Genomic DNA, 57,671 nt, shown 5'->3' with positions numbered 1-57,671 from the left:
ATCAACTTTGACCGTACAGGAACAACACGTATTGGTAAATATGTATTAAATCATAGCTTTATGATTCCTGGTCTGGTTGCGACATTTGCTTCCATTGGAATTGGGATGCTACTAATTTCAATTATGTTTTAATATATAAAAAGCACAAACTTTTTCTGAATAAAGTTTGTGCTTTTTTCATTTAATCAAACGTTTGTTTAAATTCTTTATTCAATAACCTCTACATTATATCCTTTCTTCTCTATCGCGCTTAGCACTTCTTCAATATGGTTTTTATCTTTCGTTTCTAACGATAAATGGAGCTGTGCATACCCAGGAAACACCTTTGTTCCAATTCTCTCTAAATGAATATGTAATACGTTCGCTTCAAAATTTGTCACAATTTCAAGTAAGTGTTGCAAATGTCCTGGTTTATCCTTAATTGTTGTCGCAATGTGAACAAATCGACCAGCTTCAACCATTCCATGTTCAATAATACGAGTGATAAAGTTTACGTCGACATTCCCTCCACTTAAAACTGACACAACCTTTTTTTCTTTCACAGGTACTTTTTGATATAGTAGCGCCGCTACTGAACTAGCACCGGACCCCTCTACTAATAATTTATTGCGTTCAAGTAGCATTAGCATCGTTCGTGCAATTTCCATTTCATCCACACAAAAAATATCATCTACGTAGCGCTCTACAAGCTGAAAAGTAAGCTCACCTGGTCTTTTTACCGCGATTCCATCTGCCATAGTCGGTGAAGATTCTACTGTAATTACTTTCTTTTCTTCAAAGGATTGCTTCATACCTGGACAGGCAAGCGCTTGTACACCATATATTTTTACCGATGGCTTCTGTTCTTTAATCGCCATCGCTATACCTGCAATTAAACCTCCACCTCCAACAGGACAGATTACTGCATCTATATCATCAAGCTGCTGCATAATTTCTAATCCAACTGTACCTTGACCAGCAATGACAGCCTCATCATCAAACGGGTGAACAAACTTCGCTCCCGTTTGTTCTTTTAAATCAAGTGCGTAAGCTAAAGCATCGTCAAATACATCACCTTGCAATTCCACGTGTGCTCCGTATCGCTTCGTCGCTAGCACTTTACTAAGCGGGGCACCTTTTGGCATCACAATCGTACAAGGAATACCGAGCATATTACTAGAATAGGCAACTCCTTGTGCATGATTTCCAGCAGATGCTGCAATAACTCCATTTTCTAGTTCTCCTTTTTCTAAAGAAACCATCTTATTATAAGAACCACGTACTTTAAAAGAGCCGGTTTTTTGTAGATTTTCAAGCTTTAAATACACTTCATTCTTTGATAATTCACTAAATGTACTTGAATAATCCAGTGGTGTCATATGTACAATGCCTTTCATTTTCTCATGAGCAGCTATAATATCTTGTAAAGAAATCATATGTTCCCCTCCGAAACGATATATGTTCACACATATTAGTTTGAGCCGCACACTTTGTTTTATACGACAAAAAACCATTTCTTCAGATTAGAAATGGTTCTTCCCATATATCAACTGGTGAGGGATGATAATCAGTACGGGATGAAGCCCCCCCCCCCCACTAATTAAAGTTTCACTTTATCATTAAAAATACCTGTCAGTAAAGACGTACTTTCATAAGGGGAATCCGCTAAACTAATGGCAGAAATAACAGAAACTCCATCAGCCCCTGCCTCTATAACAGAGGCAGCATTTTCAACTGTAATTCCTCCAATACCAACAATCGGGATTGTAATTCTCTCTTCTCTAAAATAACGTAATCCTTTCGTTCCTTGCACCGCTTTTGTATCTTTCTTCGTACTCGTCGGAAAAATAGGTCCTACTCCTAAATAATCCGCTCCATTTGCAATGGCAAAGCGTGCTTCTTCTATCGTATGGGCAGATACCCCAACAATTTTATCTCCCATTTTTTCACGAACGGATGTAATTCCCTCATCATCTTGTCCAACATGAATACCATCTGCATCTAATTCAATTGCTAAGTCTACATCATCATTCACGATAAATGGAACATTATATTCTTTACAAAGTGCTTGTAACTGCTTTGCAAAATGGACTCGTTCTTTGCCAGTTAAAGCTCCTTCACCCTTTTCACGAAATTGAAAAAGGGTCACTCCACCATCTAGCGCTTCTTTCATCACTCGTAATGGATCCTTTTGGCAATTGTTACTACCCATAATAAAATACACTTGCAATAATTTGGACATTTGCTGTTGATTAATGCGCGCCATTTCCCTCATCCTTTCTTACTGCACCTCTTGGATATTTCCATATTGTTCAATATCATCCACAGTAATGTTTGCTAGCTGATTCAAAAATTCGATTTGGAAACTGCCCGGTCCTAGCTCCACGGTTTTTGCAGCAGCGATTTCTGCTGCTACCCCATAAAACGTTAATGCAGCAACTGCTGCTTTCACATAATCTTTTTCAACCGCTGCAAATGCTCCCATTACAGAAGTTAACAAACATCCCGTCCCTGTAACTTTCGTTAAGATTGGATGGCCGTTACGAATGATAAAAGTTCGCTCACCATTTGTTACAACATCTTCTTTTCCGGTAATAACCGCGACTGTATCTAGTTCATCTGCTGCTTGTTTCGCAATTCCTACAACATCTCCATTTCCAGCACCAACATCAACACCTTTAATTTCCCATTTTTCATTGATAACATTAGCAATTTCCGCTGCATTCCCGCGAATCATTGCTAATTTCACTTCACTTGGAATATGTCTTGCTACTTCAGTTCGGTAAGAAGTAGCTCCAGCACCAACTGGATCAAATAATATTGGTACATGATGTGTATTCGCAGACTTTCCAGCAATTAGCATCGCTTCTACTTCTTCAGGACGAAGCGTACCCATATTTAAAACAAGTGCTCCTGCAATGCTAGCCATTTCAGCCACTTCTTCTTTTGCATACGCCATAACTGGTGATGCTCCTACTGCAAGTAAACCATTGGCCGTAAAATTTGTCACAACAACATTTGTAATATTATGCACAAGTGGATTAGACTCTCTTACTACTTCCACTACTTTTGCGATTTCTTGTAAATTCATTCTTTTCATCTCCTAATTTAGTAATGGGAGATACACAAAAAGACACTTCGCGTATGCAAAGTGCCTGAATATGTGCTTTTACACTCTCCCTACGCTGGCATTATCCAACAGGTTCAAATGGTCAACGACAGATTAGCCGTACTCTCAGTTTGCTTCCGCAAACTCCCATGTGTTTTCTTATTCATCTAATTCAGAGTCTACTCTTATTCTCTTAAAATAACAAGTTACAAGTTTTTGTCATCTTAATATGTAAGTACAAATTGAAAAAACGATAAAAACCCTTTTTTAGGTGGGAGAGAGCATCCTGCCATACATAGAAGCGGTCAGGTCCTCTTTTAGCCCCATGCCAAGTTCAAACAAAGTGAGAAAATGAGAGCAGTTCCCTTTTTTCTTTTGAACCAAATTTCAATTTTGCCAAAGCTTCCGCTAACGCAGGATTACGCGGCTCATCATCTTGATTTTATTGTTTCATATACTTCGCAACATCGCGTTTTGATACTTTTCCGCCTTGTGAAATAATGGTTTGTCCTTTTAAAAAAGGACAAAGATATCCTACTATTTTGTTATATCCGAAATACTAAAATTTTCACCCTCTTAACTAGTCAAGGATATAGAGTATTTAATTCATAACAAAAGGTTAGAATCTTCGGCATAACTGAATCCGCAAAGGATGTATGCTATATTTAACTTACGGAAACTTGAAAGGATGTTTTAAATATGGCAAAAAGTGTTGTAATTGCTGAAAAACCTTCTGTTGCACGTGATATTGCACGTGTATTGAAGTGTGATAAAAAAGGAAATGGTTATCTTGAAGGTAATAAATATATCGTTACTTGGGCTTTAGGGCATCTTGTTACATTAGCAGACCCAGAAAGCTATGATGTGAAATACAAAAAGTGGAATCTAGAAGATCTGCCAATGCTACCTGAACGTTTGAAATTGACAGTGATTAAGCAAACTGGCAAACAGTTTAATGCCGTTAAAAGTCAACTGATTAGAAAAGATGTTACCGAAATAATAGTGGCTACAGACGCAGGAAGAGAGGGAGAATTAGTCGCGCGTTGGATTATTGATAAAGTTAAAATTAATAAACCTATCAAGCGTCTATGGATTTCATCTGTTACTGATAAAGCAATCAAAGATGGCTTCGCAAACTTAAAGCCAGGTAAAGCATATGAAAATTTATACGCTTCAGCTGTCGCACGTTCGGAGGCTGACTGGTATATCGGGCTTAATGCAACACGTGCATTAACTACTCGATTTAATGCTCAACTAAACTGTGGTCGTGTACAAACACCTACTGTGGCTATCATTGCAGGTCGTGAGGACGAAATTAAAAACTTCAAAGCACAAACATACTACGGCATTGAAGCTCAAACAACAGAAAAGTTAAAATTGACTTGGCAAGATGCTAAAGGGAATGGTCGTAGTTTTGATAAAGCAAAAATCGATACGATTGTGAAAAAACTCGATAAACAAAATGCCACTGTCACGGAAATTGAGAAAAAGCAGAAAAAATCATTCGCTCCTGGTCTTTATGATTTAACTGAGCTACAACGTGATGCGAATAAAATCTTTGGTTACTCTGCAAAAGAAACATTAAACATTATGCAAAAATTATATGAGCAACATAAAGTACTCACTTACCCTCGTACAGATTCACGCTATATTTCATCTGATATCGTCGGAACACTTCCAGAGCGTCTAAAAGCGTGTGGAGTAGGAGAATACCGTCCTTTAGCTCATAAAATTTTAAATAAGCCTATAAAATCCACTAAAGCATTTGTTGATGATAGTAAAGTAAGCGATCATCACGCAATCATCCCAACGGAAAGCTATGTGAATTTCTCAGCTTTCACAGATAAAGAACGCAAAATTTATGATTTAGTGGTAAAACGTTTCTTAGCAGTTTTATTCCCAGCCTTTGAATATGAACAACTAACATTACGCACGAAAATTGGTGATGAAACGTTTGTTGCACGTGGCAAAACGATTTTACATTCTGGTTGGAAAGAAGTATATGAAAACCGCTTTGAAGATGACGATGCAGTTGAAGATTTAAAAGAGCAAATTTTACCTCGCATTGAAAAAGGCGATACATTAAGCGTAAAACTAATTGCTCAAACATCAGGTCAAACAAAACCACCTGCACGCTTTAATGAAGCAACGTTACTTTCAGCAATGGAAAACCCTACAAAATACATGGATACGCAAAACAAACAACTTGCTGATACGTTAAAATCAACTGGTGGATTAGGTACTGTGGCTACACGAGCTGACATTATTGACAAACTATTTAATTCATTCTTGATTGAAAAACGTGGTAAAGATATTCACATTACATCAAAAGGTCGTCAGTTACTTGATTTAGTACCGGAAGAACTAAAATCTCCTACACTAACTGCTGAATGGGAACAAAAACTTGAAGCTATCGCAAAAGGTAAATTAAAAAAAGAAATTTTCATTTCCGAGATGAAAAACTATACAAAAGAAATCGTTGCTGAAATTAAATCAAGCGATAAAAAGTATAAGCATGAAAACATTTCAACAAAAACTTGTCCAGACTGTGGCAAACCGATGCTTGAAGTAAACGGCAAAAAAGGTAAAATGCTTGTATGCCAAGACCGCGAATGTGGTCATCGTAAAAATGTATCCCGTACGACAAATGCAAGATGCCCTCAATGTAAGAAAAAACTAGAACTTCGCGGTGAAGGAGATGGGCAAATCTTCGCATGTAAATGTGGATATCGCGAGAAGCTTTCTACATTCCAAGAGCGCCGCAAGAAAGAATCAGGAAATAAAGCAGATAAACGCTACGTGCAAAAATATATGAAGCAGCAACAAAAAGAAGAAGAAGAGCCATTAAATAACGCACTAGCAGAAGCATTAAAAAAGTTAAAATTTGAATAAAAAAAGTTCCTACCGCTCTCGGTAGGAACTTTTTTTAATGAATAATTTTACTTCCTTTTGCATTCTCAACAAATTTCTCACTCGACTTGTTAATCGGTGTTTTCAGTACCAATGCAAGTACAAGCATGATTACCACAAAGACACTTAACACGAGAAGATCTCTTATCACAATATCCCAAAGCATTCCGCCCACTGTTTCACGAATCACGCTAATTGCATATGTGAACGGTAAGAACGGATATATCAATTGGAAGAATCTTGGAAGCATTTGAATTGGGAATGTTCCGCCTGATCCAGCTACTTGTAGTACGAGTAAAATGATTGCCATCGATTTCCCAATGTTTCCGAAAACAGAAACGAGTGAATACACGATACAAACAAAGACTCCACCAATGAATAAGCTGAATAGAACAAACCAAAACTTATCAACTACATACGTACCAAGTAAGAAAATATCTCCCATCGATACGATAAACGCCTGTGCAAGACCTATCGTTAAGAATGTTAAAAAGCGTCCGAAGTAAATCTCATGACTCTTATAATTTGCCTCTGGCTCATGTACTTCTACTGTTAATAATGAAACCATTAAAAGTGCCCCTACCCATAATGCAAGTACTGTATAGAATGGTGACATCCCTGAACCGTAGTTTGGCATCGCAAATAATTTATTTTCTTTTAAATTTACTGGATTTGCAAAGTAATCACTTTGCTGTTCAACATCATTTTTCAATAACTTGATGATATCTTTTATATCTTCTTCCGATTCAAATTTACGAATTTTATCTGCTAATTCTTTAATCTTTTTCTCAGTAGCCGGCATTTCTGCTTTAATATCTTCAACTTTCTTCGTGCCTTCCACTAATCCTTTTGATGAATCTTCTAGCAGTTTTTTTACATCTGGAAGCTTTTTATCTGCGTCGTTTAAAAGCTTAGATGTATTTTTTGACATCTCTTTTGTACGTGCGATTGCTGCATTGAAGTTTGGAACAATTTCGGAATCGTATTTTGCTAAAAAGTCTCCTAATTGTGTTGAAGCCATTTTAGTTGCTTCGTTAATACTTTCAATTACATCTTTTGTAGGTTTTTGCCCATTGTTAATAAGTGTAACCCCTTTATTTGTTGCATCCACACCCTTTTCAAGAGTACTTTTTACTTTATTTAATTTTGCAATTCCATTATCAAGGTTTTTATCACTATTTACATCACCTAAAACCTTATTTGTACTCTCTAAAACAGGAATTATATCATCAATCATGCTAATACCTGCTTGTAATTGACCGTTCAAACTGTTTAAAGCTACTTTTGTAGACTCTACTCCATTGACTCCTTTAGTTTGTAAATCTTCTTTTACTTTATTATATTCAGCCTTGGCTTTCTCATAATCCTCATTTATCTTGCTTTCTGTTTGTTCTTTAAATTGAACTGCTTTTTTGTAATCTGCTACAAACGTGTCATTATAATCTTTTTCAGCTTGATCAATGAGACCATTTACTGTATTTAACTTTTGATTAATCCCATCTCTCACATCTTGATTTACTTCTTGACCTGTACTAATTAAATCATTAAGATGCTTAAATCGATTATTTAAGTCCTGCAGTCCATCTCTAATCGCTGTTAAATGTGTTACTCTATCACCAAAACCATTTTTTGCATCATTTTGAAGTGTAGACATCATATCAATAATTGAAGAAAGATTATCAATATGTGTTTGATAATTATTAGAAATGGTTTCAATATTTTTCTTCGCTATCTCTGGATCAATTTTCCCATTAGACAGTCCGTCCATAACACTTTGTGCATACGCTGTGGTCGTGCGTGCTGAACTTAATGCATTATTCACAGTTTGATTAATATTTTTCGCAATATTTTTATATCCCTCATCATTCAATTGTGGGATTTGGGAAAGTGATGGGAATTCAGGAAGATTCAAATCAACTCCTGGATGCATTAAAAAATTAGTAAAGGCATTTGCCTTATCCATCGCATCTTTTACCACAGTTAAGTCGTTTCTTATAACCCCAGGAGCATCTTTTAATGTTTGATCATTTCTTGCAAAGAATGTATCCAGGTTCTTCAGTGCATCCTGACCATCATTCATCACACTCTCAACTATCGGTAAATCTTCTTGTACAACTTTCACAAGATCTTGTGCTCTAGTCGCATCATCTAACGCTGTATCCACAAGTTTATACATTTCTGGGAACTCTGCTTCTAACTTAAATACAAGATCCTTTACTTTTTCAATACTTGGTAAGTTTGTTTCTAAATCGATTCCAAGGTCATTGAAGATTTCAAAAATCTCACCGTTTGCTGTTTTAACGAAGTTTTTACTGATTTCTTCTGTTATACCTGATGCACCTTTCGCTGTAATTTTCGGTGCAATGGCATTGACCTTTTCATTCACAAAATAATCAAGTTCTGGTTTTTGTGGGTTATCGCTAATTACCGTTGCAATTTTTTCAGAGAAATCTTTCGGAATCGTAATACTTGCATAATAATCCCCGTGTTCTACTCCATAAATTGCTTGCTTTTCATCAACAAATTTCCATCCCATATTTTTATTCTTTTTGAGCGAATCTACAATTTCATTCCCGATGTTAATATCTTTTCCCCGTAAATTTGATCCAGCATCTTGGTTGGAAACTGCAATTGGAACATCTTTCGTGTTCCCATATGGATCCCAGGAAGCTTTAATGTTAAACCATGCATATAACGATGGCAAAATCATAAGTCCTAATACAATTACAATCGCAGCCCAATGTTTGGCTACATTCCGTAAGTCTGTCGTATAAATACGCCATATCTGTTTCATATAAGCTATCACCTAATTATATATTTTTCCTTCTTTAGAAAATGATGCATGCATTTTGCAATTATATCATTTTCCTCATCGTGGATTAAACGAAAATGTACTATTTTTCCAAACGAAACACTTCACTTACTTCATTATATAACGAAGTCGATAAAGTATTCATACAAAATGACCAAATCGGTTTTACATTCAATAATAACAAATATATAGGAAATGTCATAAAAAATACAAGTATTTTATCTTGGAAATACTTGTATTCACAAAAAAATCCTCATAGCGCTTACATTGCTATGAGGATTTCTTCTATTATTATATATCTAATTGAACTTCTACTCCGAAATGATCTGAAATAATATTTCGATTTATACCATTGAAAATGACCTTTGAAGAAATAACTGTTTTTGGTTTGTTACTTAAAATAAGATCAATTCGTAAATTTTGCTTATTTTCATCCCAACCAGCAATTTTTCCTTGTACAGTTGTTCCTTCATCTTTTTTAAAAGCTAGTTCATATGTGTCATAAAGCCCTTTTTGCATGAGATAATCGTATCCTTCTCCTTGTAAACGGGCATTATTATTAAAATCGCCCATTAAAATTGAAAGTTCGTTTTCATTCACATGCTGCGTTAAACAATCCACTTGGCCTTGAAACGTTTCCTCCTCATCATTCCACCACCCAAGGTGACATGAATAAAACGTCATATTCTTTCCTTTATAAGAGACTGTTGCACTTACAATTTTACGTGCTTTCCAATAAGAAGTATCCTTACTTTCTGATACAAAGAAAGAATCTTGTTTCACAATAGGATGTTTCGTTATGATAGCTGAACCTTCTTCATATATGTCATAACCAATATGCGAGTAATCCCAAACAATATTGTAATTTCCTGAACCCAACTTCTCAAGCTCTGCAAGTAATACAAGGCCAAAGTTATCCTTTTTCTTATTACCGCATACATTTTGAGCTTTTATAGACTGACTAACCTCTTGCAAGGCAATAACATCGTAACCTTCTTCTTGAATCGTTTTAGCAAGATGTCTTATTTTTTCTATTTGATTCTCTTCTTGCCAAGAGTGGCAGTTTAAAGTGAGTAATTTCATTTATTATGCACCTAACATATCTTGGATGTCTGATTTCAACACATCAGCTTTCGGACCATATACCGCTTGAACACCTTTGTCTTTTACAATGAGACCTAAAGCACCGTTTTGCTTCCACTGTGCTTCTGGTGCAACAGCTTCTAAATTTTTCACTGTTACACGTAAACGTGTCATACAAGCATCTACATCCGCAATATTATCTTTTCCACCTAAAAGTTCAATAACCTTTGTTGCTAATGAACCCTCTTTTACATTCGTTGTGCCTTCTTCTGATTCATCTTCATTATCAATATAGTTCCCTGCACGACCTGGCGTTGGTAAATTGAATTTTTTAATTAAGAAATTGAATAATGTAAAGTTTAAACCGAAGAATACCGCTGACACAACAACAAAGTTAATTAAATCTCTTGTTAACCCCGCATTTATCATCATTGGTGTACGTGTAATTAACTCAATAAATCCAAATGCATGAACACGTAAGTTAATTAAATCCGCTAATGCAAATGCAAGTCCTGTTGTAATCGCGTATACAATATATAATACTGGTGCAATAAACATGAACATGAATTCAATTGGTTCCGTTACACCTGTTAAAAATACTGCTAATGCTGCAGATAAGAACATTGGTTTATATTTTGCACGTTTATCTTTATCGACATTACGGAACATCGCAAATGCAATACCAATTAATGATGCAGTTGAACCAATAACTTGCCCAACTTTGAAACGAGCTGGAACAACATTATTTAATAAATCGTTATATGCTTTTGTATCCCCTTTTGCTAACAAGTTATTTAAATCAGTAATCCATGCAAGCCATAATGGATCTTGTCCCGCAACAACCTGACCAACTTTTGCTCCAGTTAACATCGTATATGTTCCACCAAGCTCCGTATAGTTCATAGGAATCGTTAACATATGATGTAATCCGAACGGTAATAGTAAACGCTCTAATGTCCCGTATACAAATGGTGCAACAATTGGTGCACTATCTTTAGATGCTGCGATCCAGCGACCAAACTCATTTAATCCGCTTTGGATAAATGGCCATAAAAGTGATAAAGCAATCGCAGTAACTGTAGACCATACAATTACAACGAACGGTACAAAGCGTTTTCCGTTAAAGAACGCTAATGCTTGTGGTAATTTATTATAGTTATAGTATTTATTATATAAGGTAGCTCCTAAGAACCCTGTAATAATCCCTACGAATACTCCCATGTTCAATGCTGGTGCACCAAGTACAGAAGTGAAATAATCCTTTACAAGTAAATCTCCTGCTAATAATGAAGAAACTTTCGCTTTTGAATCCGTTAACATTTCAGCGTTAACACCAAATATAGCTCCCGTAATTCGGTTCGTTAAGACGAATGCTAACAGTGCTGCGAATGCACCACCTGCCCGGTCTTTCGCCCAAGACCCCCCAATTGCTACTGCAAATAAAATATGCAAGTTTGTAATAATTGCCCAACCGATGTCTTCCATTACTCTAGCAATTGTATGTACTGCATTTACATCCCCAGCAGACATACCAATTAGCTTACCGATGGAAATCATTAAGCCAGCAGCTGGCATAACAGCTACAACAACTAGCAATGCTTTCCCGAACTTCTGCCAAAAATCAAAAGACGTAATTTTCATCTGTTTTTTCCTCCTCTTTATTTATAAAATCCCTAGTAATATAGATAATAATTTCTTTTTGCCTACGAAAACGATACCTTTTTTAACGCAAACGTTTTCATAAATCTATTTTAATAAAAGCGTTTTCATATTGCAATATAAATTTATTATTTTTCATAAAAAAAGATGCTACGAGAGCATCTTTTTTTATTAAGAAATACGATAAACCCTTGTTTCATAAGGTTTTAAAGTAATTGTAGTACATTTATTATGTTCCGCTACTTCATAGTTATTTAAAAGCAAACGTTTGCGTTCTAAAGAGAATGTATCCTCATTATACACAGCATTTTCTTTAGATATATTACTAATCACAACAACTTTTGCATCATTTAACGTACGCGTATACGCATAAACCTGCGGATCATTCTCTAAAATCAAATCATATGTGCCATAATTAAATACATCATGCTCTTTTTTTAGTGCAATCATCTTTTTATAGAAATTAAAAATAGAACTAGTCTCTACTTGCTGCTTTTGAACATTAATTTCTTTATAATTTGGATTCATTCCAAACCACGGTTTCCCTGTTGTAAAACCAGCGTTTTCTTCATCATTCCATTGCATTGGTGTACGTGAATTATCACGACAAGATGCCCAAATAATTTCCATCATTTCTTGATGTGATACGCCTTCTGCAATTTTCTCGCGATATAAATTCTTAATTGCTACGTCATCATAATCTTCAATATTTTGGAATTGAACATTTGTCATACCAATTTCTTGTCCTTGATAAATAAACGGTGTTCCGTGCATAAAGAAGTACATTGCTCCTAAAGCTGTTGCACTTTCACGCCAATACTGTTTATCATCTCCCCACGTAGAAACAATCCGTGGTTTATCATGATTTTCAATATACAACGCATTCCATCCCTTATTTTCTAAACCTTTTTGCCACTTCGTTAACACCTTTTTCAGTTCCACAACATCAAGTTCCTTTTTCTTTTCTGCATCCCATAAACTTAAATGCTCAAACTGAAATACCATATTAAATTTACCGTTTTCTTCTCCAACCCAAAGATCAGCATCTTCAACTTTGACACCATTGGCTTCCCCAACAGTCATAATATCGTATTTTGAAAATGTATTCTCCTTCAACTCTTCTAAAAGTGGCTGAATTCCATTTACATTCATATGTTTATCAAAAGAAGGCACATACTTTAACCCTTTTGGATTTGGCATGTCTTTTAGGCCTTCTTCTTTTTTGATATGACTGATTGCATCTACACGGAAACCATCAATTCCTTTATCTAGCCACCAGTTTACAGTATCATATAAAACTTCACGGACCTGTGCATTCTCCCAGTTTAAATCTGGTTGTTTACGTGAGAATATGTGTAAGAAATATTGATCTGTTACTTCATCATATTCCCAAGCAGAACCGCTAAAGATACTTTCCCAATTATTTGGCTCTTCTCCATCCTTACCATCGCGCCAAATATACCAATCACGTTTTGGATTATCTTTAGACGAACGCGATTCAATAAACCAAGGATGTTCATCACTCGTGTGATTAATAACTAAATCAATAATGAGCTTCATACCACGTTTATGCACTTCATCTAGTAATTCATCAAAATCAGCCATTGTACCAAATTCATCCATAATGTCTTGATAGTCACTAATATCATAACCATTATCATCATTCGGTGATTTATACATTGGACAAATCCAAATTACATCGACACCTAAATCCTTTAAATAATCAAGTTTTGTAATAATACCTTGTAAATCTCCAATACCATCACCATTGGAATCCATAAAGCTACGTGGATAAATTTGATAAGCGACAGCTTCTTTCCACCATGTTTTATTCATAATAATTCTCTCCTTTTGCATCCATCTTAAAAATTTATGCAAACGTTTTCGTAACACTATCATAACAAAATATAGAGAGTTTGCAATGAGAAATTTCATCTTATTACTAAATATCTACTTTTCTTTAAGAAACAATACTCCATTTCATTAACCTTACATATTTTTATGGTGTACATACTTGGTGGGAATTTCTCACTCCCCTTTATCATTAATAAAGTGAAACTTTAATCAGTGGGGGATTCTTCATCCCCCACTGATTATTAGCCCTCACCAATCGGGCTTTTACGGACAGTTGGTTCCCTGAATTTTGATGTGTGGGTCTTAATTACAAATAAAAAGTCATCCAATTTATGCCCGATTATTCGCAACATTTTGGATGACTAAAGTTTACTTTTCTTTTTCATTTCTAATTCTTTCTCCTAATAACAAACCTCATTTTCATAAACTAATTATCTGTCTTATGATTTTTATTTAATGACCGCAATTTAATATTTGGTGCTTTATTTTTCACTACGACGTCATCATAAACAACTGGAACTTGAAACTCAAATTGCTTTGTTTCATGTCGCTGTAAGTAAATAGGTGTTGGTACCTGATAACTCTTTAATTTTTGATTTGCATCTTGATATAAAACAAGTTGTAATGCTTGTGAATGATTGCGATAATTTTTTAAAGTGACGACGCAATTTTGTTCAAAATTATCCCCCTTTTTCTCCATCGTACATTGGCTATCCTCTTTTTTGTATTCAATTGCCTCTAGTCCTTTTTTCCCTGTGTAATGCCATGTTTTATCAAGAGTTTGAAGTATTTCATTTAAAGTAAATGGCATTATGATAATCAAGACACTCATACACACTACTTTTATGTTATTTAGCTTTTTTAACCAATTAGAATCCTTCTTTTCTAACCACTTTATAAGAAATAGAAAAGAAATTGCTTGTAATGCAAAAGAACAAATCCAGATATTCGAAATCTTATACCCCATATAAATATATGTATCTACTGGAATCCCGTATGCGTGAAATAATTTTTCTCCAATTAATTCATTATCATTTGGCATTTTTATTAATAGTAATACTCCGACACTGTAAAAAATGGCTACTAATCGATCATATTCAATCCGAATCATTCTTTCTCCCTTCTCCTTTGTTTTTTATTATCGATTTTAGCTAACATTATCGGAATATACAATCTTTTTATAGGGAATAACATAAAAAAGTTCCTTATAAATATATAAAGAACTCTATTAATATACAATATGAAGTTTTCACATCGAAATTTCCTCAAAGTACGTTGGATTATGTATAGTAATTTTTTTACCTAGAACCGTAACAATACTATCATTTTTCAATTGTTTTAATACACCGCTAACAGTCTCTCGAGATGTTCCAGATATCTTTGAAATTTCAATTGTTGTAAGTGGACATGCGATTACAATTTCCTCACCATCTTGTTCTCCTAAATCATTCATTAAATAATTTAATGTCTGGATAACACGATCTTGTGCATTTGGGATTGTAATATTTTGCACCCGATTTTCGTTAATTTTTAATATAGAGGATAACTGCTGAACAACGTACATTAGCTGTGTCCGACTTGCTTTTACCATATCTTCAAAAATCACTGTAGGAATATAGTAAACATCCACATCTGTCATTGCTTCCGCTGTATAATTATATGCATTGTCTGTAAACATACCACCATAAGGGAAAATAGAAAGTCGCTTTACATAGTCTTCATATAATAAATTCCCGTTTTGATTTACTCGCTCTAACTTTACAAAACCATCTAGCATAAAATAAATTCTTTCTCTTGAATCACCTTCTAAAAATAAAAACTGACCTTTCTTATAAGTTCGCCAATAAACAAACTCTGATAGGCTTTTTAATTTTGTATCTGTTACATGAGAAAATAATTCAAACTGCTTCAAGTCTTTAACTACGTTCCGTCTGTTCATAAAATTCCTTCTCTCTTGCTATATATCGGAGTGAAACATCGAGAAAGCGTATTCAATTTTATTTTATCACACTTAACTTACACAGCTTTTGTTTATCATGAATACTTTATGAACGTTTTATCCAAAAATTAACAAACAAAAAAAGAATGAAGTTGCTACCTCATTCTTTTTGAAATTACTAGTAATAGAAGAGCTATGTTTATACACAAGCATATACGTCCTGCTTAGAAATAATCGTACCAGCTTTTTCTTCTAACGCTTCATATACTTTTTCTAATGAAGTAATAATTGTTTTTCGCTTTGGATCTGCATTTGCAAAACTAATAGCAGCTTCAATTTTTGGAAGCATACTACCTGCTGCAAATTGTTTCTCCTGTATATACCCTTCTAATTCATCGACTGTAACTGCCTCTAATCTCTTTTGATTAGGCTGATTAAAATGCACATAAACATAATCAACTGCCGTTAAAATCACAAGTGTATCAGCATCTACTAGTTCTGCTAACTTTTGAGCTGCAAAGTCCTTATCAATGACAGCTTCAGTACCTTTTAACCCTTCCTCAGACTCAATAACGGGGATTCCTCCACCTCCAACAGCAATGACTATATTTCCACCTTCAACTAATGAATTGATTACTTTATGCTCGTGAATGCTCACAGGCTTTGGTGATGGCACAACGCGTCTCCATCCTCTTCCTGCATCCTCTTTAAATACAGCTTTTGTTTCTTCCATTAACTTTCTTGCTTCTTCTTCTGTATAGAAAGGCCCAATTGGTTTTGTTGGATTTCGGAATGCCTCATCCTTTTCATCCACGACAACACGTGTTATAACCGTGGCTACTTCTTTTTTTATTTTACGCTTTTTCAAAGCCTTTTCAATTGCATTTTCCATCCAATATCCGATCATCCCTTGGCTCATTGCACCACAAGTATCTAACGGCATTGCCGGTGTTTTTTCGGTATCTGCTGCTTTTTGTTGCAATAAAATATTACCTACTTGCGGGCCATTTCCATGTGCAATAACAATATCAACGTTATTTTCCATAATTTTAACAAGTTGTTCTGCTGTTCTTTCTAATGCTTCTTGCTGCGCCTCGGCAGTAGCATTTCCAGATTGTATAGCATTTCCCCCTAGTGCAACTACGATTTTTCTTCGTGTCATATTTCAACCCTCCAATTAATTCAGTTTCACAAAATTTTATAAAGTGATACTCCCTGTAATTAATCCATAAATCGCGAAAAATGCTAAGGCACCAATAGCTACAGAGGATGCCAGTTCCACACGAGTAAATATTTGTTTTGGATTCGTTTGCTTTTGAACATTGTAAAAGATGAAAATACCAGGCGCATATAATGTCATTGTTAGTAATAAGTAATCTAAGCCAGCTGCATACACTAACCAAATTCCATAAATACTTGCTACCAAACCAATGATTATATTTTTTGTTCGATCTTTTTCTTTAGATTGTAAACTGTGCTTAAATTGATAGAATGCTGAAAAAGCATACGGAATTAAAATAGCAGAGGACGCGAGAGAAAATGCAAAATTATATGCTTGATCTGAAACAACAAATGTTAATAAGAAAATTTGAATTAAACCATTTGTTATCCATAATGAATTTATAGGAGCTTTGTTTTTGTTTTCTTTCGCAAACCACTTTGGAAACACTCCGTCTTTAGCAGCTAAATATGGAATTTCAGATGCGAGTAGCGTCCATCCTAACCAAGCACCTAATACAGAAATTACTAAACCTAAGTTAATAAAAATAGCGCCCCATTTTCCGACAACGCTTTCAAATAAATACGCCATAGATGGATTTTTCAAATTAGCAACATCAGCTTGTTGCATAAGACCAAGAGATAGTAATGTAAGTAGGATATAAATGATGAGTGTACCAATTAATCCGATGACTGTTGCTTTCCCCACATCGCTTCGGCTTTTCGCACGACTTGATAAGACAACAGCCCCTTCTACACCAATAAATACCCAAAGAGTTACAAGCATTGTGCTCTTAACTTGACTACCTACTGCTCCCCAAGAAAAGGAACCAGCTTGTCCCCAAAAACCATCTAAGAAAATATCAATATGGAAGGCGAAAATTCCTACAACAATAAAGACAAATACAGGCACTAATTTTGCAATTGTTGTTACTAAATTTACAAGTGCTGCTGATTGTACCCCACGTAAAATTAGCATGTGAACACACCATAGCAATATACTCGCTCCAATAATCGAAGCTACATTTTGTCCACCTTCAAAAACTGGGAAAAAATAACCTAATGAAGAGAATAATAATGTACCGTAAGCTACATTACCAAGCCAAGCAGATAGCCAATATCCCCAGGCACTATTAAATCCCATAAAATTACCAAATCCTGCTTTTGCATAACTAAAAATACCACCATCTAAATCTGGTCTTTTTACAGTTAAATTTTGAAATGATAATCCAAGAGCAATCATCCCAATCCCTGTTATAACCCAACCGATAATAATGGCTCCCGCACCAGCGCCTTTTGCCATATCACTTGCTAAGTTAAATGCTCCACCGCCTATCATGGAACCAACGACAAGAGCTGTTAAAGTAAATAGTCCTAGTTTCTTTTCTTCACCCATTACACTCACCTCTCTTTAATTGCAATAAGAAGAAAACAACAATAGTGAATGATAGTGTCTAAAGGAGGAGAAAGAAGGAAGATTACCTTCCTTCTTTACTCCATATTTCCTAAAGTAGCTGCCATAACCGCTTTAATTGTATGCATTCTATTTTCTGCTTGATCAAATACTTTTGAATGCTTACTACGGAAGACTTCGTCACTTACTTCCATTTCTTTTATTCCATATTTTTCATAAATCTCTTCTCCGTACATTGTTTCCACATCATGAAATGCAGGTAAACAATGTAAGAACATCACATTTTCATTTCCAGTTGCTTTAATCATTTGCATATTTACTTGATAAGGCGTCAATAATTCAATACGTTCAGCAAACTTATCTTCTTCCCCCATAGATACCCATACATCTGTATAAATTACATCCGCATCTGCAACAGCCTCTTGAACATTACTTGTTACCATTACTCGATCATTATATTTTTTTGCTAAATCAATAACTTCTTGTGCTGGCCATAATGATTCTGGTGTACAAATACGGACTTCCATTCCAACAATTGCACCGCCGACTAATAAGCTATTTGCTACATTGTTCCGCCCGTCCCCAACATAAACGAGCTTAACGTCTTTTAAACGTCCCACATGCTCTCTTATTGTTAATAAATCTGCAAGTGTTTGTGTTGGATGCCACATATCTGTTAAGCCATTCCATACTGGCACACCAGAATTGTTTGCTAAAGATTCTACTGTCGCATGATCGAAACCACGGAATTCAATCCCATCAAACATACGCCCTAAAACTTTTGCTGTATCTTCAACAGATTCTTTTTTTCCGAGCTGAATATCACCTTTACCTAAGTATTCAGGGTTGGCACCTAAATCTGTACAAGCTACTGTAAATGCACACCGTGTACGAGTTGAAGTTTTTTCGAATAAGAGTGCAACATTTTTACCTTCTAAATAACGATGCGGAATACCATTTTTCTTTTTCTCTTTTAATTCTGCTGCTAAATCTAGAAAGTATAATAATTCTTCTTCCGTAAAATCTTTTTCAGCAAGAAAACTTCTTCCTTTTAAGTTTGGTTTAGTCATCAACATGATTCATCCCTACTTTCTCCGTTTTTTATACTAAATATCTTTTCGAACAATCGGCATACTCATGCAACGTGGACCCCCACGACCGCGAGATAATTCCGAGCTGAGTACTTCAATAACTTCTATACCATGCTCACGTAATAAAGCATTAGATACATAGTTGCGATCATATGTAACAACTACTCCTGGCGCAATCGCCAATGTATTAGATCCATCGTTCCATTGTTCACGAGCAGAAGCGATCACATCTCCTCCTCCGCAAGGGATAAGTACTAATTCACTTAAACCTAACACTTCTTTTAAAGCTTCAGTTAAAGATGTACGATGGGTAATTTTAAGAGTTTCTTCATCCTTTCCTTTTTCTAATATATATATATTCATATTTCCTTTTGGTCCTTGAATAGCTGGGTGAATTGTAAATTTGTCATAATCGACCATTGTAAACACTGTATCTAAGTGCATAAAAGCACGACATTTTGGAATTTCTATTGCTAGCACTTTTTTAATTTTATTTTGGCGACTAAATAAGTTTTTAGCTAAACGCTCAATTGCTTTAGCTGAAGTACGAGCAGATACCCCAATTGCAATTGTTTCCTCATTTAAAATCAGTTCGTCGCCACCTTCAATCGGAAATTTATAATCACGATCTAACCAAACTGGCACATCATGACTTGCAAATCGTGGATGATGTTTAATGATATATTCCATAAACAATGATTCACGTCTCCGTGCCGGTTCTCTCATTTTGTTAATTGTTAAACCGTCACCTATACTAGCTGCTGGATCACGAGTAAAATATAAATTTGGCATTGGATCTAAATAAAATGGATAATGATCTTCCATTAATTCATACAGATGCGTTTTTTTACTAGTTTCAATTTCGTTTTTCCGCACGCCACCCATAATTTTCTGAATCAATTCTTCATTTGAAAAGGAAAGTAAATATTCTTTTAAAGTTTGATGTGCAACATTTACGTCAGTCTGTCCTTCTTTTAAAATACGATCAACAAATTCTTCACGAAGTTTTTTATCAACTAACGCCTCAGCTGCTAGTTTTTCTAAATAAAGAACTTCAACACCCCGATTGCGTAATGTTTGTGCAAAATAATCATGTTCTTTTTGAATAATTGGTAAATATGGGATATCGTCAAATAATAATTGTTGCAAATAATCTGGCGTTAAATTTTCCACTTCTTTACCAGGACGTTTTAATAAAACCGTTTGTAATTCCCCAATTTCTGAAGTAACATGTATCGGATGTTTCATTTGTTGTACCTCCTTTTAAATTTGTTTGATGTCTACAAATACATAATAAACGGTACGTACTTCCGTTCTTGTGAAAGCGCTAACATTTTCAAGTGGAATATTTCACAATTTATTTTTTAAAATAATATATATTTGTATTTTTATAAGGTTTTTTGCTCCATATTTTGCAAAACAGCTATATATTACGTATATATAATGAATAACCCTTTACTAATTCATATTAAAATTTCAAAAAAAGATCCTATTTCTAATAAAAATTAGAAATAGGATCTTCACTTACATAATCAATTTCAATCTTTCTTCTAGAACCTTCCTATCCGATTGTGATCGAGAAATCACAAGGCACGTATCATTTCCACATATACATCCTACTTTTTCTTTCCAATCTAAAGAATCCAATAATACACCAATAACATGGGCATTTCCCGGTAATGTTTTAATGATTGTTAATTGCTCTACACAATCAATTTTCACAACAACTTCTTTTATTTTTTTCTTTAATTTCATATCCGTTTGTAAACTGTCTTCTGAAAAAATCTTATATATTGTTAATCCACTTGCAGAGGTTACCTTTATTAAATTTAATTCACGAATATCTCGTGAAATCGTTGCTTGTGTAACTACTACACCATGTTCTTCTAACAATTCTACTAATTTCTCTTGTGTATCTATTTCACACTCTCTTATCAATTGTTTAATTAGCCGTTGTCTTTTCTCCTTTTTCATAAAAGACATCCTTTCGAATATTATAACTTTATTATATCTTGCTATAATTTCCATTCGAAAGAGATAAAGGTAAATGTTGCGGAAACGTTCATAGTTTATAATTATCCCTCTTATATGATTTCATCCTGGACTATGTCCTGCATGTGCTTAAGAAAGGGGACTTCTGTTGGAGTACTGCTAAAAATTTCTATAGTATCTAGTATGGCAACACTAAATACATACTGCTGAATACACATCCATATGTTTCTAATTTCAATTAAATTTCCCAGAAAAATATACTAACATTTTAATCAGCCTATTCATTCTTCATATACATACTATTTATAATTCAAACACTCTTAAACAAGCTTTCTCATACAATAATAAGAACCAATCTCATATGGAAAGGAACAATATAATGAAAAAAACAAAATTAACAGGGCGCATTGTAACTCCAGAAGATCCTGAATATGATGTAGCTCGCATAAACTTAAATTTAAGTCTTCCAAAGCTCCCCTGCATAATTGTCTTCTGTCAAAATACTCAAGATGTATGCAATGCCTTGAAGTGGGCACGTGAACGTCATATACCATTTCGTGTACGAAGTGGTCGCCATAACTATGAAAACTTTTCCCTTGTGAATCGTGGACTTATTATTGATGTAAGTGAAATGAATCGAATTATAGTCCAGCAGGACAGCTTAACAGCAACCATTGAGGCTGGAGCAGACCTTGGTGCTGTTTATAAAGAGCTGTGGAAATATGGCGTCACATTACCAGCTGGCACCAGCGCCAGCGTTGGAATTGTTGGATTAACACTTGGTGGTGGCATTGGTATGTTATCACGCTTATTTGGATTAACTTGTGATCAACTATTAGAAATAGACATGGTGCAAGCAGTTGGTAAAAAAGGGGCAAGATTTATTCGTGCCAGCGAAAGAGAAAACGCTGATTTATTTTGGGCATGCTGCGGCGGTGGCGGTGGGAACTTCGGAATTGTTACATCTTTAACATTTCGTGTTCACCCCATTCAAAACGTCTCGATTTTTTCACTCACTTGGGAATGGAAAGACTTTATTACCGCATTTCAAGCTTGGCAAAACTGGGCACCTTATATAGATGAGCGTCTTACTTCATCTATTGAATTATTTTCTAAACAGAGAAATAAAATTGAAGTAAAAGGAGAATTTGTTGGTCATCCTTCGGAACTCCTCGATTTACTGGCACCTGTATTACAAGCTGGAACTCCTTCTCTGTTCATAGAAGAAGTTCCTTATATACAAGCAGTTGAATTCTTTAATAGTGGTAACATCCCAGAAAAATTCAAACGTTCTGGTTCTTATGTATATAAGACAATTCCGCTTAAAGGGATTCAAGTTCTAAAGCATTTTCTTAGTCATGCTCCAAATTCTTCAGCGAGCGTTTGGCATCAATCACTCGTAGGAGCTGTAGAAGACATTGCTCCAAGTGAAACAGCTTATTTCCATCGAAAAGCAATTATTGCTCAAGAATACCTTACATCTTGGAAATGCGACAATAAGGAAGAACAAAATATACGTTGGATTAAAGATTTACGAAATGCTATGGCACCTTATACATTAGGTGATTATGTCAATTGGCCTGATATTGATATTACAGATTGGCAAAACACTTACTATGGCACAAACATTACAAGGTTACGTAAAGTAAAAACAGTATACGACCCTTGTAATGTTTTTCGATTCCCACAAAGCATCCCTCCCTTCCATAAATAAAATATAAATTTCTCTCACTTTTTTATTTTCTTCAAAGCCTCTTTTTATCACTTTACTAACCGAATCATCTTCCTAATTTCACGTCCTCTAGACAATGTTTTTCGCAAAAAATAAAGGGTTTTGGCACTTTATGACTAATAACAAAAATAAGGGAAAACATTTGTAAAATACAAATTTGACTGGGGGATTGGTATGATTCAAGTTCAAAATCTAGTAAAGTCATTTGGTTCATTAGACGTTTTAAAAGGGATCAATTTAGAAGTAAAAGAAAAAGAAGTTGTTGTTTTAATTGGCGCGAGCGGCTCAGGAAAAAGCACTTTACTTCGTTGTCTCAACTTTTTAGAAATGTACGATGAAGGAGAAATTCACTTACAAGGGAAACGAATTAATCCTAAAAGTACAAACTTAAACAAAGTCCGCGAAAATGTTGGAATGGTATTTCAACATTTTAACCTCTTTCCACATATGACCTCATTAGAAAACATCATAGAAGCACCTATTCATGTGAAAAAAATGGACAAAACAAAAGCGAAAGAAATTGGAACCGACCTATTACAAAAGGTTGGATTACAAGACAAAGCAAACGTGACACCTCACCTTTTATCTGGTGGACAAAAACAACGTGTTGCGATCGCACGCGCACTTGCAATGAATCCTAAAATCATGCTATTTGATGAACCTACATCTGCTCTTGATCCTGAACTTGTTGGAGAAGTACTCCAAGTTACGAAAGAGCTTGCTGGTGAAGGAATGACAATGGTAATCGTCACCCATGAAATGAACTTTGCACGGGATGTAGCAGATCGCGTCATTTTTATGGATAATGGACAAATTGTAGAGGATGCACCACCAGAACAATTTTTTTCAGCACCGTCAAATGAGAGAGCAAAACAGTTTTTACGAAACATTTTATAGAGAGGGACTTCTCTCCCCACGAATACTTAAACCATTAAAACTCATACGGGTGGCCTAATTGCCCCACCCATGGAAACTTTCCATAGCAATTAAGATACGGCTGTTTACCCCGTATGTGCAGGATGAATATATAGGAGGGGTTTTGATGAGAAAGAAAATACTTACTGTTTTTGCAGCAATTACACTATGTGTATCCTTCGTCCTTGGAGCCTGTAGTAAGGAAACTTCAACAAATGAAGGGAAAGAGTTTCGCTACGCAATGAGCGGCTTATATAAACCTTTTAATTTCAAAGAAAATGACGGAAAACTAGTTGGTTTTGATGTCGAAATTGGTGAGGCACTCGCAAAAAAAATGGGAATGAAGCCTGTTCCAGTTACAAACCCTTGGGAAACATTGATTCAAGGTCTAAAAGCAAAAAAATATGACGTCATATTAGGAAGTATGGCAATTACAGAAGACCGCCTAAAAGCCGTTAATTTTACGAATCCATACTATCGCTCTGGTGCACAAATTTTCGTAGCTAAAAAGAACAATTCCATTTCTTCAGTAGAAGACTTAAAAGGAAAAAAAATCGGTGTTGTAAAAGCTAGTACATTTAAAACACTTGTGGAAAAACATACAGATCAAATCACAGAATACGACAGTGACATTACAGCTCTTATGGATTTGGAACCAGGCCGAGTAGATGCTGTTATTACGGATCAAATGGTTGGTCTTCGTATGATAAAAGAAGGAAAATCAAATATAAAAGAAGCTGGCAAACCATTAAATCTTGAGGAAATGGGAATTGCAATTCGCAAAGATGATAAAGAGATGGTGAAGAAAGTAAACAAAGCATTAGAGGAAATTATTAAAGATGGCACATATGAAAAAATCAGTAAAAAATGGTTTGGAAAAAATATTCTTGGAGAAGAGGAAAAGACAAAATAAAATGATTTACCCTTCTAAAAAACAAATCATTTTTAATCCATAAGCGATGCCCCACCTCAGCCGTGGGGTATTTGCATCTATTTCCTAAAATAAATTCTATATTGAGGTGACGTTGATGATTGAAATTTTCATATCTACATATCCAACATTTCTAAAAGCAATTGTCATGACTTTACAATTAACATTAACTTCATTATTACTTGGTTCATTAATCGGACTTCTATTCGCCTTTTTTCGTATTTCCAATAATAAAATTTTAAATAGTATTGCACACATATATATTGCTGTTATCCGAGGCACACCATTAATCGTTCAAATCATGATTCTTTATTTCGGCATTACGTCTATTATCGTTCTGTCTTCATTTTGGGCTGGTGCCATTGCTTTAGCAATTCATAACGGTGCATATATTACAGAAATTTTCCGTGGCTCCATTCAATCGGTCGATCGCGGCCAATTAGAAGCGGCTCGTTCTTTAGGAATGTCCTATCCACTCGCTATGCGCCGTATCATTTTACCGCAAGCATTTCGATTATCAATCCCACCGCTCGGAAACCAATTTGTCATTGGATTAAAAGATTCTTCCCTTGTCGCATACGTAGGAATGTCTGAGCTTTGGGGATCCGGTTTATCTATAGCTGCTGGAAACTTTAAGCAACTTGAAACATACATTGTTGTTAGTGCCTATTATCTTGTACTCGTCCTTTTGTTTACTTACCTCGTAAATCTCTTAGAGAAAAAACTTCAGCGTAAACAAAGTAATTCTATACAAGTAAATAAAGAGAAAGAAAAAGCAGTCTCTTTATAGGAAGAATTGTAGCAACCCTTTCATCTATTAGATTGAAAAAGGAATCAATGAAAAGTTACTATTACATGCAAAAAAACAATCAAAATACAAACTAAAAAAAGCAAGCTACTTTTTAGGTAGCTTGCTTTTATAGTTAAAGGGTTCTAAATAATCTATTCCAGAATCATGGATTCACTTTTTTGATAGTTTCCTGTTCTTCTATATGCTCCTCACGATATGCAATATTATCAGGGTCTAACCCATTCCCTAAAGAACCATAGAAATGTTCCCTATGAGGATCAACTAATTCACTGCCTTGATAATATACACGAGGTGTGTTCCAAAGTGCTGCCATTGCTTTCGTCATCGGCATTTCATGATAACGCTCCGGCCACATTTCTTTAATTTTTTCTTTTACTAATGGGTAATACTTAGAACTCATAGCAGGGAACAAATGATGTTCCGTATGATATGAGAAGTTAAAATGCAAAACATCAACCCAGCGCGGCACTGTTACAGATAAACAGTTAGCTAATGGATCATTTACAGGAACAATTGGATTTAAACGGTGATTTGTTGCAATATAGCCCATTACAATAAAGTTTGCAATGAGTAATGGAATCACATAAGCAAACAACCACTTCGTAGGCCCCATAATAAATAGCAAACTAATCCAAACCGTCCATGGCAAAAGAAGTTGAAGCCATACAGACTTCTGATTCGATGACTTAAATTCTTTTATAAAATGAAAGAACATACGAGTCGAATGTATTGTAAATTGAATTGTTAGTGACAGAAAACTGAAGAAAGAACGTACATGCAAGGGCATACGATACACCCATCTTAAAAATTTACTCTTCTTCATCTTTTCAAGTGTTGGCCACGCATCAGGATCATATTCTTCATGCTGTGTATGAACATGGTGCGTCGCATTGTGCCATTTTCTCCACAATTTCGGTCCTGTAGATAATGGCATAAATGCAATTGCCCCTAAAAAATCACGAAGCCATGCTTTTCTTACAACGGTTCCGTGCAAAATTTCATGTCCTAAAAACCCAAGTGAAGCAAAACATAATCCTAGAACAATTGCAATTCCAAGATTTGCCCACACATTCAAATCGAATAAACCAATCGCTATTAACCCAGCTACCGCCACAAGCAAATAAGCCAGTCCACCAAACAAACGAGTTGGAACTGGTTTAAATGCTTTTTTTGGCAAATGCGGCGATACACGTGCTGCATACCATCCAAACGTATGAAGCTCCTTCATCCTTTTGCCCCTTTCTTATGCCGCGCTTACGCAACTTGCATAAATCAATTCTTGTTTCCAGATTGATAATACTAGTTAATTACAAAAAGCATTTATAATAAGTAAATCATACTCACTCTATCGTCACTCATTTTCGCTTTTATTATCAATGAAAAACATTTCTCTTTTTACTCTTTATCAACCTTTCCACATGATGAATCATATCAATAGACTTTCCATATTGTCAATAATTTTTATGACCTAGTAATAAAATGTGGTTATATTTTTATAATAATATTTTATTTCACCAAAGGAAAAGCATAGGTTTTATAAGCTTTTATCCATTATATATATAAATACTTTTACATATAAGAAAGTCTGCTTCACTCAAGAAAAGCTTATATATGAACATCAATAATTCTTGATAGAATCGACTGTCATTTAAAATAACCTTATAAAGGAATACTCATTTTTATTATATTAGAATAATATTTATGTTTTGTAAATATTTAAAACTTATTCTTAATTTCTTCTGTTCACTGTACAGTATCTCCTTCTCCTAGATTGAAAATAAGCTACATGAATTTTATATAAATTGGAAAAAATAAGTAGTAAATTATTTTAAAACAGGAGGGACATACGATGACAAACAATTCATTTCCCCAATTTCCAGAACCGTACTGGCGCGATTCTACTTCATTCCCTATTTTCCCCAAGCTATCAGAAAGTATAAAAGCAGAAGTTGCAATTATTGGTGCTGGAATTACAGGCATCACAACTGCTTATTTACTTGCAAAAGAGGGCATGAAAGTTGTTTTAATCGATTCCGGAAATATTTTAAATGGAACGACAGGCCATACGACTGCAAAAATCACTGCACAACACGATCTCATTTATGATGAGCTCATTGATCATTTTGGAGCTGATCAAGCGCGCCTATACTATGAGGCAAACGAAAAAGCATTGCAATTTATAAAAGAAACAGTCCGAACAAATAACATTGATTGTGACTTTACTGAAGAAGACGCCTACTTATATACAACTTGCAATGACGGATTACGGAAATTAACCAAAGAATATGAAGCTTATAAAAAACTAAATATTCCTTGTGACTATGTAGAGTCCATTCCACTTCCTATCTCAGTTCAGGGAGCACTTGTTATGAAAAAACAAGCACAGTTCCATCCTCTTCATTATTTAAAGAACCTTGTTGAACAGTTTATTGAAGCAGGCGGAACAATCTATGAGCAAACCACTGCAATCGATATCGAGAAAGGATTCTATCCGCAAGTCATTACAAAAGATGGCCATCGTATTACATGTGGATATGTCGTCTCCTGTTCTCATTTTCCTTTCTATGATGCAAATAGCTTTTTCTTCACAAGAATGTATGCAGAACGTTCCTACGTTCTAGCTATAAAAGCAAAAAAAGATTATCCCGGAGGCATGTATTTAAGCATAGACACTCCTACACGCTCCTTACGTTACACAACAGTAAATGGAGAAAAAATTATTCTTGTTGGGGGTGAAAGTCATAAAACAGGACAAGGAATCAATACAATGCTTCATTATGAAGCATTGCACTCTTTCGCAGAAGAAATATTTGGAATAGATGCAATCCCTTACAGATGGTCAGCACAAGACTTAATTACCCTAGATAAACTACCTTACATCGGCCATATTAATGAAAATAATCCAAATATATTCGTTGCAACAGGTTATCGAAAATGGGGGATGACAACAGGAACTGCTGCAGCTCAACTACTAAAGGACTCTATTACAAAAATAGATAACCCGTATAAAGAACTCTTTGCCCCATCACGATTCCATGCAGATCCAGATATAAAAACATTTGTTTCTCAAAACCTTGATGTAGCAAAACATTTGATCGAAGGCAAGTTAGAATTTGCTCTGCGTAAACCAGAAGATCTTGAAAATGGTGAAGGTGCCGTTGTAAGAGTACATGGAAAACGTGCAGGCGCTTATAAAGACAACGAAGGAAAATTGCATATTGTTGATACGACCTGTACACACCTTGGCTGTGAAGTAGAATGGAATAGCGGTGATTGTACGTGGGATTGCCCTTGTCATGGATCACGCTTTTCAATTGAAGGAGATGTAATTGAGGGGCCGGCAGATAAGCCCTTAAAACGGGTTGATGGAGAATAAAGTTAACTAAAACAAACAGAGCACCAATCTACTGGTGCTCTTTCTCAAATAACATATCCCGAAACAAGCCATTCAACCTCTCAACCTCAATGCCCTTTCCCTTTTCAATACCTTTCACATACTCTTGATAATACTTTATCTGCCCCTCTAAAAATTCATTTAATACGATAATCTTCGGACCAGTGTCTAACTCAACACCATCCTTTTTCTTTAGAAGTAAATCTTCAATTTCATCAAAAAGCTCTTGTTCTAGCGACAATTCAGTAATGAATCGTTCAAATTCTACAGGCGGCAATGTCCCTTTCTCTTCTAACCATTTGCAAGCTAAAATAGGACGCAATACATAGAAGTACTTTTTCAACTTCACACTCTCTCCTTGTAGAAATTCACGATAGTTTTTTGAAGCCATATGTAAGTAGTGATACATCGTTGCTTTAGGATCAAAATCATTTTCGCTCATTTTCTGTAGACGCTCTGGAAGATCAGAGTTCTTAGAATAAAAGATTGGAGAACGGATCCATTCTAATAGTGCTGGATTTGATTTTGCAAATAACTGCAGAGCTTTTCTAATATCCCAACCGCTTATGTCTAAAGCATCACTAATTGGATACTCAATCACATCACGTTTTTCATTAATAGATAAATACCAGTCTACTGAATGAATGTATACAAATCTAACATCATAATCACTATCTTTCGACTGAAATCCCCATGCACGACTTCCAGATTCGACAGCAAATAAAATTTTCACATTGTTCTCTTTTTCAATTTTCTGTAATTCTAATTGAATTTTATCCCTCATATATATCATCCTCATTTTCTGATCATTTCCCTGGAAATTCGACAAATATAATCTACTTATTATTGGCGTGTTATTCTACTTTTAACATCAATATCTCAGTAACTCTATAGTATGTATCATAACTAAATTTAAAAGGAAGCTGCTAGGCCTTCCCTGGCAGCTCTATAAACATTTCATTTTTGTTGCTCGCTAACAAGCTTTGCAATTCGCTCAAACTCACCCTGAATTTCATTTTTATACATATCTACTTTTGTAAAATCCATCGCAGCAATATAAATCCGTTCTAATTTATCTCGAACTGCTTTTGCCTTCGCTAAGAACGACATTGCTTCACTCATTTTTGTTTTGTATTGAATGGAAACATCCCGAATTTCTGTTGCATATTTTTCATCCGTTCCTGGCGTAACGATGAGATCATACATATCAATAATCTCATCACCTTCTCGCTCTGGAAAATATTCATGTGGCGCGGTGCTGTCAAAGATCGCAAAACCTAATTCTCTTACAATAATCATATCTAGGCTATTTGGATCAAAGCCGCAATGATATACTTCAACTTCAAATCCTTTCTCTTCCGCTGCCCCTGCTAATTTTTTTAACATCGTTGATTTTCCTGAACCCGGGCGTCCTTTTATAAAATAACGATGCGGGATATCTTCTGTTAAATTTGGAACGAAATCAACCGCCCCTTTTGGTGTTGCTGCCCCTAAGAAACGGTGCTTTACCACCGCTTGTTTTCCTTTGTTATCTGCAAATAACTTTTGTATAAGCTGCTTTGTTAATTCATTCGCTTTTTGAAAATCAATATTATCAATATAAATTCTCTCCCAATCATCATGTATAGCTAACGCCTCTTTAAAACAAGCATACGCTGATTGAAATGCATCGCTCGCTTCAGAAATATAATGTGTAATTTCACCTTTATGTTTTCGTAATTTCTCTGAATCCCATGCAACTCCTAAGTTCACGTATTCCTCTACAACTCCAGGTATTTTTGGCTCAATGACATGTGGTGCTGTTCCATCTACAATTCCTACTTTTAATTTTGGAATAATAACACCATCGATGGATTTATTATCAGACGAACAATGTAACAGTTCAATATCATATCCTCTTCCAACCCACTCACGCCCAATTGCTTTCATCAATGAGGATTTCCCTGTCCCTGGACCACCTTTCAAAATGAAAAGTCTTTCCAATCCCCTTACATTTTCCTCATATAAACTATAAAAACCTCTCGCGGTATTTCCTCCAGCATAATAATTTAAAATTTTCCCTGTCACTGCCCTCACTCCTTTATAGCAGTCTACTTACATAAATTACAATATGCACGACGCTTCAATTGGGTGAATACCTATTTTTTATTCTTGCAACAAAAAAGCAGAGATCATCATTGACCTCTGCTTCGATATTTTCGATTTAAATTAAGAAAAAACTGTTCAATCCGAGGACGAACCCATGCAAAATAATCTTTATCTTTCTTTTTCTTACAAATAATTTCTTTTCCATCAACCATTCCGACAAGCTCTAGTTCTAACAATTGCCTCGTAAATTCTAGAATATTCACTTCTTCTTTTGGATACTCTTCCTTTAGCTTTTCTTCAATTTCTCCCAATAAAAATCCGTCACGCATCATTGCAAGTGCATCAATCCAAAGTGGCGGCATTTCATATTTTTCTCCTGTAATTGTATCCTTTACAATATAATTCTTTTGATCTTTTCGAAATTGAATAGTGTGTAAACATACGGTCGAATTTAATGTTAGTTCCATCGTACCACCTCTGTCATAATATCAGCATAGAAAAAAGGATGCATGTGCACCCCTCTTTTTTAATTCACATAAAACCCAATTCAATATAAACATTCATACAAGTAAAAACTACAAACCGGTACATGAGTAATAAAACTACATGTCGATATTTTCCTCCATTATAAACTAAGTTTTTTATAAAAAAAAGCATTCTTGAAGCTTTTTATAAAATGTTTATATTTACACAACAAGAGCACTTTTCTGAAAAGTACTCTTGTCTTTAAATTCTATATAGTTGGCAATGTCACTTCTACTTTTGTCCCTGTGCCAATGTTACTTTTGAATTGAATCATCCCTTGATGCTCTTCAATAATTTTATTTGTAATGATTAAACCAAGACCAGTTCCATTTTCCTTTGTCGTATAAACAGACTTTCCAAGTCTCTCTATTCTTTCGCTATCCATACGTTTTATAGGCAGAAATTCTCAAATCTCCACCATGCATCATCGATTCAATCCCATTTTTCACAAGATTTAATAAGACTTGCTTTAATTGTTTTTCATCACCCTTTATATCAGGTAACACCTCATCTACTTGTATATGTATTTTTACAGCGTACTGCATTGCATAACTTTCCATCAAATGAACAACATATAACAGAACTTTTCGCATATCACATAATTGATACATTGTTGGTTTCGGTTTTCCAAGTAACATTAACTCACTAACAAATCCATTGATTCTCTCAATTTCCTGCAGCATAATATCATAACTAGCATTATCAGCTAGATTGCGCTCTTTTTGAATTTGAGTAAAGCCCTTTAAAGTCATTTCTATCTAACTTTTACGTCATGTGAAATTTCTAGTAGTATTATCCTATATAAAATGGCTATACTATTTTTATTCTAACTTCCTTTCATACCATAACACTAAAAGAGGGAGTGAACAAACTCCCCCTGTTAACAATTACACAAAATGAAACCTTAATCAGTGGAAGCCTCATTCCACACTGATTATTAGTCCTCACCAATCTGGTTTTTACAGTCAGTTGATCCATCACCTAACCTCTTCGCTTTCGCTGAAGTTTGAGGTGGAGGTCTTACTGCCCACAAATGGCGGGATAAATTATATCCACTTCACCCGCTCATGAAGCAATCCATCCGTAAATGAATTATCACCCATCACAAAATCTTTCATATAAACATGTAAATATTCACCATACTTACTTTTTGTATTAAGTAATAATTCCTCAACATAATACACACCTGGTGAAAATATATCTAGCAGTAAACTGGACAAACCAGCATAGATTCCGCAACCAACTTGAAAATAAGTCGCGTTTGTCTTATATTTCTGGAAAACTTCACTACTATTCATTACATTGTACATATATTTTTCATTGTCTTCATAGACAAGTAACACACCAACTAAATCTTCTCCGGCTATTTCTTCCTCTGCTGGATTAAAAACTTTTCGATTCCAATTCCATAATTTATCCACATCATCTAGATTTTTTCGAATTAAATCTGTTGTATATTCATTAATACGATAAAGAAAACCCACTTCCATATCAAATGTTTTACCAAGAATCAGAACTTCTTCATGTGGCATTAGGCAACCATGAAACTCTTTCTCTCCTAATCTCACTTTATATTCCGAAGCATATACATCCTCATAAAAATAGATGGGCCGATGATGACTCACATACATTGGATAACTTAATATTGCTTCATCAAGAAAACGTTCTACCGCCCATGAAGCATAAAGTGTATTAGGTTTTATAAGACTTTGGTCTGCAAAGAAAGAATAATCATGCTCTATAATATAACACGCACGTGGTTTTTTTCCCGGTTGTTCTTTCATAAGCTGTACAACCATCCATTGAACAACACCAGGATTCATTCCCGATCCTATGATAGCTCTTGTATTTGTAAAATTATTTTTTTCCTTTTCAAATCTCGTATAACGTTCTGTAAGCTGAAACCCCTTTAAGCTATCATCCTGATCCACCTGCTCATTCTCCAAAGCTGAATTTACATACGAAATACCTAATTCATTACAACAACTAAGTATACGAATCGTATCTGCTCCGGAAACGTCGATAACTACACCAGCATCCGTTTTCTGCAAATGCTGTTTAAACAGTATTGTATTTTGAAGATCCATTTCATGAAGAAAGAATTTCCCCTTTAAATTCGGAAATAATTCGTCATAATAGCTTTTTTCCTTTTGCTTTATATCAACGAGATGAAACTTTAAATCTTTTATCATAGAATAGATGGGATCATTTATATTCGCCACAGTTTGATTTAAAACTGCCAATACTGCTTTAGCGGCTCCTCCCCCACTACCAAGTAATGTAATTGAAAAAGAATGTCTAAGCTGACTCACCCTGAAAACCCCTTTAATATTTAGTTAGATAACACATAATCTATTCAATTTTGAAAGGATAGCTTGGACATAATAAACATGCTCGTACACATTTTTTATTATAAAAATATACCTTTCTCTCTTACTAATCCATGATTAAATATTTAATCAGTGAGGAGATGTCTTCATCCCTCACTGATAGTTAGCCCTCGCCAATCGGGCTTTTACGGGATAAAAATAGACTCGACCTTTTCTTTTACACACATAAAAGAAAAAGCAAGCCTTCTTAACAAGCTTACGGAAAATGAACCGATTTTACATGTTGAATATTTAAATATACTTTTTCATCACGCGCCTTGATCAATTCAATATGACCATCTTCAATTTTCGTCATCTTCCCAATTTTATTTGAATGTTCGCCTAAATCAAACACCATAATTTTCCTTGCCATTTTGATTAGTTGTTCTTCAAATGTTCTAGCTAGTGTAATATTTAATGGATTAACTGAAAGCTCATTTTTATTGAGGGAATACGGAATTTGATTTTCTTGATAGGGGATTAACCATTTTAGATGTTTTAAAGAAATATATACTGTTTTGTACACAGGGCTATAGAATACTAAATAATCATTCATAACACTTGCAACATAACCATGAATAGGATAACCACCAGCTACATAAATCTCCGTAAAAATCCCTTTAGATGTGCTCAGTACTTTTCGAAGGGAAATTGACGGTGATTCTCTTTTAATAACAGAATCTGTTTCTGGCTTGTGTATTTCGGTCACAAGACTCGCCAAAAATTTATAATATTGAATATGATATAAGGAAATATAGATGTAGTCTTTCCCATCATAAATAACAACAATATCATTGCCTACATCAATTAATAATCCTTTAAACCTTTTCTCGCCAATTAATTTAACATAGATATATTCTCCAATATTTTTGCTTAGTTCGTTCACCTGTATCCTCCTTTCTCCAAAGCGTAACTTCCTCTTTATCTCTCATTCACATGTAGCTAAAAAAGAATAATAGGGGGCTAAAACATGTATGCAAAGTGACACAATGCTCTCTTTCTATCTGTATGAATAGTAGAGGAGGGCATTTAGACTATAGTGAAATAATAGCAATTGAACAAAAAACATTCGCCACTACCTATTCCATACTGCCCCCTCTTATTTATCAAACATTACTCTTCTTCATCTTTATTAGTTTTAACGATTTGATTTACGTTTTTAATGTGAAAGTTAATAACGTAAATTACCTCATCACGGTTCACTAATGTAACGTATTCTTCATTTACATCACTTAATAAACCTTCTACGCTTTCTGGTCCACCGCGATTAATTTTGACCCATTTATACTTAAGACTACCTAGTATCTCTTGAAACGTTGCACCATCCGCATAGGATTGCTCAATAAAATAAGGATTTAACCCTATCTCTTTTGCCTTTTTTACAACACCCTTTACATGCTTCTGTTGATAATAAATGACCTCTCCTGTATTTCCTTGAAGAACGAGATAATCATCACCTACTGCCAGCAACACACCTGTACGGCTTTCTGGTCCACCAAGGTTTACTTTTACACCTTGATAAACCAAGCTTTTTATTTGATTTTCAGGAAATATATTTTCCAATTTCATCCCTCCTTCCCCTCTTTTGTTATTATTTGGATCGATTATATCGACTTGATTGTCTTGTTGCTCTTGCTCTTGAATATTGAACATATGCTGTCTGATCGGATTTTTGGTTATTTGATTGATAATCATCTTCTTCTAGTGCTTGCAGACCATAATTCATACTTTTAATATGGAAATGTGGAATCTGTACAACTTCCTCTTTTACAATTAATGTCACATATTCAGAAGAAACATCTTGTAGAATTCCTTCAATCTTTTCTGGACCGCCGCGGTTAATTTTCACCCAACGATACTTTAAATTTTGAAGTAAGCCTTGAAAATCTTCACCTTGTGCAAATGTTGGTAAAACTCCAATTTCTGCAGCAACATCTTTCGCATTTTTTGTAATACTTTTTAGATGTTGAAACTGATAATAGTAAAACGTTCTGTTTTCACTCAATAAAATAAAATGATCCGAATACACTGCGACCACTGTACCTTTTTGAGACTCTGGTCCACCTCGATTCACTCTAACACTCTCTCCAATCAATCCATACAGCAAATCACTACTAATCGTGCTCATGAGAAAACCCCTTTCATTGTTTTATAAGTCGTTTGCACTGATAGTATATGTATCTGTACAGGTTACGTTCTCTATGATTGTCCCATTATATAAAAATATGTTTTTAACACGGGGGTACATCTATCCAATATGTATATCTCTGATGTACAAAAGACTAGCATGGCTTCTATCAATACCCAGCATGTCATTAGCCACCATTTATGCACACAATTTTACTATTTCATCATAAAAAAATACCGTTTCAAGATACTTATCCTACAGATCTTGAAACAGTATTTATAAAGTGAAACTTTACTTAGTGGAGGATTTTTCATCCTCCATTAATATTAGCCCTCACCAATCGGGCTTTTACGGGCAGTTTATTCTCCACCTAGCTTCTTTACTTTTGTTGAAATTAAAGTGGGAATATTACTGCCCACAAATAGCAGGATAAAAATGATTCTGTATCATTTTTCATAGAGTACTACGCTATAGGCCCATGAGTTTTAATCTTCGTCCTTTACATCCATATCCTCTGGAATTGGCTCATTTAATATTTCTTCTACTAACTGTTTATATTTTTCCATTTGCTCTAAATGCGTATTGAACTGTTCTTTATTCAGCAAATATTGCTCACCGTCATACACGGCTCGAATTCGTTTTTGCTGAACCAATTCTTCAATGTAAGATTCCGGAATATTTAAATATTCTGCTGCTTCTTTTACCGTTATATACAATTGTTTCATTCCCTTATTATTTTTTATGTCTACATTATTATAAAAGATTTTTATAAATAAAATAAAAAGATTTTGTAAATACAAATCAAAAAGCAGGTAGATGCATTCCATATATTGTATAATAATATAGTAAGTATTAAAAAAATATAGATGGCATTTATCCATTTACACAAAGGAGAGTTAAACATATGGCTACTCGTCACATCATTACAATGTTAGAGCAATCATTACAAACTGAAACAACAAATACTGCTTCTCAGCTTTCTAAAGCTTTACCAAAAAGAATCATTGAGCAAACAAAGGCTGCAAATGAAAGCGTAAACTATAATACAATTGGAGAATGGTATAAACATCATTTCATATTTCAACAAGACGATTTCCTTTGGGCTAAATATGCTTACTATGATGCATACTGTGAAGCGTTACAAAACCAGGGACATCTTACAAAACGTGTACGTCACATACTAGAATCTATGGCTAGAAAACACGGGAAACAATATATTGCCTCTGTGCAAAATAAGCAGTTTCCTGATCAGTACGCACAAGGAACAGCATAATTTTCCTTGTCTATAAAAAATATGAACCACAAAAAAAGATTTACAAATCAAACGTTCACGTCTTTTACATGTATTCTCTTCTCAAAATACATGTAAAAGACGTGAACTGAAGAAACCAGTGTAATACAAATGATAAAAAACATAGTAATTATATAAATACCCAGCCTACTTCCTTACTTAATAAAGATTAGGAAAGTAACTGGGTGTTTATCTATTAAAAAGATATTTATTTCAAATCTCTCATAATTCATTTACATATTCTTCTCTATGTATTTCTTTCCACTCTTTAAACTTCTCAACACGACCCATTATTTCATCATTTGCTTAATAAGTTCTCGGTTACGCTGTTTGAAAACATCATTATGGGAAGAAACCATTCCATATTCACTCGCATCTGGTTGAATAAATTGTTTTGCTTTATTTACAGCATTTCCAGCATCTTGGAAAGCACCCGCAATTAAATGCAATTTCCCTTCATGCTTTAAAATATCTCCGGCAGCATATAGCCCTTCTATTGAAGATTCACTGTTCGCACTCCCGGCAATAAAATAATTATCAACGATTTCAACATTTAGTTCACTATTTTCCAATAATGTCATATCACGTTCATACCCATGATTAATAATGACTTCGTCAATAGGTAAATGAGAAACTTCACCTGTTTCATGATTCGTTAACTCAATATATTCAATTTCTTTGTGATTATCATCAGCCATCAACTTTGTAATCGACGTATTAAAGAGACAATCCACTGAACTATTCATAAGCTGAGTAACTTGTGCTTCATGACCAGCTAAGGCATCTTTTCTATATGTTAAATAAACCTTTTTCGCAATGGGCTCTAATTCATTTGCCCAATCGATCGCTGAGTTTCCTCCACCTGAAATAATTACAGTCTTATCTTTAAAACCCTTTAAAGATTTGACAGTATAATTTAAATTTGATACTTCAAACCTCTCTGCACCTTCAATTGCTAACTTTTGTGGTTTTAATATTCCACTTCCAGTAGCTACAATAACTGTTTTTGAAAAGTGCTTTTGACCAGAGAAAGTTGTTAGCACAAAAACTCCCTCTTCATTCCGAGTGATTGACTCTACCTTTTCATTCAACACTACTTCTGGATGAAATGTTAACCCTTGCTCCACAAGCTGCTCAATTAACTGCGCTCCAGTAACTGGTGGCAATCCCCCGATATCCCAAATCATTTTCTCAGGATAAACATGTACTTTCCCACCTAACTGTGGTTGAAATTCAATTATTTTTGTTTTCATTTCCCTAAGCCCACTATAAAACGCTGAGTAAAGCCCTGCTGGACCTCCTCCAATCACGGTCACATCAAATAATTCTTCTGGATTCATTTATGTTCACTCCCAGGCATCAAATATAATTGATTATCATTCTCAATAAAATATAACCTTTTCCCTTCAGGTTTTCAATCAAAATAACTATTGACAATAGAAAAATATAAAATTATATTATTAAAGAATCGATATTGATAATCATTATCATTTTGTAAACTATTAACAAATTTGCAGGGAAAATAGCGGCTCGTTTATTTATAGATCCCTCAAGTATTTTATTATAATAAATCTCAATATCAAGATTTATAAGATTCCTTAGCTACTAAGTGCAAGACATCTATCCCGTTAGAAAGCTATATACTACATACAATTTTATAAAAAGGAGAAAGAAAAAATGAAAAAGTTATTCATTTCACTGACAGTTCTATTCGTACTCGTTATGAGTGCTTGTAGCAACGGTTCGACAGATAAGAAAAACGATTCAAATGCAAAGGGAAGCAAATCAGAAACAATTACATACCAATCTGAGAATGGTAAAGTTGAAGTTCCTGCAAATCCAAAACGCGTTGTTGTACTATCATCATTCGCAGGTAACGTAATGTCTTTAGGTGTAAACCTTGTTGGTGTAGATTCATGGTCTAAAATGAATCCGCGTTTTGAGAATAAATTAAAAGATGTTACAGAAGTATCTGATGAAAATGTTGAAAAAATTATCGAATTAAATCCAGATTTAATCATTGGTTTATCAAACATTAAAAATATCGATAAGTTAAAGAAAATCGCTCCTACTGTAACATTCACATATGGGAAAGTTGACTACTTAACACAACATTTAGAAATCGGTAAACTACTAAATAAAGAAAAAGAAGCAAAAGCTTGGGTTGATGATTTCAAAAAACGTGCTGCTGCTGCAGGAAAAGATATTAAAGCAAAAATTGGTGAAGATACAACCGTTTCTGTTATTGAAAACTTCGACAAACAAATCTATGTATTCGGCGATAACTGGGGCCGTGGAACAGAAATCCTGTATCAAGAAATGAAATTAAAAATGCCGGAAAAAGTAAAAGAAAAAGCGCTAAAAGATGGCTACTATGCATTATCTGCTGAAGTTCTACCTGAGTATGCTGGGGATTACTTAATTATAAGTAAAAACAACGATACGAATAATTCATTCCAAGAAACAGAATCGTACAAAAACATTCCAGCTGTTAAAAACAATAAAGCATTTGAAATAAACGCGAAAGAATTCTATTTTAATGATCCAATCACATTAGATTTCCAACTAGATTTCTTCAAGAAAAGCTTTCTTGGTAAATAACACAACAATGAGGAATTCTTATTTAAAGAATTCCTCTTCCTTTATTCTATGAAAAGAAAAGATGTGAAACTAATGACAAAAGACAATCTACGTTCCACTTCCTTTGTATACAAGCTCATTTTAGGAACCATTGTGTTCTTTATTATATTTATGGTTGCCATGGTATTTGGCGCAGCAGATACCACTATAAAGGATGTATGGATAGCGCTGACTTCTAACGCTAATGGAGAAAAGTTCTCCATTATCCGTGAACTTCGCTTACCACGTGAAATTGCAGCCATTTTTGTTGGAGCTGGGCTCGCTGTTTCTGGTGCGATTATGCAAGGTATAACGCGAAATCCACTCGCTGATCCAGGATTACTCGGGCTAACTGGTGGTGCCAACGCTGCCTTGGCAATTACACTTGCCCTTATTCCTTCTGTAAACTATTTTTATATAATGATTGCTTGTTTTATCGGTGCTGCTATCGGCGCCATTATGGTTTTCGGAATTGGTATGATGAAAAAAGGCGGGCTTTCTCCTCTTCGTATTGTACTTGCTGGCGCCGCGGTTTCAGCATTTTTAGTCGCGATTTCAGAAGGAATCGGGATTTATTTTAAAATCTCACAAGATGTATCCATGTGGACTGCCGGAGGCGTAATCGGAACATCATGGAACCAATTACAGGTCATTGTTCCAGTTATTTCAATCAGTATATTCATTGCAATCTTATTTTCAAAGAAATTGACGATTCTTAGCTTAAGCGAAGAAGTAGCAATAGGACTCGGTCAAAAAATCATCGTCATTAAAATCATTCTTTTTATCGTTATCATTTTACTTGCCGGTGCTTCTGTTGCACTTGTTGGAAATATGGCATTTATCGGTTTAATGGTACCTCATATGGTCCGCCCTATTGTCGGACCAGACTATCGATTTGTGCTACCGATGTCTGCCATTGCTGGTGCTTCTTTTATGCTATTAGCTGACACACTTGGACGCACAATCAACGCTCCATATGAAACACCAATAGCGGCCATTATCGCAATTGTAGGTTTACCATTCTTCCTATTCATCGTACGTAAAGGAGGAAGGTCGTTCTCATGATTCAACAATCTAAAAAACAACGAGTAATCGTACTTGCCTTACTCCTGCTTATTACAGCAACCATTACAATTGGAATGGGCCTAGGAGCAGCTTCATTGTCCTATGATAGACTGCTACCTACACTTTTTGGCCAAGGTACATTTAAAGAAGAATTTATTTTATTTTCTCTTCGATTACCACGAATTGTGATTACACTATTAGCTGGTATGGCACTTGCCTTATCAGGAGCTATACTACAAGGTATAACGCGTAATGATCTAGCCGAGCCTGGTATTATCGGTATTAACTCAGGGGCAGGCGTTGCAATTGCCCTTTTCTTTTTATATTTTCCAATAGACGCAGGCTCATTTGTTTACTTGCTACCAATCGTTGGATTTATCGGTGCCTTTATTACAGCCTGTCTCATCTATGGATTTTCATACAGTAAAACTGCTGGGCTTCAACCGATAAGACTGACATTAACAGGAATTGGATTTACGTTCGCTCTTTCCGGAACGATGATTGTACTTATTTCATCTGCTGAACGTGCAAAAGTAGACTTTATCGTAAAATGGATTGCCGGAAACATTTGGGGAGATGACTGGGTTTTTGTTTTCGCACTCATTCCATGGCTAGCTGTACTCATTCCATTTACTTTCTATAAAGCAAACCGATTAAATCTCCTTGCATTAAATGAGCATGTAGCAATTGGTGTTGGTGTCGCACTCGAAAAAGAACGCCGCTCACTCCTTATAGCAGCCGTTGCATTAGCAGCTTCTGCCGTTTCAGTCACAGGGGGAATCGCCTTTATCGGACTTATGGCTCCTCACATCGCAAAATCTTTAGTCGGGCCGAGGCATCAATTATTTCTTCCTGTTGCCATTTTAATCGGGGGATGGCTATTGTTACTTGCAGATACAATTGGTCGTCATATTGTAGAGCCAAGTGGAATTCCAGCGGGGATTATGGTCGCTTTGATTGGTGCTCCTTATTTTATGTATTTGTTACTTAAGAAATAAAAATAAAATCCCTTGAGAGTCGATTTGTTCTCGAGGGATTTTTTCTATTTACTAATTCTATTGTTGCCCATACCCATCAAACTTCTTCGCCAATCTTGCCATCTCTTTCTCTGGCAACAATTTTGGCTCTCCAATGCACTTCGTTTGATAATAAATTTGCGCGCAAAATTCAATTTCCTCCGCAACAGTAAACGCCATTTTTATATTGTTCCCACCGGCCATTAAGCCGTGATTAGCAAGTAAAACCGCACGGCGATCAATCATTCCTTCAAAAGCCGCTTCTGCTAGTTCCTTTGTTCCGAATGTTTCATACGGCGCACAACGTACATTTGGCCCTGCGAAAGCAATCAGATAAGATACCGCAGGAAGTTCCCATCCTAATGATGCTATTGTTTTTGCGTAAGGGGAGTGCGTGTGAACAAGTGCGTTGATGTCCTCACGCTTTCTATAATAAATAAGATGCATATCTAGTTCACTAGAAGGCTTTCTATCCCCTTCCACAATTTCACCATCTAAATTCAATATAGCTACATCTTCAGGCACTGTTTCAAAATAATCTAAACCACTTGGACTTATTGCAATAAGACCTTGTTCACGATTAAAAATACTAATATTACCGCCAGTCCCCTTTGTTAATCCGCTAGCGATCATTTTCTTTCCATACTCTACAATCTCTTCTCTTTCTTTTTGTAGTAACATATATATACATCCCCCTTGGTGTGAACTCTGTGACGACTAGTTTGCTAGAATAATAGGTGTACCATATTCTTTATAGCTGTTAATACATTCTTGCTGCAGTGGTGTCAACGGTATGAGCTCATCTGTGATAATTTTTGTAATACCCTGTTTATCACAAACCTTATAGAAAGCAACCTTTCCGAGCTTCGTATGATCTGCTAAAACAATGACTTCACTCGATTTGCTAAGCATCGCTTGCATCGCTTGCTTCGCTTCTCCTTCATCAATAGCTGTATCTGTTAAGCCTTCATGAAAACTAAGTGCTTTACTTGAAATAAAAGCTTTATCAATATAAATTGCCTCTAAATACTGTTTTAAAGAAGCTCCCATAACAGATAAGGATTTTCCACGTAAAAAGCCACCAAGTAAAATGACGACAACCTCTGGCGCATCTGCTAGTTCAATCGCAATGCTCAGGTTATTTGTCACAACCGTTACATCTTTGCGATCCTTAATAAGTTTACTTACCTCAAGGGCTGTTGTACTCGCATCAAACGCAACGACATCACAATCTTCAATTAACCTAGCAGCTTCACGTGCGATTGCTAACTTCTCTCTCTTATTACTATTTAGACGCTCTTCCATCGAATATTCATATACCCGCTTTGTTTTTAGTTTTACACCACCGTACATCCGAATGACTTTGCCGTCTTTTTCAAGCTTCTCTAAATCTCTTCTTATTGTCATTAATGATACTTGAAATGCATCGCTTAAATATGAAACTTCCACGTGCTCCCTTTGTTCAAGTATCTCAATGATTTTATTTCTTCTCTCTACCGGTGAATTAGACATGATAATCGGTCCTCTTTTTAGTTATTTTCTTATATGTCTAATATACATAAGCAATTTTCTATATAAACCCATCTTGATTTTTCAACATATAAGTCGCTACTACGAAGAACAAAAGATGATCGCTACTTGTTTTCTCTCTGTTTTCACTTGGCATGAGGCAGGAAGAGGACCTGACCGCTTCTATGCATGGACAGGCGCTCTCTCCCATCTAAAAAGAAAGGTTTTAGATCGTTTTTTAAGGATAACTCCTTTTTTGTTTTCACATATAAGTTACTGCTAGGAAAACAACACATGATCTGCACTCGTTTTCTCTCCCTTTTTTAACTTGGTATGGGGCAGAATGAGGCTCTGACCGCTTCTATGCATGGACGGACGCTCTCTCCCATCTAAAAAGAAAGGTTTTATATCAGTTTTTCAATTTGTACTTATATATTTCATAATTACTAAAATAACTTTCTTAAATTCTCGGTAAATGGAGCCCTAACAATTCCCTTTTCCGTAATAATTGCTGTTACATTCTCATGCGGCGTTACATCAAACGCTGGATTATATACTTTACTTTCTTTTGGAGCTGAATATTGCCCAAAGCGGTTAATCACTTCAAAAGCATCACGCTCCTCGATCGGAATCTCCTTACCTGTTGGTGTTTTTACATCAATTGTCGGAGTCGGTGCTGCAACATAAAATGGAATGTTATAATATTTCGCTAAAATGGATACACCAAGCGTTCCAATTTTATTTGCCACATCACCGTTTGCCGCTACACGATCGCAGCCAACAATAACTGCATCAATTTTCCCTTGTGACATAACCATTGCCGCCATATTATCCGTAATGACTGTTACATCAATCCCAGCTCGCTGCAGTTCTAGTGCCGTTAACGTAGATCCTTGTAATCTAGGACGTGTCTCATCAGAATAAATCTTTAAATCCCATCCCTTTTCTTTCGCTAGGTACATCGGCGCTGTTGCAGTACCATATTTCGTTGTTGCTAAAGCACCTGCATTACAATGCGTTAGTACACCCATGCCATCTTGGAACAATGTTAATGCATATTCCCCAATTTGGCGGTTAATCTCTTCATCTTCTTTATGAATTCCTTTTGCTTCCTCTAATAACCTATTTTTCAAATCAGCAATAGATAAATGGGAATGTTCTTTTGCCGCATTTTCCATTCTCTCAAGTGCCCAAAATAAGTTCACCGCTGTCGGTCGAGATGTCGCTAAGTATGTGCAGACTCTATTTACTTCTTCTATAAATGACTCCACTGAATCTTCGGATGTCTCTTTTACGCCTAAATACACACCGTAAGCTGCTGAAACACCAATCGCCGGTGCCCCGCGTACTTTCATTACTTGAATGGCATCCCATACACCCTCAGCTGTTGTAAAAGATTCATAGACTACCTCATTCGGTAATAGAGTTTGATCTAATAAAACTAAAGCATCATCTTTCCACTGAATTGGTATTAATTGCTCTGTCATCATCTTCTCTCCTTACTTTGCACTATGGACAGACTGCTCTTTTAACGTTTGTAAAAAACTAGCGCCTGTTTTATATTCATTTGCTCGTAAAATAAACTTCTTCGCTGCCTGTAAACAAATCCGTTCTGCTCCCGCCCGAGCTTCATCACTTGAAATCGATGTAATATCTTTCACCTTTGCTAATCCAACAATGCGGCGAATCAACTCTAAACCCGTCACAGCCGCTGTATCCACTAACACAGATTGTAAATACCAACGAGCAAAGCCAGTTTCCTTTGCCATAATCTCTGTTACATGTGTGCTCCACGCTTCTAAAAACTTCTTCTTAAACAAGTCGATTACATCTATAATCGTAGACTCCAGCCAACTCATATAGGTATCTTTTTCCACTCCATCAACCATTGCTACATCTGCATTCACCCAAGCAAATATTAAATTTGCCATCACATTCCCAACGTCATATCCCATCGGACCATAGAAAGCAAATTCTGGATCAATGACCTTTGTAGAATCCTTTCGTACAAACACAGAGCCAGTATGTAAATCACCATGAAGTAGTGCCTGCGCATTCGTCATAAACGAAAACTTAAGCTTCGCTACTTCCATACGAAGTGCTTCATCTCCATATATATGCTCCCGAATCCAACCTTCATTTATCGAAAACAACTCATTGCGCTTGTTATGATCTGTAAATGGCTCCGAGTACACAAGATCCTCTGTAATCTCACATAACTCTGGATTGATATAATTTTTCACAAGTTCCTTTTTCTCTTTATGATTCATCACTACATCAGATGTTAATAAAAGCGTGTTTACCATGAAAGTAGTTAAATCATCCGCAAGCTTTGGAAACATTTGATGGTTAATCAGTGCCGTCCGTAAAATCGTATGGTCTGATAAATCTTCCATCACACAGCAATTCATCATACTATCAAATAAATACACATCTGGTACAAGCCCAGGTGCCAGCTTCCCCTCTAACTGCAAAACGTTTGACTCAATGCGAATTCGATTCGTGGACAACTTAAACTCATCTGAAATACGCGCCGTATCTCCGGCTTGCTTCACAATGACAGAAGTTCCTTTCTCCTTATCCCAAACACGAAACACATAATTTAAATTGCCATCCCCAATTTCCTTGCACTGCAAATCTTTTGCGTTTTCAAACATTGGTAACTTCTCTTTCACATACTCAATAACATTATTAGCTTCCATTAAAAAATACTCTGCGAACTTAGACATGGTTTCTCCCTCCACACTAAATGTAAGCGTTTTCTAAAAGCCGTAAAAATAATAGATTGAAAGTATTTTTCAATCTATGTTATATGTTCTTTTTGTATCATATTTTGTTTGAAACGAACATCTAGTTTTTATTATAGCTTGTTGAGGATGGGAGTCAATGTTTTCCTATATGAAAACGGGAAGCTACTTTTGTATTTTAAGAGTTTCTTGCTTCCTTTTTATTTAATACGCTTTATCCCCTATCAATCTTACATAATGAGCAAAGTTCAAACATCCTGTACTTCATTGTGTTTTATTTATGATACCGTTCACCGTATTTAATTCTAAATACTCGCTGACATTTACTATTTATCTTTTTACTCCTTCTAGCTTCTCAATCCATAAACCAAAAACCTCTCGTTCCCATTCCGCTCATACACCCCAGGCAATCTAACTTCCTCTTTCAATTCAAATGCCGTTTGATTCTCTAAGAAAAAGATATAATCTTCCGATGGATAATATAAAATAATCTCTATTTCTCTCTCTACTTCCTCCACCGAAAGCAATATATTATTGATTACATTCATAAACACTTGCACTGAAAATGGATTAAAGAAATAAAATCGATTGTCACGCGGATCAATCTCATATTCTTGCGCTAAGCAACATTGAAATTGAATTTTATCTTTACTATTTCTCGATTTCTTCGCATAACGTTCTAAATTTCCCATTGCTTCTTTGTAGAACATCTCGTTCATTTCTATTCCAACAGCTGACGCACCACATGCATGATGAATATAGAAATTCAGCCGGCCTTTTCCGCATCCAAAATCAACAATCCGATCACTGCTTTTCATTTCATATTGATCTAATAATATTTCTAGCCCGCTATATGGTGTTGGTTCATAGCGATGATAATGCAGAGACTTATTGAATCCCTTTTGCTCTCCTACTGTTTTTATATTTAATATCGCATCATAATATTGTTCGTTCATTGATTTTCTCCTATTAAGAAATAATACTTTTTATTATACAACATAGAAAAAAAGCCTGATAAAATCAGGCGTTTACTTTAAACCAATATTATTTTAAAGCTTCCAACACAGTTTGCTTCATTATCTCTACTCCATCGATTATACAAGCGTGATCAAACTTCATATAAGGGTGGTGTAACCCGGGCTTTAAATTTGCCCCTAATCCTAACATAACAGCTTTTAAATGCGGCCTTTTGACCGTATAGTAATGAAAATCATCACTTCCTGTAGTAAAAAGTGGCGGTGTGCATCCGTCTTCTCCGTATATTTCAAGAATTCCTTTCCGCATGAGTTGCTCTGCCTCTTCCGATACCTCTGCCCCAGGTGCAATATCAACCCATTCGTAAGAGATCTTCGTTCCCATTGATTCAGCTGATTGAATGACATGTTCTATCTTGTTCGTTAACTCTTCTAGCAATACATTGCTCTCCGCCCTTACATCTAAACCGAATTGCCCATTTCCTGGAATGATATTTAAATTATCTCCACCAGCTTGGCATTTCGTCATTTTGACAGAGTATGATTTTTGCGGTGAGAGCCAGATGTTTTTTAATCCGATATTAATCATAGAAATAACATCAATTGCGTTCACACCTTGATGTGGTCGTGCCCCATGCGCATCATCCCCGTGTATATTCGCTTCTAAAAATCCCGCTGCCCCATGCCGAATAGATGGTGCTGCTTTTTTTAAAGGTAATTCTTCAATTGGTCGTAAATGAACACCAAATAAGAAATCAGCGTCATCCACCGCTCCCTTCTCCACCATCTTTAAAGCACCATTTCCTTTTTCTTCTGCAGGCTGGAAAATAAATCGGACAGTTCCTTTTTGCCAATGCTCATTTTTCAACTGCAAAATAAGTCCCATCGCAATCGTCATATGAGCATCGTGACCACAAGAATGATTTGCTTTAAATTTCCCATCTACTTCTTGCCATAATGCATCCATATCAGCACGAATGGCGATAACTGGTTTCCCTTTCCCCATTTCAGCTATAACTCCAGGGCTATCATCAAATACTTTATATGAAACTCCTTCTTCTTCTAGAAATTTCGTAATATAGGCCGTTGTATTATATTCTTTCCAACTTATTTCAGGATTCTCGTGTAAATGCTGAAAAATTTCGTTTAAACGATCTTGAAGCTCTACTGTTTTCACTTTCCCTTTCTCCTTCCTAAATTCGAAGCAGTTTTCTCATTTATAAAAATCCTATTTCGAAAAACATATTGAATATTCACGCAAATGTCAAGAGATTGTCCCTTCATTTCTTTTGAAATATAATAAGGTAATTAAGATAAGAATTCTGAAAATTCTTTTAAAAAATTACTCATCATTAGTCTAATTAAGAATATATGCAACTTTACATTTATGATACAAAGGACGTGGATTATACAATGAAAATTACAGCAATTCATCTTTATGCAATTCGTTTACCACTTCGTGATCCATTTATTATCAGCTACGGCACTTACCATGATATGCCTTCTATTATTGTAAAAATTGAAACAGATGAAGGTATTGTCGGTTACGGTGAAGGAGTAGCTGATGATCACGTTACAGGCGAAACATGGGAAAGTACCTTTCAAGTTTTAAAACATACATTAGCTCCTGCCTTGCTAGGTGTGAATCCAATGAATATCGAGAAGATACATGACATCATGAATCAAACTATTTATAGTGTTCCTACCGCAAAAGCTGCGATTGATATTGCTTGCTTTGATGTAATTGGGAAAAAGTTAAATCAGCCTGTTTATCAATTGATTGGTGGCCGTTACCATGAAGTGTTTCCAATTACTCATGTTTTAAGTATCGCCTCCCCAGAAGCTATGGCAGAAGAAGCTGCTTCCATGATCAATAAAGGCTATCGCTCTTTTAAAATGAAAGTCGGAACAGATGTTCAAAAAGATGTTGAGAGAATTGAAGCTGTACGTGAACGAGTAGGGAATGATATCGCAATTCGCGTGGATGTAAACCAAGGCTGGAAAAATAGTGCTACTACGTTAACTGCATTACGCTCACTCGGACACTTGAACATTGATTGGATTGAACAACCAGTTATAGCTGACGATATTAATGCAATGGCCTATATTCGCTCAAAAACAGACCTTCCACTTATGATTGATGAAGGACTAAAAAGTTCCCGTGAAATGCGCCAAATTATTCAAATGCAGGCCGCTGATAAAGTGAATATTAAATTAATGAAATGTGGCGGTATATACCCCGCTGTGAAACTCGCTCATCAAGCTGAAATGGCCGGAATTGAATGCCAAGTTGGCTCCATGGTTGAATCATCTGTTGCATCTTCTGCTGGATTCCATGTTGCTTTTTCGAAAAAAATCATCACAAGCGTTGAACTAACAGGACCGTTAAAGTTCACGAAAGATATTGGAGATTTATATTACGACATACCATTTATTCGTCTAAACGAAAAGCCAGGATTAGGCGTCGATGTCAATAAAGATATACTAAATGAATTAACCGTTTTTCAAGACGTTGTTCGCTAAAGGAGGACCACCACATGAACATTCTTTATGAAGGAACATTAAAACAAAACGAACAAAGATTCAAGGTCGCACCATTATCTTTCGATCACATCCAGCAAATTTTATCCTTACAAAATGTTGTAATTGAAGCATTAGAAAATACAGATAGCTTGCAACCTCTTACGTTAGAAGAATATCAATATATATTAAACGGAAACGGCTTAATAATTGGTGCATTTGTAGATCAAGAGCTGATTGCGTTTCGTGCACTCTTAGTCCCACCTATTGATAACGAACATTTAGGGTTTGATATTGGTTTAACTGAGGATGATTTAGACCGTGTTATTTACCAAGAAATCTCAAATGTTCATCCAAAGTGCCGTGGAAACGGCATGCAGAAAATATTAGCAACAGTGATTATGGAACAATTAACACAAACAGACAGCAAATACGATTACGTTTGTTGTACAGTTGCGCCATTTAATATTCCTAGCTTAAAAGATAAGTTCGCGCAAGGAATGGAAATTGCGGCATTGAAGGAAAAGTATGGTGGGGATATGCGTTATGTTTTTGTGAAGAAACTACGTGGGAATGAGGAGAAAGTTTGGACGACTGTTAAGACAGTTCCGATGAGTGATACATCTAGGCAACAGAAACTTCTAATAGAGGGTTATCGTAGTTATGAGATAGAGCATCATGATGGGGAATATTTTGTTCGACTTGGGAAGTAAGATAGTAGTTGTTAGTAATTTTTTTATTCTAGCTAAAAGAAAAGCGAATGCTTACTTGAACTGTACCCTATAAAATGGACAGTTCATATAAATGATTGTATAAAAATATATAGTTTTAATTATATATTTTTATACAAAAACACTTGAATATAAGCAGGGCTTTTTGTGTTTATAACTCTGACTAACACCTTTCACCAACGCTCCAGTTGTTGGCATATGTGTAGTTGAAGTGGTATTGTTACACAAACCATCCAACTACACATATGAAATAATTCACAAAAATAATGTACAACCAATATCCATATACATATATTTTTAACTGAAATGGCTTAGTAGTTATATTTTAACTAGATTTCCCTAATCGTTTTAAAACATACTTATTTCAAGTAAAAGTGTACATCTTTAAACTGTCATTTATAAGTTTAATACAAAGACCTTTAAAAATTAAGCACTTAAACGATAGTTTCGGTATTGTACCGGAGCCATTTTTTAAGTGTCCACGATTCGGGGTACAGTTCAATTTACTCAAGGTGTAATGTTATATCCTAAGTCCTAACTCAAGAATATAGCTAATCCCCCTGTTCTCCCTCGTAAATAGATTCTCTTTATACTGTTCAGCCAAATGTAACGGACAAAAAGAAAAATAGGATTAGGATAATTTAACAATATTTTCAAAATTTTATATATATTCCGAAATATCTATGATAACATATTAATGTTATCATTTTATGTAATAATTTAACAATAGGGGGGTGAAATAATGAAAAAGATTGAATTTTCAACTAGTTTACTATTCTTTTGGATAAAAGGTAAAGTAGAGGTCGATAATAGGTTTGTAAAAACAAACTTATCAAATACATTATTAGGATTTATCCCTGCTGGTAAAGACCAACAAAGTATCCCTCTAAAAAATATTTCTGGAGCTATGTTATCTACCAAATACTTTATCAAACCAATCATTTTAGGATTATTTATATTTTTCACCGGATTGAATTCTTTAGGCGATAGCTTTATCCTTGGTTTGATACTACTAATTTTAGGTATAGGGATTGCAGGTAGTGGAATTCAAACAATATTAGAAATTGAAAAATCAGGAACACCTTATTTGATAAGTGTCCCATTTTTTGAAAAACCAAAAATGCAATTATTAAACAATAGTATACATGACGCTTTAGCAGAAGATACAGACAAAACGGATTTAAACTTGTTTTTTGATAAGAAATCACAATAATATTTAAAAAATGTATCCCTCAAAAATCCAAAACGCAGAAACGTGTTATTCAAACACTTTCTGCGTTTATTAATTACTTACGAGTTAAAAAATGGTGGATTTGAGTCAATATTTTGGACACAAAAAAATTAAATCTAAGCTACCTTTTTAGCCAAATCTTCTATTGCTTGAAGAGTTTTATAACCAACGCTACTATGAATCCTCTTGCAGTTATAGCATCCCTCAATATATTGAAATAGCGCTAAGTTTGCTTGTTCAAATGTGACATATTGTGTAAGATATACTTCTTCTTTCTTTAAAATAGTATGAATTCTATTTTACGCTTTACTATCACTTGTGATACTTCTCACCATAAGTAATCCTAAATAAAAATCCCCCTATCGCTACTACAATAAGGAGGATTACTCACACTACTACACCTATTATTAACCTTCTCTCACAAGCCAACCCACACACTCCACATGTCCAGAGTGTATACGGCAATACAATGGAATGTTTGTGAGTTCAGTTATAAGAGAAGAAGCAATTATAAACTAAAACTGTAGTGCAATAGTAATCACTCCAACGATATCACTACTAAACCGTCATTTTCCAACTTGATAACGCTAACCAGTTTTCCATCTCCTTATAATCAGGCATTATCTTCCCAACAAGACGCCAAAAAGATCGATCGTGATTTAAATGGACCATATGGCACATTTCATGAACAACTACATAGTCAATCACCCTCTGAGGTGCCATTGCTAGCTTCCAATTAAACGTTAACTGTAGATTTGAATCACAGGTTCCCCATGTACGGTTACTATCTGAAATACGGATTAAACGCGGCTTTGTTTTAAAGTTACTTTGATACGATTTAATACTCTTCTCTACTAACGCTTTACACTGTTTATAATAAAATCGTTTTAAAGCTTGTTGTATTTTCTCATTCTTAAGCTCTTTCACATAAATATGCAGCTTATCTCCTTCAAACACCGCATTATCTTGCTCAATACTTGTATCTTGAGAAATCTGTATCGGGTACGTGTTTCCTAAATACAGAAAGCCCTCTCCTTGATCATAAGCCTTTTCCTGTGACCCAAGCACTCTCTCCTGCATTTCCTTACGTGTTTTCTGAATCCAATCCCATTTCTCCTCTAACAACTGGATTATATATTCAACAGGCGTCCCTTTCGGAGCTTGTACCTCAACATTTCCGTAAGAATCTACATAAAGACGTACTGATTTTTTTTTCTTGTAATTTATATGAAAATTGATTGTCTCACCTAAATATGTATGTATCATTTCATCACCTAGCGTATTTGTTCTTGTTATTTTTACAAATAAAAAAGAGTAGGCTACAAACTCCCTACTCTATCTATTATATCATTTACTGCTTTACCATAAATGCTACAATACTTATCCCTTATCCTCTATATTTAACAGCTAGTCCCTTTAAGAAATTCCTTGCGTATCTATCGCCGCACTCTTTGTAATTTTTATGACCTTCTTTTCTTAATAGAGCGCTTAATTCTCCTTTTGTTACGATGACTCCTACGTCTTCTAATATATCAAGCATATCTTCACTTGTTAATGATAGTGCTATCTTCAATTTTTTTAGAACGAGATTATTAACACTTCCATTACTCTTTAAAGACATCGCTTGTCTATCCGATTGCCCTGGTTTTGGATCTTGTTTTCCTCTTTTAAAAGTAATCAAACCATTCAAAAACGACTCTAACATAACATTATTGCATTTTATTTCGTAATCATTTTCAACTACATCACTATCATCGTCAACTTCATCATAGTAACTGTTTTTTAATTTTGTCAGCATCTTTCGCACTTCTTCTTTTGTTACTTCAACGCCACCAAGTTTAAACATCTCCACCATATCTATATCTTTTATATCCAGAGCATATCTTACTCTAATTAAAATATCATTATTGCTTATAGCCATTGTTTGTCCTCCTAAAATGTTGGTTATTTATCCAGCAGTCAAAGCGTATCCTCTAACATGCTTTAAACTATCATGTTTAATATAACTTTTTAGTTAATGTCCGCTAAATTAATACTTTAACACTTTACAGACATGTTTTATAGTCTTACCCAAATTAATACTTGTGAAGGTCATACTAAAAAACTCAAGAGGACCTTGAGTCTGGGGAAAGATTCAAATGATTTTTTGATTTATTCTCTTCTCCTTCCTTGCGCCTATAGATCTGGTCTATATTTATTAAACCTTGAGGTACGCTTATAAGACTCTTTCCACCGTTGCGTTAACGAAAAGAAAAAGCAGTGCTTTGATCTCTCAAAAACACTGCTCATTTTCTGCTTTAAATTTATTTTAAACTCAGCCAAGCCACACACTCCACATATGCAGAGTGTATGTGGCAACACAAGGTTGCTGGTGGGTTTATTACATTCTTAAGACCTTTTTCTTTCAGAAAACAGACTTTATCAAACAAAAGTTGTCGGCTGCAAGGGAACTTGAAACTGAATAAAATAAGCACACGTGAGTTGATGTGAATCATTTTCCCTCTAACTTTTTGAGAGTTACACCATTTCACTGTCCTCTGTCCCATCAACACTCTTTTCAAATTTATCAAGCAATGCACGCACTTCATCTGTTGATTTCGTGCTCATCAATTGATTTCTTAATTCAGCAGCTCCATGGAATCCTTTGACATAAATTTTGAAAAAGCGATGAAGCCCTGTGATTGAACGTGGCAGTACTTCCGCATATTGATCTTGAAGATCAAGCTGCAGTCTTAAAAGATCAAGATATTCTTTACTGCTATGCTCTTTCGGCTCTTTTTCAAAAGCAAAAGGATTTTTAAAGATACCTCGTCCGATCATAACGCCATCAATACCATATTTTTCAGCAAGCTGTAGCCCAGTTTGACGGTCAGGAATGTCTCCATTGATTGTTAGTAGCGTATTTGGTGCGATACGGTCACGTAATTTTTTGATTTCGGGAATTAGCTCCCAATGCGCATCTACTTGGCTCATTTCTTCTCTTGTACGTAAATGAATAGAAAGGTTCGCAATATCCTGTTTTAAAATATGCGTTAACCACTCCTCCCACTCATTTAGCTCCTTAAAGCCAAGTCGTGTTTTCACGCTGACAGGCAGTCCGCCCACTTTTGCTGCTTGAATAAGTTCTGCGGCAACGTCTGGACGCAGAATAAGGCCACTACCTTTTCCTCTTGATGCCACATTCGGTACAGGGCAGCCCATATTAATATCGATGCCTTTAAATCCTAGCTCTGCCATGCCAATACTCATTTGACGGAAATATTCGGGATTATCCCCCCAAATATGTGCCACCATTGGCTGTTCATCTTCTGTAAAAATCAAACGGCCACGCACACTTTTCATACCCTCTGGATGACAATAGCTATCCGAGTTTGTAAACTCTGTGAAAAATACATCCGGTCGACCGGCTTCACTTACTACGTGACGAAAAACAACATCTGTCACATCTTCCATTGGTGCAAGTACAAAAAATGGTCGTGGTAAATCACGCCAAAAATTATCTATCATTTCAAACTCAAATCCTCTCACTATGGATACAACTTCAAACTCTCGGTCAAAAAATATAAAGCCAAATGTTCCACTTCTTTTACACTTATATCATGCTTAATAACTTATTATCAAACACAAGTACATTTGGACATTTATAATTTGTGAAAAACTATCGTGAAAATCGGCAATGTTTATTTTAACTAAAGTCGGTCCTGAATGGTATTTTTATAAACAAAAAAGCAGATGGTATAGATTTTTTCTATATCAACTGCTTTTCTATTATACCAACTCCAACCAAGCCACACACTCCACATGCGTAGTATGCGGGAACATATCCACAGGCTGTACTTCCTGCGTCTTATATCCGCCTTCTTCTAATACTTTTAAGTCACGTGCTAGTGTTGCTGGATTACATGATACATATACAACGCGTTTTGGCTTCATATCGATGATCGTGTTTAATAGTGCCTCATCGCAGCCTTTACGCGGCGGATCGACGACGATTGTATCAGCAATTACGCCTTCTTTATACCAGTTTGGAATGACTACCTCTGCTTCTCCTACTGCAAATTCAGCGTTTGTTATGTTGTTTAATGCAGCATTTCGATTTGCGTCTTCAATTGCTTCTGGGACGATTTCAACGCCGTATACTTTTTTCGCTTTTTGCGCTAGGAATAGCGAGATTGATCCGATTCCGCAGTATGCGTCGATTACTGTTTCATTTCCATCTAATTTTGCATATTCTAATGCTTTGTCATATAGCACTTTCGTTTGTTCTGGGTTTACTTGATAGAAAGAACGTGCTGAGATAGCAAATTTAATATCACCGATAAAATCATAAATATATTCTGATCCATATAGGACTGTTGTTGTATCTCCGAAAATTACGTTTGTACGTTTCGTGTTTACGTTTTGAACAATTGATTTTACATTTGGGAACTTCGCTGTAATTTCTTCGATGATCGCCTTTTTGTTTGGAAGCTCTGCCGTACGTGTAATGAAGACAAGCATAATTTCCCCTGTTACTTGTCCGTACCTAGCCATTACGTGGCGAAGTGTTCCTTTATGACGTTCTTCGTTGTACGCTGTGATGCCATGCTTTTCACAAATACGTTTTACTTCTTGAATTAATGCATCATTTTCTTCTGCTTGAATTAAGCATGTTTCCATATTAATGATGTCATGTGTTCCTTGGCGATAAAAACCAGCTACAAGCCCGCCTTCACGTTCTCCAATCGGTACTTGTGCTTTGTTTCGATAAACCCACGGATTCTCCATACCAAGAACAGGATGAACTGGTACGTCGTGCAGTCCACCGATGCGCTGCATTACGTCACGCACTTGTTTTTCTTTCGCCTTTAGTTGTCCTTCATATGTTAAGTGCTGAAGCTGACAACCGCCGCATTGGTTGTAAACTGGGCATTCTGCATCTTTACGATATGGACTTTCTGTATGAAGCTTCATTAAACGGCCAAATGCGAAGTTCTTCTTTACTTTAATAATTTTAATTTGTGCTTCTTCACCTGGTAACCCGTTTTTTACGAAAATAGGATATCCTTTCACTTTCGCAACACCGGCACCATCATGTGTTAAATCTTCAAATACTACATCTATAAACTCGTTCTTTTCAACTGGTGGCGTCATTTTATTACTCATTTTCCGACCTCTCTTTTTCATAACACTGCGTTACATTTTACCATACTCATATGCTCTTTATCCATTGGAAGAAAAAAAGCTATTGACGAATTTTGTTGACTAATGTTACGCTACTAATAATTTAATACGGACGATGTTCCCTCATATATACTTGATAATATGGATCGAGAGTTTCTACCCGGCAACCGAAAATTGCTGGACTATGGGGAAAACTAATGAATATTAGCTTGTTTGTGTATACAAAGACTCATATTGATTAGCTTTCTCTCATAGATGAAAGTGAATCAATATGGGTCTTTTTTTATTTTTCACTTTTCTAAAAGGTCAGACATCTTACGTATGACATAAAACCTCTCCTATTTTAATTATATATATTCATTTTGACTTTTCAGTATATCGTTTAGCTATGAAGAATAAAAAGTGGCCCGCTCATGTTTTCCCTTTTTGGTTTCACTTGGCACTGGGCTAAAAAAGGCTCTGACCGCTTCTATGCTTGATCGGATCCTCTCTTCCATCTAAAAAGAAAGGGTTTTTATGTCGGTTTTTCAAATTGTATTTATATAGTTATATAATGAGCGTTTTATGTAAAAACTTTATACGAACTTCTGAAAGGGGCAACTACATGCAATATGTAATGAGCGTTATCGGCATTCTTGTCGTGTTAGGTTTATGTTTTGCTTTGTCAAACAACAAAAGTAAAATCAACTTCCGTGCAATTGCTATTATGATTGGTTTCCAAATTTTAATTGGTTGGTTTATGTTTGGCACAAAAATTGGTCAACAGATCATTATTTTAATTAGTAAGGTTTTCAACAAACTAATTAAACTTGGTACGACAGGTGTCGATTTTCTCTTTAATGGAATTCAAAG

The 57,671-nt window shown here is 35.4% G+C and carries 49 protein-coding genes, 2 pseudogenes and 2 riboswitches (2 of these 53 cut by a window edge); of the genes and pseudogenes, 15 read left to right on the top strand and 36 right to left on the bottom strand.

The features are described 5' to 3' along the window. Positions 1 to 132: the 3' portion of an anaerobic C4-dicarboxylate transporter family protein gene (locus C564_RS0119820; RefSeq protein ID WP_018766534.1), read on the top strand. It extends 1,182 nt beyond the left edge of the window; 132 of the gene's 1,314 nt are visible here — the last part of the coding sequence; its start codon lies beyond the left edge, outside the window; its stop codon occupies positions 130 to 132. Positions 133 to 206: 74 nt separating this feature from the next. Here C564_RS0119820 and ilvA read toward each other — a convergent pair whose 3' ends face one another. The 3 genes from ilvA to thiM form a co-directional block, all read right to left on the bottom strand. Then, positions 207 to 1,415 carry a threonine ammonia-lyase gene (ilvA, locus tag C564_RS0119815; RefSeq protein WP_018766533.1) on the bottom strand — a complete coding sequence of 403 codons (1,209 nt, stop codon included), beginning with the start codon at positions 1,413 to 1,415 and terminating at the stop codon, positions 207 to 209. Positions 1,416 to 1,579: 164 nt separating this feature from the next. After that, entirely contained in the window at positions 1,580 to 2,254 is a 675-nt protein-coding gene (gene thiE, locus C564_RS0119810; protein WP_081621496.1) for a thiamine phosphate synthase, read from the bottom strand. Positions 2,255 to 2,260: 6 nt separating this feature from the next. Next, entirely contained in the window at positions 2,261 to 3,079 is an 819-nt protein-coding gene (thiM, locus tag C564_RS0119805; protein WP_338141915.1) for a hydroxyethylthiazole kinase, read from the bottom strand. Positions 3,080 to 3,139: 60 nt separating this feature from the next. Further along, positions 3,140 to 3,249: riboswitch (TPP riboswitch) on the bottom strand. 538 nt (positions 3,250 to 3,787) lie between these two features. Here thiM and C564_RS0119800 point away from each other — a divergent pair. Further along, the gene (locus C564_RS0119800; RefSeq protein WP_018766530.1) at positions 3,788 to 5,980 is read left to right on the top strand and encodes a DNA topoisomerase III; all 2,193 of its coding nucleotides are present in this window, start codon (positions 3,788 to 3,790) and stop codon (positions 5,978 to 5,980) included. Positions 5,981 to 6,014: 34 nt separating this feature from the next. On the opposite strand, the gene C564_RS0119795 is transcribed toward C564_RS0119800, so the two are convergent. From C564_RS0119795 to argR, 11 genes are all read right to left on the bottom strand, one after another. Further along, entirely contained in the window at positions 6,015 to 8,792 is a 2,778-nt protein-coding gene (locus C564_RS0119795) for a YhgE/Pip domain-containing protein (protein WP_018766529.1), read from the bottom strand. Positions 8,793 to 9,101: 309 nt separating this feature from the next. Continuing rightward, entirely contained in the window at positions 9,102 to 9,893 is a 792-nt protein-coding gene (locus tag C564_RS0119790; protein ID WP_003194752.1) for an endonuclease/exonuclease/phosphatase family protein, read from the bottom strand. Between the two features lie 3 nt (positions 9,894 to 9,896). After that, positions 9,897 to 11,534: a PTS transporter subunit IIBC gene (locus tag C564_RS0119785; protein WP_003194749.1), complete on the bottom strand. Its 1,638-nt coding sequence runs from the start codon at positions 11,532 to 11,534 to the stop codon at positions 9,897 to 9,899. Between the two features lie 189 nt (positions 11,535 to 11,723). Continuing rightward, positions 11,724 to 13,388: a glycoside hydrolase family 13 protein gene (locus C564_RS0119780; protein ID WP_018766528.1), complete on the bottom strand. Its 1,665-nt coding sequence runs from the start codon at positions 13,386 to 13,388 to the stop codon at positions 11,724 to 11,726. 445 nt (positions 13,389 to 13,833) lie between these two features. Next, positions 13,834 to 14,517: a hypothetical protein gene (locus tag C564_RS0119775; protein ID WP_003194745.1), complete on the bottom strand. Its 684-nt coding sequence runs from the start codon at positions 14,515 to 14,517 to the stop codon at positions 13,834 to 13,836. A gap of 138 nt (positions 14,518 to 14,655) precedes the next feature. Continuing rightward, on the bottom strand, positions 14,656 to 15,345 hold the full coding sequence (locus C564_RS0119770; RefSeq protein WP_018766527.1) for a Crp/Fnr family transcriptional regulator: 690 nt from the start codon (positions 15,343 to 15,345) through the stop codon (positions 14,656 to 14,658). A 199-nt stretch (positions 15,346 to 15,544) separates the two neighbouring features. Continuing rightward, the gene (gene arcC, locus C564_RS0119765; protein WP_003194742.1) at positions 15,545 to 16,507 is read right to left on the bottom strand and encodes a carbamate kinase; all 963 of its coding nucleotides are present in this window, start codon (positions 16,505 to 16,507) and stop codon (positions 15,545 to 15,547) included. 36 nt (positions 16,508 to 16,543) lie between these two features. After that, the gene (gene arcD, locus C564_RS0119760) at positions 16,544 to 17,959 is read right to left on the bottom strand and encodes an arginine-ornithine antiporter (protein WP_003194740.1); all 1,416 of its coding nucleotides are present in this window, start codon (positions 17,957 to 17,959) and stop codon (positions 16,544 to 16,546) included. Between the two features lie 95 nt (positions 17,960 to 18,054). Continuing rightward, the gene (argF, locus tag C564_RS0119755) at positions 18,055 to 19,053 is read right to left on the bottom strand and encodes an ornithine carbamoyltransferase (RefSeq protein ID WP_026008635.1); all 999 of its coding nucleotides are present in this window, start codon (positions 19,051 to 19,053) and stop codon (positions 18,055 to 18,057) included. Between the two features lie 30 nt (positions 19,054 to 19,083). Further along, entirely contained in the window at positions 19,084 to 20,316 is a 1,233-nt protein-coding gene (gene arcA, locus C564_RS0119750; protein WP_003194737.1) for an arginine deiminase, read from the bottom strand. Between the two features lie 276 nt (positions 20,317 to 20,592). Then, the gene (argR, locus tag C564_RS0119745) at positions 20,593 to 21,042 is read right to left on the bottom strand and encodes an arginine repressor (protein ID WP_018766526.1); all 450 of its coding nucleotides are present in this window, start codon (positions 21,040 to 21,042) and stop codon (positions 20,593 to 20,595) included. A 397-nt stretch (positions 21,043 to 21,439) separates the two neighbouring features. On the opposite strand from argR, the gene C564_RS0119740 reads away from it, so the two are divergent. The 4 genes from C564_RS0119740 to C564_RS0119725 all read left to right on the top strand — a co-directional run bounded on the left by C564_RS0119740 (position 21,440) and on the right by C564_RS0119725 (position 25,428). Then, positions 21,440 to 22,774: an FAD-binding oxidoreductase gene (locus tag C564_RS0119740; protein WP_018766525.1), complete on the top strand. Its 1,335-nt coding sequence runs from the start codon at positions 21,440 to 21,442 to the stop codon at positions 22,772 to 22,774. A 192-nt stretch (positions 22,775 to 22,966) separates the two neighbouring features. Beyond that, positions 22,967 to 23,689 carry an amino acid ABC transporter ATP-binding protein gene (locus C564_RS0119735; protein WP_018766524.1) on the top strand — a complete coding sequence of 241 codons (723 nt, stop codon included), beginning with the start codon at positions 22,967 to 22,969 and terminating at the stop codon, positions 23,687 to 23,689. 145 nt (positions 23,690 to 23,834) lie between these two features. Beyond that, complete coding sequence (locus tag C564_RS0119730; protein ID WP_018766523.1) at positions 23,835 to 24,620, top strand: ABC transporter substrate-binding protein; 786 nt, start codon at positions 23,835 to 23,837, stop codon at positions 24,618 to 24,620. A gap of 115 nt (positions 24,621 to 24,735) precedes the next feature. After that, positions 24,736 to 25,428 carry an amino acid ABC transporter permease gene (locus tag C564_RS0119725; protein WP_018766522.1) on the top strand — a complete coding sequence of 231 codons (693 nt, stop codon included), beginning with the start codon at positions 24,736 to 24,738 and terminating at the stop codon, positions 25,426 to 25,428. Between the two features lie 163 nt (positions 25,429 to 25,591). On the opposite strand, the gene C564_RS0119720 is transcribed toward C564_RS0119725, so the two are convergent. Beyond that, a complete protein-coding gene (locus C564_RS0119720; protein ID WP_018766521.1) occupies positions 25,592 to 26,677 on the bottom strand; it encodes a fatty acid desaturase family protein in 1,086 nt (361 codons plus the stop codon). 621 nt (positions 26,678 to 27,298) lie between these two features. Here C564_RS0119720 and C564_RS0119715 point away from each other — a divergent pair. Further along, a complete protein-coding gene (locus C564_RS0119715; protein ID WP_018766520.1) occupies positions 27,299 to 28,825 on the top strand; it encodes an FAD-dependent oxidoreductase in 1,527 nt (508 codons plus the stop codon). A 28-nt stretch (positions 28,826 to 28,853) separates the two neighbouring features. On the opposite strand, the gene C564_RS0119710 is transcribed toward C564_RS0119715, so the two are convergent. The 9 genes and pseudogenes from C564_RS0119710 to C564_RS0119670 form a co-directional block, all read right to left on the bottom strand. Then, a complete protein-coding gene (locus C564_RS0119710; protein WP_018766519.1) occupies positions 28,854 to 29,627 on the bottom strand; it encodes a nucleotidyltransferase domain-containing protein in 774 nt (257 codons plus the stop codon). Positions 29,628 to 29,800: 173 nt separating this feature from the next. Continuing rightward, positions 29,801 to 30,910 (bottom strand): PRK06851 family protein, encoded by a 1,110-nt coding sequence (locus C564_RS0119705; protein ID WP_018766518.1) that lies wholly within the window; start codon positions 30,908 to 30,910, stop codon positions 29,801 to 29,803. 107 nt (positions 30,911 to 31,017) lie between these two features. Continuing rightward, entirely contained in the window at positions 31,018 to 31,398 is a 381-nt protein-coding gene (locus tag C564_RS0119700; protein WP_003194716.1) for a hypothetical protein, read from the bottom strand. A 266-nt stretch (positions 31,399 to 31,664) separates the two neighbouring features. After that, a pseudogene (locus C564_RS32325) lies at positions 31,665 to 32,202 on the bottom strand (ATP-binding protein); the annotation flags it as partial. Positions 32,203 to 32,502: 300 nt separating this feature from the next. Then, the gene (locus C564_RS0119690) at positions 32,503 to 33,768 is read right to left on the bottom strand and encodes a hypothetical protein (protein WP_018766517.1); all 1,266 of its coding nucleotides are present in this window, start codon (positions 33,766 to 33,768) and stop codon (positions 32,503 to 32,505) included. A gap of 274 nt (positions 33,769 to 34,042) precedes the next feature. Next, positions 34,043 to 34,711: a hypothetical protein gene (locus tag C564_RS0119685; protein WP_003194710.1), complete on the bottom strand. Its 669-nt coding sequence runs from the start codon at positions 34,709 to 34,711 to the stop codon at positions 34,043 to 34,045. A 227-nt stretch (positions 34,712 to 34,938) separates the two neighbouring features. Further along, the gene (locus C564_RS0119680; protein WP_003194709.1) at positions 34,939 to 35,394 is read right to left on the bottom strand and encodes a hypothetical protein; all 456 of its coding nucleotides are present in this window, start codon (positions 35,392 to 35,394) and stop codon (positions 34,939 to 34,941) included. Between the two features lie 22 nt (positions 35,395 to 35,416). Continuing rightward, positions 35,417 to 35,953, bottom strand: a complete 537-nt coding sequence (locus C564_RS0119675) for a hypothetical protein (protein WP_018766515.1) — start codon at positions 35,951 to 35,953, stop codon at positions 35,417 to 35,419. 485 nt (positions 35,954 to 36,438) lie between these two features. Then, complete coding sequence (locus C564_RS0119670) at positions 36,439 to 36,678, bottom strand: helix-turn-helix domain-containing protein (RefSeq protein WP_080547158.1); 240 nt, start codon at positions 36,676 to 36,678, stop codon at positions 36,439 to 36,441. Positions 36,679 to 36,857: 179 nt separating this feature from the next. Here C564_RS0119670 and C564_RS0119665 point away from each other — a divergent pair, with 179 nt between their 5' ends. Continuing rightward, positions 36,858 to 37,226, top strand: a complete 369-nt coding sequence (locus C564_RS0119665) for a hypothetical protein (protein WP_003205643.1) — start codon at positions 36,858 to 36,860, stop codon at positions 37,224 to 37,226. Positions 37,227 to 37,534: 308 nt separating this feature from the next. Here the strand turns inward: C564_RS0119665 and C564_RS0119660 are convergent, their stop codons facing one another. Then, positions 37,535 to 38,584, bottom strand: coding sequence for an NAD(P)/FAD-dependent oxidoreductase (locus C564_RS0119660; protein ID WP_018766513.1), 1,050 nt, complete (start codon positions 38,582 to 38,584; stop codon positions 37,535 to 37,537). Positions 38,585 to 38,921: 337 nt separating this feature from the next. Between C564_RS0119660 and C564_RS0119655 the strand changes: the two genes are divergently transcribed. Genes C564_RS0119655 through C564_RS0119645 form a run of 3 tightly spaced genes read left to right on the top strand, consistent with a single transcriptional unit; the run spans position 38,922 to position 41,926 of the window. Further along, positions 38,922 to 39,845, top strand: coding sequence for an iron-hydroxamate ABC transporter substrate-binding protein (locus C564_RS0119655; RefSeq protein ID WP_018766512.1), 924 nt, complete (start codon positions 38,922 to 38,924; stop codon positions 39,843 to 39,845). A 48-nt stretch (positions 39,846 to 39,893) separates the two neighbouring features. Continuing rightward, a complete protein-coding gene (locus C564_RS0119650) occupies positions 39,894 to 40,928 on the top strand; it encodes a FecCD family ABC transporter permease (protein ID WP_026008634.1) in 1,035 nt (344 codons plus the stop codon). Beyond that, positions 40,925 to 41,926 (top strand): FecCD family ABC transporter permease, encoded by a 1,002-nt coding sequence (locus C564_RS0119645; RefSeq protein WP_018766510.1) that lies wholly within the window; start codon positions 40,925 to 40,927, stop codon positions 41,924 to 41,926. The genes C564_RS0119650 and C564_RS0119645 overlap by 4 nt, the downstream gene beginning before the upstream one ends. Before the next feature lie 57 nt (positions 41,927 to 41,983). Here the strand turns inward: C564_RS0119645 and C564_RS0119640 are convergent, their stop codons facing one another. The 6 genes from C564_RS0119640 to C564_RS0119615 form a co-directional block, all read right to left on the bottom strand. Then, positions 41,984 to 42,625: an L-fuculose-phosphate aldolase gene (locus C564_RS0119640; RefSeq protein WP_003205653.1), complete on the bottom strand. Its 642-nt coding sequence runs from the start codon at positions 42,623 to 42,625 to the stop codon at positions 41,984 to 41,986. A 36-nt stretch (positions 42,626 to 42,661) separates the two neighbouring features. Beyond that, the gene (locus C564_RS0119635; RefSeq protein WP_018766509.1) at positions 42,662 to 43,456 is read right to left on the bottom strand and encodes a DeoR/GlpR family DNA-binding transcription regulator; all 795 of its coding nucleotides are present in this window, start codon (positions 43,454 to 43,456) and stop codon (positions 42,662 to 42,664) included. A 443-nt stretch (positions 43,457 to 43,899) separates the two neighbouring features. Continuing rightward, on the bottom strand, positions 43,900 to 44,940 hold the full coding sequence (gene mtnA / locus C564_RS0119630; protein WP_018766508.1) for an S-methyl-5-thioribose-1-phosphate isomerase: 1,041 nt from the start codon (positions 44,938 to 44,940) through the stop codon (positions 43,900 to 43,902). Positions 44,941 to 44,952: 12 nt separating this feature from the next. Further along, the gene (mtnK, locus tag C564_RS0119625; RefSeq protein WP_018766507.1) at positions 44,953 to 46,182 is read right to left on the bottom strand and encodes an S-methyl-5-thioribose kinase; all 1,230 of its coding nucleotides are present in this window, start codon (positions 46,180 to 46,182) and stop codon (positions 44,953 to 44,955) included. Between the two features lie 365 nt (positions 46,183 to 46,547). Beyond that, a complete protein-coding gene (locus C564_RS0119620) occupies positions 46,548 to 47,156 on the bottom strand; it encodes a class I SAM-dependent methyltransferase (protein WP_003194685.1) in 609 nt (202 codons plus the stop codon). Between the two features lie 88 nt (positions 47,157 to 47,244). Then, on the bottom strand, positions 47,245 to 48,351 hold the full coding sequence (locus C564_RS0119615) for a M20 peptidase aminoacylase family protein (protein ID WP_018766506.1): 1,107 nt from the start codon (positions 48,349 to 48,351) through the stop codon (positions 47,245 to 47,247). A gap of 236 nt (positions 48,352 to 48,587) precedes the next feature. On the opposite strand from C564_RS0119615, the gene C564_RS0119610 reads away from it, so the two are divergent. The 3 genes from C564_RS0119610 (at position 48,588) to C564_RS0119600 (ending at position 51,638) form a co-directional block, all read left to right on the top strand. Further along, a complete protein-coding gene (locus C564_RS0119610) occupies positions 48,588 to 49,697 on the top strand; it encodes a mandelate racemase/muconate lactonizing enzyme family protein (RefSeq protein WP_018766505.1) in 1,110 nt (369 codons plus the stop codon). A 14-nt stretch (positions 49,698 to 49,711) separates the two neighbouring features. Continuing rightward, entirely contained in the window at positions 49,712 to 50,407 is a 696-nt protein-coding gene (locus tag C564_RS0119605; RefSeq protein WP_018766504.1) for a hypothetical protein, read from the top strand. A gap of 760 nt (positions 50,408 to 51,167) precedes the next feature. Continuing rightward, the gene (locus C564_RS0119600; protein WP_018766503.1) at positions 51,168 to 51,638 is read left to right on the top strand and encodes a hypothetical protein; all 471 of its coding nucleotides are present in this window, start codon (positions 51,168 to 51,170) and stop codon (positions 51,636 to 51,638) included. 134 nt (positions 51,639 to 51,772) lie between these two features. Here the strand turns inward: C564_RS0119600 and C564_RS35095 are convergent. The 5 genes and pseudogenes from C564_RS35095 to rlmD form a co-directional block, all read right to left on the bottom strand. Continuing rightward, positions 51,773 to 51,946 (bottom strand): annotated as a pseudogene (locus C564_RS35095) (IS3 family transposase); the annotation flags it as partial. Positions 51,947 to 52,214: 268 nt separating this feature from the next. After that, complete coding sequence (locus C564_RS0119595; protein WP_018766502.1) at positions 52,215 to 52,922, bottom strand: M48 family metallopeptidase; 708 nt, start codon at positions 52,920 to 52,922, stop codon at positions 52,215 to 52,217. Between the two features lie 121 nt (positions 52,923 to 53,043). After that, complete coding sequence (locus tag C564_RS0119590) at positions 53,044 to 53,577, bottom strand: DUF1456 family protein (protein ID WP_003205667.1); 534 nt, start codon at positions 53,575 to 53,577, stop codon at positions 53,044 to 53,046. A 596-nt stretch (positions 53,578 to 54,173) separates the two neighbouring features. Next, a complete protein-coding gene (locus C564_RS0119585) occupies positions 54,174 to 55,163 on the bottom strand; it encodes a tRNA dihydrouridine synthase (protein WP_018766501.1) in 990 nt (329 codons plus the stop codon). A gap of 261 nt (positions 55,164 to 55,424) precedes the next feature. Beyond that, positions 55,425 to 56,801: a 23S rRNA (uracil(1939)-C(5))-methyltransferase RlmD gene (rlmD, locus tag C564_RS0119580; RefSeq protein ID WP_018766500.1), complete on the bottom strand. Its 1,377-nt coding sequence runs from the start codon at positions 56,799 to 56,801 to the stop codon at positions 55,425 to 55,427. Positions 56,802 to 56,922: 121 nt separating this feature from the next. Then, positions 56,923 to 57,024: riboswitch (purine riboswitch) on the top strand. A 399-nt stretch (positions 57,025 to 57,423) separates the two neighbouring features. On the opposite strand from rlmD, the gene C564_RS0119575 reads away from it, so the two are divergent. Further along, positions 57,424 to 57,671: the 5' portion of a NupC/NupG family nucleoside CNT transporter gene (locus C564_RS0119575; RefSeq protein WP_018766499.1), read on the top strand. 949 nt of this gene lie beyond the right edge of the window; 248 of the gene's 1,197 nt are visible here — the first part of the coding sequence; its start codon is at positions 57,424 to 57,426; the stop codon falls past the right edge of the window.

Origin of the sequence: Bacillus sp. 105MF (assembly GCF_000374885.1) — a bacterium.
Taxonomy (GTDB): Bacteria; Bacillota; Bacilli; order Bacillales; family Bacillaceae_G; genus Bacillus_A; species Bacillus_A pseudomycoides.
The sequence above is the reverse complement of the archived record's forward strand: the minus strand, read 5'-3'. Positions and strand labels throughout refer to the sequence as shown.

What these genes read in the sequence shown, in the direction of transcription:
- ilvA (WP_018766533.1), bottom strand. Translation starts at nt 1,415, where the DNA reads ATGATTTCTTTACAAGATATTATAGCTGCTCATGAGAAAATGAAAGGC.
- thiE (WP_081621496.1), bottom strand. Translation starts at nt 2,254, where the DNA reads ATGAGGGAAATGGCGCGCATTAATCAACAGCAAATGTCCAAATTATTG.
- thiM (WP_338141915.1), bottom strand. Translation starts at nt 3,079, where the DNA reads ATGAAAAGAATGAATTTACAAGAAATCGCAAAAGTAGTGGAAGTAGTA.
- C564_RS0119800 (WP_018766530.1), top strand. Translation starts at nt 3,788, where the DNA reads ATGGCAAAAAGTGTTGTAATTGCTGAAAAACCTTCTGTTGCACGTGAT.
- C564_RS0119795 (WP_018766529.1), bottom strand. Translation starts at nt 8,792, where the DNA reads ATGAAACAGATATGGCGTATTTATACGACAGACTTACGGAATGTAGCC.
- C564_RS0119790 (WP_003194752.1), bottom strand. Translation starts at nt 9,893, where the DNA reads ATGAAATTACTCACTTTAAACTGCCACTCTTGGCAAGAAGAGAATCAA.
- C564_RS0119785 (WP_003194749.1), bottom strand. Translation starts at nt 11,534, where the DNA reads ATGAAAATTACGTCTTTTGATTTTTGGCAGAAGTTCGGGAAAGCATTG.
- C564_RS0119780 (WP_018766528.1), bottom strand. Translation starts at nt 13,388, where the DNA reads ATGAATAAAACATGGTGGAAAGAAGCTGTCGCTTATCAAATTTATCCA.
- C564_RS0119775 (WP_003194745.1), bottom strand. Translation starts at nt 14,517, where the DNA reads ATGATTCGGATTGAATATGATCGATTAGTAGCCATTTTTTACAGTGTC.
- C564_RS0119770 (WP_018766527.1), bottom strand. Translation starts at nt 15,345, where the DNA reads ATGAACAGACGGAACGTAGTTAAAGACTTGAAGCAGTTTGAATTATTT.
- arcC (WP_003194742.1), bottom strand. Translation starts at nt 16,507, where the DNA reads ATGACACGAAGAAAAATCGTAGTTGCACTAGGGGGAAATGCTATACAA.
- arcD (WP_003194740.1), bottom strand. Translation starts at nt 17,959, where the DNA reads ATGGGTGAAGAAAAGAAACTAGGACTATTTACTTTAACAGCTCTTGTC.
- argF (WP_026008635.1), bottom strand. Translation starts at nt 19,053, where the DNA reads ATGTTGATGACTAAACCAAACTTAAAAGGAAGAAGTTTTCTTGCTGAA.
- arcA (WP_003194737.1), bottom strand. Translation starts at nt 20,316, where the DNA reads ATGAAACATCCGATACATGTTACTTCAGAAATTGGGGAATTACAAACG.
- argR (WP_018766526.1), bottom strand. Translation starts at nt 21,042, where the DNA reads ATGAAAAAGGAGAAAAGACAACGGCTAATTAAACAATTGATAAGAGAG.
- C564_RS0119740 (WP_018766525.1), top strand. Translation starts at nt 21,440, where the DNA reads ATGAAAAAAACAAAATTAACAGGGCGCATTGTAACTCCAGAAGATCCT.
- C564_RS0119735 (WP_018766524.1), top strand. Translation starts at nt 22,967, where the DNA reads ATGATTCAAGTTCAAAATCTAGTAAAGTCATTTGGTTCATTAGACGTT.
- C564_RS0119730 (WP_018766523.1), top strand. Translation starts at nt 23,835, where the DNA reads ATGAGAAAGAAAATACTTACTGTTTTTGCAGCAATTACACTATGTGTA.
- C564_RS0119725 (WP_018766522.1), top strand. Translation starts at nt 24,736, where the DNA reads ATGATTGAAATTTTCATATCTACATATCCAACATTTCTAAAAGCAATT.
- C564_RS0119720 (WP_018766521.1), bottom strand. Translation starts at nt 26,677, where the DNA reads ATGAAGGAGCTTCATACGTTTGGATGGTATGCAGCACGTGTATCGCCG.
- C564_RS0119715 (WP_018766520.1), top strand. Translation starts at nt 27,299, where the DNA reads ATGACAAACAATTCATTTCCCCAATTTCCAGAACCGTACTGGCGCGAT.
- C564_RS0119710 (WP_018766519.1), bottom strand. Translation starts at nt 29,627, where the DNA reads ATGAGGGATAAAATTCAATTAGAATTACAGAAAATTGAAAAAGAGAAC.
- C564_RS0119700 (WP_003194716.1), bottom strand. Translation starts at nt 31,398, where the DNA reads ATGGAACTAACATTAAATTCGACCGTATGTTTACACACTATTCAATTT.
- C564_RS0119680 (WP_003194709.1), bottom strand. Translation starts at nt 35,394, where the DNA reads ATGAAATTGGAAAATATATTTCCTGAAAATCAAATAAAAAGCTTGGTT.
- C564_RS0119675 (WP_018766515.1), bottom strand. Translation starts at nt 35,953, where the DNA reads ATGAGCACGATTAGTAGTGATTTGCTGTATGGATTGATTGGAGAGAGT.
- C564_RS0119670 (WP_080547158.1), bottom strand. Translation starts at nt 36,678, where the DNA reads ATGAAACAATTGTATATAACGGTAAAAGAAGCAGCAGAATATTTAAAT.
- C564_RS0119665 (WP_003205643.1), top strand. Translation starts at nt 36,858, where the DNA reads ATGGCTACTCGTCACATCATTACAATGTTAGAGCAATCATTACAAACT.
- C564_RS0119660 (WP_018766513.1), bottom strand. Translation starts at nt 38,584, where the DNA reads ATGAATCCAGAAGAATTATTTGATGTGACCGTGATTGGAGGAGGTCCA.
- C564_RS0119655 (WP_018766512.1), top strand. Translation starts at nt 38,922, where the DNA reads ATGAAAAAGTTATTCATTTCACTGACAGTTCTATTCGTACTCGTTATG.
- C564_RS0119650 (WP_026008634.1), top strand. Translation starts at nt 39,894, where the DNA reads ATGAAAAGAAAAGATGTGAAACTAATGACAAAAGACAATCTACGTTCC.
- C564_RS0119645 (WP_018766510.1), top strand. Translation starts at nt 40,925, where the DNA reads ATGATTCAACAATCTAAAAAACAACGAGTAATCGTACTTGCCTTACTC.
- C564_RS0119640 (WP_003205653.1), bottom strand. Translation starts at nt 42,625, where the DNA reads ATGTTACTACAAAAAGAAAGAGAAGAGATTGTAGAGTATGGAAAGAAA.
- C564_RS0119635 (WP_018766509.1), bottom strand. Translation starts at nt 43,456, where the DNA reads ATGTCTAATTCACCGGTAGAGAGAAGAAATAAAATCATTGAGATACTT.
- mtnA (WP_018766508.1), bottom strand. Translation starts at nt 44,940, where the DNA reads ATGACAGAGCAATTAATACCAATTCAGTGGAAAGATGATGCTTTAGTT.
- mtnK (WP_018766507.1), bottom strand. Translation starts at nt 46,182, where the DNA reads ATGTCTAAGTTCGCAGAGTATTTTTTAATGGAAGCTAATAATGTTATT.
- C564_RS0119620 (WP_003194685.1), bottom strand. Translation starts at nt 47,156, where the DNA reads ATGAACGAACAATATTATGATGCGATATTAAATATAAAAACAGTAGGA.
- C564_RS0119610 (WP_018766505.1), top strand. Translation starts at nt 48,588, where the DNA reads ATGAAAATTACAGCAATTCATCTTTATGCAATTCGTTTACCACTTCGT.
- C564_RS0119605 (WP_018766504.1), top strand. Translation starts at nt 49,712, where the DNA reads ATGAACATTCTTTATGAAGGAACATTAAAACAAAACGAACAAAGATTC.
- C564_RS0119600 (WP_018766503.1), top strand. Translation starts at nt 51,168, where the DNA reads ATGAAAAAGATTGAATTTTCAACTAGTTTACTATTCTTTTGGATAAAA.
- C564_RS0119595 (WP_018766502.1), bottom strand. Translation starts at nt 52,922, where the DNA reads ATGATACATACATATTTAGGTGAGACAATCAATTTTCATATAAATTAC.
- C564_RS0119590 (WP_003205667.1), bottom strand. Translation starts at nt 53,577, where the DNA reads ATGGCTATAAGCAATAATGATATTTTAATTAGAGTAAGATATGCTCTG.
- C564_RS0119585 (WP_018766501.1), bottom strand. Translation starts at nt 55,163, where the DNA reads ATGATAGATAATTTTTGGCGTGATTTACCACGACCATTTTTTGTACTT.
- rlmD (WP_018766500.1), bottom strand. Translation starts at nt 56,801, where the DNA reads ATGAGTAATAAAATGACGCCACCAGTTGAAAAGAACGAGTTTATAGAT.